Source organism: Chryseobacterium elymi (genome assembly GCF_003385495.1).
Classification (GTDB): Bacteria; Bacteroidota; Bacteroidia; order Flavobacteriales; family Weeksellaceae; genus Chryseobacterium; species Chryseobacterium elymi.
On record NZ_QNUH01000011.1, the window covers coordinates 115,344 to 173,014 of the forward strand.

56 protein-coding genes (2 of these 56 cut by a window edge) are annotated in these 57,671 nt (G+C 37.2%); 29 read left to right on the forward strand and 27 right to left on the reverse strand.

Annotation, left to right across the window (positions count from 1 at the left end):
• Nucleotides 1-240, reverse strand: partial view of a PLP-dependent cysteine synthase family protein gene (locus tag DRF60_RS13870; protein WP_116012618.1) — the start only. 798 nt of this gene lie to the left of the window's left edge; 240 of the gene's 1,038 nt are visible here — the first part of the coding sequence; it begins with the start codon at nt 238-240; the stop codon falls past the left edge of the window.
• Between the two features lie 221 nt (nt 241-461).
• Here DRF60_RS13870 and DRF60_RS13875 point away from each other — a divergent pair, with 221 nt between their 5' ends.
• The 10 genes from DRF60_RS13875 (at nt 462) to chrA (ending at nt 15,226) form a co-directional block, all read left to right on the forward strand.
• Entirely contained in the window at nt 462-3,947 is a 3,486-nt protein-coding gene (locus tag DRF60_RS13875) for a glycosyltransferase family 117 protein (RefSeq protein WP_116012619.1), read from the forward strand.
• Nucleotides 3,948-4,052: 105 nt separating this feature from the next.
• Complete coding sequence (locus DRF60_RS13880; RefSeq protein ID WP_116012620.1) at nt 4,053-5,534, forward strand: LTA synthase family protein; 1,482 nt, start codon at nt 4,053-4,055, stop codon at nt 5,532-5,534.
• A 102-nt stretch (nt 5,535-5,636) separates the two neighbouring features.
• Complete coding sequence (locus DRF60_RS13885) at nt 5,637-6,167, forward strand: DUF1697 domain-containing protein (protein ID WP_116012621.1); 531 nt, start codon at nt 5,637-5,639, stop codon at nt 6,165-6,167.
• Nucleotides 6,168-6,498: 331 nt separating this feature from the next.
• Complete coding sequence (kdsA, locus tag DRF60_RS13890) at nt 6,499-7,308, forward strand: 3-deoxy-8-phosphooctulonate synthase (protein ID WP_111960978.1); 810 nt, start codon at nt 6,499-6,501, stop codon at nt 7,306-7,308.
• Nucleotides 7,309-7,352: 44 nt separating this feature from the next.
• Nucleotides 7,353-9,557: a TonB-dependent receptor plug domain-containing protein gene (locus DRF60_RS13895; RefSeq protein ID WP_116012622.1), complete on the forward strand. Its 2,205-nt coding sequence runs from the start codon at nt 7,353-7,355 to the stop codon at nt 9,555-9,557.
• A 196-nt stretch (nt 9,558-9,753) separates the two neighbouring features.
• Entirely contained in the window at nt 9,754-10,134 is a 381-nt protein-coding gene (locus DRF60_RS13900; protein WP_238640213.1) for an HYC_CC_PP family protein, read from the forward strand.
• A 114-nt stretch (nt 10,135-10,248) separates the two neighbouring features.
• The gene (locus DRF60_RS13905; RefSeq protein WP_116012623.1) at nt 10,249-10,722 is read left to right on the forward strand and encodes a DUF3347 domain-containing protein; all 474 of its coding nucleotides are present in this window, start codon (nt 10,249-10,251) and stop codon (nt 10,720-10,722) included.
• Between the two features lie 89 nt (nt 10,723-10,811).
• A complete protein-coding gene (locus DRF60_RS13910) occupies nt 10,812-13,607 on the forward strand; it encodes a multicopper oxidase domain-containing protein (RefSeq protein ID WP_185144593.1) in 2,796 nt (931 codons plus the stop codon).
• Between the two features lie 76 nt (nt 13,608-13,683).
• Nucleotides 13,684-14,115, forward strand: a complete 432-nt coding sequence (locus tag DRF60_RS13915; protein ID WP_116012624.1) for a DoxX family protein — start codon at nt 13,684-13,686, stop codon at nt 14,113-14,115.
• On the forward strand, nt 14,102-15,226 hold the full coding sequence (gene chrA / locus DRF60_RS13920) for a chromate efflux transporter (protein ID WP_116012625.1): 1,125 nt from the start codon (nt 14,102-14,104) through the stop codon (nt 15,224-15,226). Before DRF60_RS13915 ends, chrA begins: the two co-directional genes overlap by 14 nt.
• 216 nt (nt 15,227-15,442) lie before the next feature.
• Here chrA and DRF60_RS13925 read toward each other — a convergent pair whose 3' ends face one another.
• The 5 genes from DRF60_RS13925 to DRF60_RS13945 all read right to left on the reverse strand — a co-directional run bounded on the left by DRF60_RS13925 (nt 15,443) and on the right by DRF60_RS13945 (nt 20,038).
• A complete protein-coding gene (locus DRF60_RS13925) occupies nt 15,443-16,561 on the reverse strand; it encodes an FAD-dependent monooxygenase (protein ID WP_116012626.1) in 1,119 nt (372 codons plus the stop codon).
• A 20-nt stretch (nt 16,562-16,581) separates the two neighbouring features.
• On the reverse strand, nt 16,582-17,079 hold the full coding sequence (locus tag DRF60_RS13930; protein WP_116012627.1) for a GNAT family N-acetyltransferase: 498 nt from the start codon (nt 17,077-17,079) through the stop codon (nt 16,582-16,584).
• A gap of 2 nt (nt 17,080-17,081) precedes the next feature.
• Nucleotides 17,082-17,675: a hypothetical protein gene (locus DRF60_RS13935; RefSeq protein ID WP_116012628.1), complete on the reverse strand. Its 594-nt coding sequence runs from the start codon at nt 17,673-17,675 to the stop codon at nt 17,082-17,084.
• Between the two features lie 420 nt (nt 17,676-18,095).
• Entirely contained in the window at nt 18,096-18,962 is an 867-nt protein-coding gene (locus DRF60_RS13940) for a sigma-70 family RNA polymerase sigma factor (RefSeq protein ID WP_002979276.1), read from the reverse strand.
• Between the two features lie 284 nt (nt 18,963-19,246).
• Nucleotides 19,247-20,038, reverse strand: coding sequence for a S1/P1 nuclease (locus tag DRF60_RS13945; protein WP_116012629.1), 792 nt, complete (start codon nt 20,036-20,038; stop codon nt 19,247-19,249).
• 397 nt (nt 20,039-20,435) lie between these two features.
• On the opposite strand from DRF60_RS13945, the gene DRF60_RS13950 reads away from it, so the two are divergent.
• From DRF60_RS13950 to DRF60_RS13965, 4 genes are all read left to right on the forward strand, one after another.
• Nucleotides 20,436-21,353, forward strand: coding sequence for a type VI secretion system baseplate subunit TssG (locus tag DRF60_RS13950; RefSeq protein WP_238640214.1), 918 nt, complete (start codon nt 20,436-20,438; stop codon nt 21,351-21,353).
• A gap of 54 nt (nt 21,354-21,407) precedes the next feature.
• Entirely contained in the window at nt 21,408-22,310 is a 903-nt protein-coding gene (locus tag DRF60_RS13955) for a TssN family type VI secretion system protein (protein WP_116012631.1), read from the forward strand.
• Nucleotides 22,311-22,337: 27 nt separating this feature from the next.
• The gene (locus DRF60_RS13960; protein WP_116012632.1) at nt 22,338-23,477 is read left to right on the forward strand and encodes a hypothetical protein; all 1,140 of its coding nucleotides are present in this window, start codon (nt 22,338-22,340) and stop codon (nt 23,475-23,477) included.
• A gap of 136 nt (nt 23,478-23,613) precedes the next feature.
• On the forward strand, nt 23,614-24,780 hold the full coding sequence (locus DRF60_RS13965) for an aminotransferase class V-fold PLP-dependent enzyme (RefSeq protein ID WP_116012633.1): 1,167 nt from the start codon (nt 23,614-23,616) through the stop codon (nt 24,778-24,780).
• Nucleotides 24,781-24,818: 38 nt separating this feature from the next.
• Here DRF60_RS13965 and DRF60_RS13970 read toward each other — a convergent pair whose 3' ends face one another.
• Complete coding sequence (locus DRF60_RS13970) at nt 24,819-25,472, reverse strand: metal-dependent transcriptional regulator (RefSeq protein ID WP_111960992.1); 654 nt, start codon at nt 25,470-25,472, stop codon at nt 24,819-24,821.
• A gap of 85 nt (nt 25,473-25,557) precedes the next feature.
• Between DRF60_RS13970 and DRF60_RS13975 the strand changes: the two genes are divergently transcribed.
• Nucleotides 25,558-26,589, forward strand: coding sequence for a threonine aldolase family protein (locus tag DRF60_RS13975; protein WP_116012634.1), 1,032 nt, complete (start codon nt 25,558-25,560; stop codon nt 26,587-26,589).
• A 62-nt stretch (nt 26,590-26,651) separates the two neighbouring features.
• Here DRF60_RS13975 and DRF60_RS13980 read toward each other — a convergent pair whose 3' ends face one another.
• The 7 genes from DRF60_RS13980 to DRF60_RS14015 form a co-directional block, all read right to left on the reverse strand.
• Nucleotides 26,652-27,152: a hypothetical protein gene (locus DRF60_RS13980; RefSeq protein ID WP_116012635.1), complete on the reverse strand. Its 501-nt coding sequence runs from the start codon at nt 27,150-27,152 to the stop codon at nt 26,652-26,654.
• Nucleotides 27,153-27,412: 260 nt separating this feature from the next.
• Entirely contained in the window at nt 27,413-27,970 is a 558-nt protein-coding gene (locus DRF60_RS13985; protein WP_116012636.1) for a DUF4256 domain-containing protein, read from the reverse strand.
• 38 nt (nt 27,971-28,008) lie between these two features.
• On the reverse strand, nt 28,009-28,419 hold the full coding sequence (locus DRF60_RS13990) for a DoxX family protein (protein WP_116012637.1): 411 nt from the start codon (nt 28,417-28,419) through the stop codon (nt 28,009-28,011).
• A gap of 17 nt (nt 28,420-28,436) precedes the next feature.
• The gene (locus tag DRF60_RS13995) at nt 28,437-29,015 is read right to left on the reverse strand and encodes a YdeI/OmpD-associated family protein (protein ID WP_116012638.1); all 579 of its coding nucleotides are present in this window, start codon (nt 29,013-29,015) and stop codon (nt 28,437-28,439) included.
• A 197-nt stretch (nt 29,016-29,212) separates the two neighbouring features.
• Nucleotides 29,213-29,671, reverse strand: coding sequence for an SRPBCC family protein (locus DRF60_RS14000; protein ID WP_116012639.1), 459 nt, complete (start codon nt 29,669-29,671; stop codon nt 29,213-29,215).
• A 115-nt stretch (nt 29,672-29,786) separates the two neighbouring features.
• Nucleotides 29,787-30,116, reverse strand: coding sequence for an ArsR/SmtB family transcription factor (locus tag DRF60_RS14005; protein ID WP_116012640.1), 330 nt, complete (start codon nt 30,114-30,116; stop codon nt 29,787-29,789).
• Between the two features lie 333 nt (nt 30,117-30,449).
• Nucleotides 30,450-30,845: a VOC family protein gene (locus DRF60_RS14015; protein ID WP_116012642.1), complete on the reverse strand. Its 396-nt coding sequence runs from the start codon at nt 30,843-30,845 to the stop codon at nt 30,450-30,452.
• Between the two features lie 1,406 nt (nt 30,846-32,251).
• On the opposite strand from DRF60_RS14015, the gene DRF60_RS14020 reads away from it, so the two are divergent.
• Both DRF60_RS14020 and DRF60_RS14025 read left to right on the forward strand, forming a co-directional pair.
• Entirely contained in the window at nt 32,252-34,303 is a 2,052-nt protein-coding gene (locus tag DRF60_RS14020) for an IgGFc-binding protein (RefSeq protein ID WP_116012643.1), read from the forward strand.
• A 2-nt stretch (nt 34,304-34,305) separates the two neighbouring features.
• On the forward strand, nt 34,306-34,827 hold the full coding sequence (locus DRF60_RS14025; RefSeq protein ID WP_116012644.1) for a hypothetical protein: 522 nt from the start codon (nt 34,306-34,308) through the stop codon (nt 34,825-34,827).
• Between the two features lie 217 nt (nt 34,828-35,044).
• Here DRF60_RS14025 and DRF60_RS14030 read toward each other — a convergent pair whose 3' ends face one another.
• Complete coding sequence (locus DRF60_RS14030; protein ID WP_116012645.1) at nt 35,045-35,494, reverse strand: GNAT family N-acetyltransferase; 450 nt, start codon at nt 35,492-35,494, stop codon at nt 35,045-35,047.
• Between the two features lie 452 nt (nt 35,495-35,946).
• Here DRF60_RS14030 and DRF60_RS14035 point away from each other — a divergent pair, with 452 nt between their 5' ends.
• The 3 genes from DRF60_RS14035 (at nt 35,947) to DRF60_RS14050 (ending at nt 38,497) form a co-directional block, all read left to right on the forward strand.
• A complete protein-coding gene (locus DRF60_RS14035; RefSeq protein ID WP_202974461.1) occupies nt 35,947-36,909 on the forward strand; it encodes a beta-1,6-N-acetylglucosaminyltransferase in 963 nt (320 codons plus the stop codon).
• Nucleotides 36,910-37,080: 171 nt separating this feature from the next.
• Entirely contained in the window at nt 37,081-37,866 is a 786-nt protein-coding gene (locus DRF60_RS14045; RefSeq protein WP_116012647.1) for an XRE family transcriptional regulator, read from the forward strand.
• 19 nt (nt 37,867-37,885) lie between these two features.
• Nucleotides 37,886-38,497, forward strand: a complete 612-nt coding sequence (locus tag DRF60_RS14050) for an alpha-ketoglutarate-dependent dioxygenase AlkB family protein (protein WP_116012648.1) — start codon at nt 37,886-37,888, stop codon at nt 38,495-38,497.
• 11 nt (nt 38,498-38,508) lie between these two features.
• Here the strand turns inward: DRF60_RS14050 and xth are convergent, their stop codons facing one another.
• Nucleotides 38,509-39,282 (reverse strand): exodeoxyribonuclease III, encoded by a 774-nt coding sequence (xth, locus tag DRF60_RS14055; protein WP_116012649.1) that lies wholly within the window; start codon nt 39,280-39,282, stop codon nt 38,509-38,511.
• Between the two features lie 372 nt (nt 39,283-39,654).
• On the opposite strand from xth, the gene DRF60_RS14060 reads away from it, so the two are divergent.
• On the forward strand, nt 39,655-39,885 hold the full coding sequence (locus DRF60_RS14060; protein WP_116012650.1) for a hypothetical protein: 231 nt from the start codon (nt 39,655-39,657) through the stop codon (nt 39,883-39,885).
• 139 nt (nt 39,886-40,024) lie between these two features.
• Nucleotides 40,025-40,591 (forward strand): YciE/YciF ferroxidase family protein, encoded by a 567-nt coding sequence (locus DRF60_RS14065; RefSeq protein WP_116012651.1) that lies wholly within the window; start codon nt 40,025-40,027, stop codon nt 40,589-40,591.
• A 102-nt stretch (nt 40,592-40,693) separates the two neighbouring features.
• Here DRF60_RS14065 and DRF60_RS14070 read toward each other — a convergent pair whose 3' ends face one another.
• Nucleotides 40,694-41,038 carry a hypothetical protein gene (locus DRF60_RS14070; RefSeq protein WP_116012652.1) on the reverse strand — a complete coding sequence of 115 codons (345 nt, stop codon included), beginning with the start codon at nt 41,036-41,038 and terminating at the stop codon, nt 40,694-40,696.
• A 100-nt stretch (nt 41,039-41,138) separates the two neighbouring features.
• Between DRF60_RS14070 and DRF60_RS14075 the strand changes: the two genes are divergently transcribed.
• The gene (locus DRF60_RS14075; protein WP_116012653.1) at nt 41,139-41,741 is read left to right on the forward strand and encodes a DNA-3-methyladenine glycosylase; all 603 of its coding nucleotides are present in this window, start codon (nt 41,139-41,141) and stop codon (nt 41,739-41,741) included.
• 49 nt (nt 41,742-41,790) lie between these two features.
• Here the strand turns inward: DRF60_RS14075 and DRF60_RS14080 are convergent, their stop codons facing one another.
• Both DRF60_RS14080 and DRF60_RS14085 read right to left on the reverse strand, forming a co-directional pair.
• On the reverse strand, nt 41,791-43,188 hold the full coding sequence (locus tag DRF60_RS14080) for an alkaline phosphatase (protein WP_116012654.1): 1,398 nt from the start codon (nt 43,186-43,188) through the stop codon (nt 41,791-41,793).
• A gap of 140 nt (nt 43,189-43,328) precedes the next feature.
• Nucleotides 43,329-43,667, reverse strand: coding sequence for a MerC domain-containing protein (locus tag DRF60_RS14085; protein WP_116012655.1), 339 nt, complete (start codon nt 43,665-43,667; stop codon nt 43,329-43,331).
• Nucleotides 43,668-44,291: 624 nt separating this feature from the next.
• On the opposite strand from DRF60_RS14085, the gene DRF60_RS14090 reads away from it, so the two are divergent.
• On the forward strand, nt 44,292-44,783 hold the full coding sequence (locus DRF60_RS14090) for a hypothetical protein (protein ID WP_116012656.1): 492 nt from the start codon (nt 44,292-44,294) through the stop codon (nt 44,781-44,783).
• Nucleotides 44,784-44,787: 4 nt separating this feature from the next.
• On the opposite strand, the gene DRF60_RS14095 is transcribed toward DRF60_RS14090, so the two are convergent.
• Complete coding sequence (locus tag DRF60_RS14095; protein WP_116012674.1) at nt 44,788-45,252, reverse strand: NUDIX hydrolase; 465 nt, start codon at nt 45,250-45,252, stop codon at nt 44,788-44,790.
• A 237-nt stretch (nt 45,253-45,489) separates the two neighbouring features.
• On the opposite strand from DRF60_RS14095, the gene DRF60_RS14100 reads away from it, so the two are divergent.
• From DRF60_RS14100 to DRF60_RS14110, 3 genes are all read left to right on the forward strand, one after another.
• A complete protein-coding gene (locus DRF60_RS14100; protein ID WP_116012657.1) occupies nt 45,490-45,657 on the forward strand; it encodes a lmo0937 family membrane protein in 168 nt (55 codons plus the stop codon).
• A 166-nt stretch (nt 45,658-45,823) separates the two neighbouring features.
• Entirely contained in the window at nt 45,824-47,482 is a 1,659-nt protein-coding gene (locus DRF60_RS14105; protein WP_116012658.1) for an FAD-binding dehydrogenase, read from the forward strand.
• Nucleotides 47,483-47,562: 80 nt separating this feature from the next.
• Complete coding sequence (locus tag DRF60_RS14110) at nt 47,563-48,366, forward strand: SDR family oxidoreductase (RefSeq protein WP_116012659.1); 804 nt, start codon at nt 47,563-47,565, stop codon at nt 48,364-48,366.
• A gap of 57 nt (nt 48,367-48,423) precedes the next feature.
• Here the strand turns inward: DRF60_RS14110 and DRF60_RS14115 are convergent, their stop codons facing one another.
• The 6 genes from DRF60_RS14115 to DRF60_RS14140 form a co-directional block, all read right to left on the reverse strand.
• Complete coding sequence (locus DRF60_RS14115) at nt 48,424-49,416, reverse strand: aldo/keto reductase (protein WP_116012660.1); 993 nt, start codon at nt 49,414-49,416, stop codon at nt 48,424-48,426.
• A 137-nt stretch (nt 49,417-49,553) separates the two neighbouring features.
• The gene (locus tag DRF60_RS14120) at nt 49,554-50,447 is read right to left on the reverse strand and encodes a hypothetical protein (protein WP_116012661.1); all 894 of its coding nucleotides are present in this window, start codon (nt 50,445-50,447) and stop codon (nt 49,554-49,556) included.
• Nucleotides 50,448-50,458: 11 nt separating this feature from the next.
• Nucleotides 50,459-51,283: a hypothetical protein gene (locus DRF60_RS14125; protein ID WP_116012662.1), complete on the reverse strand. Its 825-nt coding sequence runs from the start codon at nt 51,281-51,283 to the stop codon at nt 50,459-50,461.
• A gap of 12 nt (nt 51,284-51,295) precedes the next feature.
• Nucleotides 51,296-52,123 (reverse strand): complement C1q domain-containing protein, encoded by an 828-nt coding sequence (locus tag DRF60_RS14130; RefSeq protein ID WP_238640215.1) that lies wholly within the window; start codon nt 52,121-52,123, stop codon nt 51,296-51,298.
• 249 nt (nt 52,124-52,372) lie between these two features.
• Nucleotides 52,373-52,696, reverse strand: a complete 324-nt coding sequence (locus DRF60_RS14135; protein ID WP_116012664.1) for a helix-turn-helix domain-containing protein — start codon at nt 52,694-52,696, stop codon at nt 52,373-52,375.
• Nucleotides 52,697-52,703: 7 nt separating this feature from the next.
• Nucleotides 52,704-53,138, reverse strand: coding sequence for a transposase (locus DRF60_RS14140; RefSeq protein ID WP_116012665.1), 435 nt, complete (start codon nt 53,136-53,138; stop codon nt 52,704-52,706).
• A gap of 405 nt (nt 53,139-53,543) precedes the next feature.
• On the opposite strand from DRF60_RS14140, the gene DRF60_RS14145 reads away from it, so the two are divergent.
• Nucleotides 53,544-55,142 carry a tetratricopeptide repeat protein gene (locus DRF60_RS14145; protein ID WP_116012666.1) on the forward strand — a complete coding sequence of 533 codons (1,599 nt, stop codon included), beginning with the start codon at nt 53,544-53,546 and terminating at the stop codon, nt 55,140-55,142.
• A gap of 233 nt (nt 55,143-55,375) precedes the next feature.
• A complete protein-coding gene (locus tag DRF60_RS14150) occupies nt 55,376-57,223 on the forward strand; it encodes a chloride channel protein (protein WP_116012667.1) in 1,848 nt (615 codons plus the stop codon).
• Nucleotides 57,224-57,414: 191 nt separating this feature from the next.
• Here the strand turns inward: DRF60_RS14150 and DRF60_RS14155 are convergent, their stop codons facing one another.
• Nucleotides 57,415-57,671, reverse strand: partial view of a hypothetical protein gene (locus DRF60_RS14155; RefSeq protein ID WP_116012668.1) — the end only. Its footprint extends 1,549 nt past the window's final position; only the last 257 of its 1,806 coding nucleotides appear in the window; the start codon falls outside the window, past its right edge — the gene reads right to left on this strand; the stop codon is at nt 57,415-57,417.

Sequence of the window (57,671 nt, forward strand, 5' to 3'; positions counted from 1 at the left end):
TATAGAAAATCCGGTATTTCCTGAAGTAGTTTCTACAACTACAGAGTCTTCCTTTAATAAACCTTTTTGTTCAGCATTTTCTATAATATGAAGTGCTATTCTATCTTTTGTGGAATGTCCAGGATTATATGATTCTAACTTGGCATAAACGGTTGCAGGAATATCTTTTGTAACAGTATTAAGCTTCACCATAGGAGTATTTCCTATTAGGCCAAGAATATTATCGTAAACATTACTCATTATTTGTTATTTTCAATAAAATCTGACCGCAAAAATACAAAAAAATAAATAATTACTAAACTTTTGTTTGATTTCAAGCCAGCGATTCAGCAAAATTTATTTTCTGATTTGCAATCTTAGCTGAAGTATAATCGCAAATACTACGCCAAAATTTTTAAATTTTGTTAAAAACACCACAGAATGGTATAAAAGCCTTATTTTCGCGTAATTGATTTAATACTATGAAAAATTGGACTTTTAGGCAATGGAACACCGTTTTAGGATGGGTGATTTTCATCATTGCATTTTTCACGTACTTGTCGACCATAGAACCGAATTTCAGTTTCTGGGACTGCGGTGAGTACATTTCCTCAGCTGTAAAACTTGAAGTAACGCATGCTCCCGGAGCCGCTTTATTCCAGATTGTGGGTGCCGTGGCAGCCATTTTTGCTTTAGGGAAAGGTGAAAACTATTCTATCGTAATCAATGCAATGTCTGCATTGTTCAGTGCGTTGACGATTTTATTTTTATTCTGGACGATTACCCATTTTGTAAGACGGCTGCTGAACAAGGATTTTGATGAAATTACAAAACACCAGGAAATCTCCATTCTTTTTGCAGGAGCTGTAGGAGCATTATGCTTTACTTTTTCAGATACATTCTGGTTTTCTGCTGTAGAAGGAGAAGTATATTCCATGGCTTCCATGTTTATTGCTTTACTCGTTTGGTTAATTACCAAATGGGAAAATGAATACCTGGCGAAAGACAGTGAAAGATGGATCATCCTTATTTTCTTTGTATTGGGACTTTCTGTAGGAGTACACATGATGGGGATGCTTGCAGTGCCAGCCGTTTGTCTGGTATATTATGCAAGAAACTACAAGTTTACCTGGAAAAACTTTATCTGGGCTAATGCGATCACACTGGGAATTCTGATCATTGTTTTCAAAATTATTTTCCCCTTGATCATGACCATGTTCGGAAGACTGGAAATATTCTTTGTGAACGGACTTGGACTTCCTTTCCACTCAGGAACGATAGTAGCATTTATTTTAATGACAGCAGCTTGTTATTTTATGATTAAATATGCAAGAAGAGCGAAGAAAAACATATATCAGACGGCTGCATTGTCAATAGTATTCATGATCATTGGCTTTTCCTGCTGGATGGTTATTCCTATCAGAGCAAATGCTAACCCTCCGATGAACCTTAACGATCCTGATACTGCCATTGGTATGCTGGATTATTATAACAGGGAGCAATATGGTGACTGGCCAACTATTTACGGACAAAACTATACTGCTTTCCTTGATGCCAACGGGATTGAGAAAAATGAGGACGGAAGCTTCAAAACGAAGAAAACCGGTGAGATCTATGAAAAGGATGAGAAAACCGGAACTTACAGAAAAACCGGAGACCGGTTCAATTATATATTCAGTAAATCTCAGATCAGCCTGATGCCAAGAATGTTTAATGAAGACAAAGATGTGATGGCAAACTACATTTCCATGTACGGAGCTCCTGACTTTACCTTCAATTATGCCAATGAAGATGTGGCAGACAATCCACAGGCTAAACAGATCTTTGATGAACTGAGAGCAAAATATGAAGATAAAACCATTACGGCAGCAGATTACCTGAAGGTGAAGCCGTACAACCTGATCAATGTTCAGAAGCCTTCACTGGCTCAGAATATGGATTATTTCATTACTTTCCAGAACGGGTATTACTTTGTAAGATACCTGATGTGGAACTTCGTGGGAAGACAGAACGACCTTGAAGGAAATATGGAAAACACAAAAGGAAACTGGATCTCCGGAATTCCTTTCATTGATAATGCCTTACTGGGGAACCAGGATAAAATGCCTGCAAAATTCAAGAATGAAAGTACGGTTAAATTCTTCTTCTTACCCTTAATTTTGGGACTAATCGGTTTCTTTTTCCAGCTTAACAGGGACTTTGGAAGATTCTATGCACTGCTTTCATTATTTATCTTAACAAGTGTCGGAATTATTTTCTATACCGGTGTAAAGCCTTTCGAGCCGAGAGAAAGAGATTATGCGATGGTAGGTTCTTTTTATGCATTTGCAATCTGGATTGGCCTTGGAGCCGGGGCTATTTTATGGTTTATCCAGTCTAAGATAAAATCTAATGGGGCAAACATCGCTTTAGGAGTAGTTTTATTAGGTGTTCCTTTTATGATGGGCTTCCAGAACTACAATGTCCATGACAGAAGCAACAGATATACGGCTTATGATTATGCTTATTCAGTATTAAAATCACTTCCTAAAAACGATATTTTGTTCGTTTACGGAGATAATGATACATATCCGGTATGGGCTATCCAGGAAACAGAAAGATTCAGAGATGATGTTAAAGTGGTTAATTTTACTCTTGCTTCAACTCCCTGGAACTTAGATCAGATTAAAAGAAAAACATATAATGCCGCAGGAATTCCAAGTGAACTGACTCACGAGGACTACAGAGACGGTGTAAATGACCAGATCTACATGATGAAGAAAGAAGACTGGGAAGGAGTTTTCTCTATGCTGAAAGAGCAGGGAGTTCCTGATACTCAGTTTGGAGCCTTCAGAAAATACCTTACGCAGGATTCACTGACTCTGAAAGAGGCTGTTGATTTTATTAAATTCAAATCTCCTGAAAAGGATGAGCTTCTGAAAATGTATTTTGGGGAAGAGAAATTTGAGAAATACAATATCCTTCCGGTAAACAAGTTCATTCTTCCGGTGAATAAAGAAAATGCTTTAAAAGCAGGAATCATCACCCAGGCAGACCTTCCGGACGTGATGAACCAGATTATGATCACTTATAAAGGAAACACGCTCTATAAAAACAACCTGATCATGCTGGATATGCTGGCCAATTTCGACTGGAAACGTCCTATCAACTTCTCATCGGGAGGAATCTATGACAGTGAAAATGTTTTCTACCTGAACGAATATCTTCAGTTTGACGGATTCAGTTACAGACTGGTTCCTATCCATACCGCTCCAAATGAAGACGGAGATATGGGCAGGGTAGATGTCAATTCACTTTATAATGTTGTGAAAAACTTCAGATGGGGTAATTTTAAAGACCTGAATACTCATTTTGATGAAACTGCTACTTCGAACATTATGAGTTACAGAATGTCAGCAAGCAGAGCAGCCTCAGCGTTGGCATTAAAAGGACAGAAAGCTAAAGCTATAGAATTATTAGATCTTGCCTCAAAAGAGATTCCTGCAGAGAAATTTAATGATCCCCGCTCATTGAGCTCTATGGTAACCGGATATATCATTGCAGGGCAGGAGAAAAAAGGACTTCAGCTGGCAGAGCTTCTGAAAAAAGGTATTTTTGAGGAATATGATTATTATCTGAGTCTTTCCCCAGCTGATCAGAATTTTGCAAGAAGACAGATGAGATCCAAACCAATGGAATATTCTCTTGTGGTAGCTGCGGTTACAGATGCCTATAAAAAACTGGGACAGAATGAAAAGGCATATGCTTACCTGGTAAAATCTATAGAACCAATTGATAAAAAGTTCAATACCTTCCTCAAAGATCTTCAGCAGATGGGTAAAGAAAAGGCCAGGAAAGAATCTGAAAATATACAGAAGATTTCACCTTTCTACCAATATTTGTTTGATGTGATGGAACCTTTCGATTCTACGTATTCAAAAGAAAAAGAAGAACAGATCACTACCGCAATCATTAAAGCTACGCAATAAAAAATATTAATAAATATTAGCAAAAAAACGGAACTAAAAGTTCCGTTTTTTTTTGTCTTTGGATTCATAAATTTAAGATTATATTTGTGATATTAAAAATGCGTGATGGCTCAAAATAATAGACTCCCAATCTATGCCGTAATTTTTACGGTTGTTTTTAAACTTCTTTTTTTATTGACTCACTATATCCAGGAAGATGCATTCATTACCTGGAGGGTTGCCCAGAATCTGTTGGATTATGGAGTAATAGGTTTCAACGGAGAAACCAAAATTTCAGCTTCTACCACACATCTGTATGTTTTTGTGTCCTACCTTTTCAATCTGATCTTCGGAAAAGAATATTTTATTGAACCCCTGTTGACCTTTAATTCCATACTTTTTACCGTAGGAACATTATTTCTTGCGCATCTCACTCTTAAGAATCCGTGGCATAAAGCTATTTTTATATTTTTAATCGGAATATTGCCGCCTTCCATTAAAATTTCTATTCTTGGAATGGAATACGGAATACTTTTCTTTCTGGAAATGGCGCTTCTGTATTACGGTTTCAGCAAAAACAAAAGATGGGCACTGATTCTTTTTCCGATTTTAATTATGTTTACAAGGATTGATACGGTGATCTTCTTAGGCATTGTATTTCTTGTTGATATTTTTTGGAACAGAAAAATCAGATGGCAATATGTCTTTGGAGGAATGTTGGGTGTTTTATCCATATTGTCTTTTAACTGGCTGTATTTTGGAGAGCTGGTTAATAATACCATTGTCGCCAAAAAACTTCTGTATGAACAAGACTTCACTTTTGCACAGCATATCAACTATTTTCTGGCGAGTTTCGGTAATTTTTGGGGAATGCTTAAACTTCCCGGAAACTTCAATCCGGTGACCATCGTCATATTGATATTTGAGCTGCTGTGTTTTATTTATCTTGTAAGACAGAGAGAAAAGAGAAATTATTTTCTATGGATGATTTTTATTTTCGGTTGGGTAAAACAGATTATTTTCCTCTCTCAAAAAAGTTTATTTGACTGGTATTACTGGGTGCCGCAGCTTCTGCTTTTTGTTCCCATCCTTATATTTGTCCTGGAGCAGAAAGAGAAGAGAAATGTATGGTTATCCTTACTGGTTATATTTTATGTAGTTCCAATGCTGGCTTTCCAAACCATGCATGCCATTGCCACAGGACATGGAGAATGGAATTACCGCAGAGAGATCGGACTGTTTTTGGATACTTTCGAAAAAGATAAAAAACAATGGATTCTTTTGGAACCTGCTGGCTATGTACCTTATTTTTCAGGATTAAAAACCATTGACGAAGTAGGATTGGTAGATAAGCAGATCCAGACAGAAATAAAAAAAGACAAAGCCCATTACTGGATCAATACCGTGAAAAGCAGAAAGCCAAAATATCTTCTTTCCTATAAGAATTTATTTGAAGGAAATGATGCTGCATATTATCAGACACATTATAAGCTGATGAAAGAATTCAGAATAAAGGATAACCTGAAAAGCGATAACCCTATCCTGGAAAAAATTTATCATCTTAAACCATCCGGAACGGATTATAATTTATATATTAAGAATGATTAAAAGATTGAATAATTGGAAGATTGATGGAAAACCGGGAAGAAGTACACACTCTTATACCCTAAAACCCTGCAACCTATTACCTATTATCTAATTCCTAAAAATATGAAATATTGTGCTTTTCTCCGTGGTGTCAACGTAAAAGGAACCAACATGAAAATGGCTGATGTATGCCAGGTTTTTAAAGATGCCGGAATGCAGGATGTAGGTTCGGTACTGGCTTCCGGAAATATTGTGTTCATTTCTGATAAAAATGCCGGGGATTTAAAGAAAATTTTAGAAAAAGCAATGTCCGATCATTTTTCTTACGAAGCTTTCTTATTCATAAAATCACAGGAAGAAACGGAGGTTTTCTGGAACAGCATTCCTTTTGAGAAAAAAGATGACCTGCATATTTATGCCTTTGTGGGAAATCCCGGAATAGAAAATGTTTTGAATGCAGAATTTGAAGCTGCTTCCAAAGCTGAAAACGAAAAAGCCGAAATCGTTGACGAAATATTTTACTGGCAAATCCCGAAAGGAAATACTTTAGATTCTTCTTTTGGTAAAGTTCTCGGCAAGAAAAGCCTTAAAGACCAATTCACCAGCCGCAATATCAATACTTTTGAAAAGATTCTGAAAAAAATGAATTCCTAGAAGTTCGATTTTTTTAAGTGCCTATATTTCCCACAGATTACATTAATGATTTCATATTATTTGAATAGTATAGAAAACAATAAATAATCATTGTAATCGTCTACAAAAATAATCTGCAAAATCTGTGAAATCTGCGAGAAACAAAAATATTTAATTACTTACCTCTAATTTTAATAGATATCTTTTTACCCCTTCAAAATTTTTATATTCCCTAAACCCTAAACCCTAAACCCTAAACCCTAAACTCTGAATCTATAATCTTAAACTCAAATAATTTTCGATTCTGGAACTTTATAAGTATTTTTACTGAACTTTTTAATTGTACATAAAAATGATCCAGTATTTAGATAATATCCATCACAAAGATTCAAAAAACTTTTTCCTTATTGCCGGTCCTTGCATCATTGAAGGTGAAGATATGGCATTGAGAATAGCAGAAAAAGTAATCAGCTTAACGGATAAATATAATATCCCATATATTTTCAAAGGAAGTTTTAAAAAAGCAAACAGAAGCCGTGTAGATTCTTTTACAACCATCGGTGAAGAAAAATCCCTTGAAATTCTTAGAAAAGTAGGAGAGACCTTTAATATTCCTACTACAACAGATATTCACGAAAATGAACATGCTGCGCTGGCTGCACAATACGTTGATGTACTTCAGATTCCCGCATTTTTAGTGCGCCAGACTGATCTTTTGGTGGCTGCGGCAGAAACAGGGAAATGCGTAACCCTTAAAAAAGGACAGTTCCTTTCTCCGGAATCAATGAAATTTGCTGTTCAGAAGATTACAGATTCCAATAACCAGAAAGTGGCTATTATTGAAAGAGGAAATTCCTTCGGATATACGGACCTTATTGTCGATTATAGAGGTATACCTACCATGAGGCAATATGCGCCTGTTATTCTGGATGTTACCCATTCATTGCAGCAACCAAACCAGAGTTCCGGAGTTACGGGCGGAAGACCAGATCTTATAGAAACGGTAGCCAAAGCAGGAATTGCTGTAGGAGCAGACGGAATCTTTATTGAGACTCATCCTACGCCGGAAACCGCTTTGTCAGACGGAGCCAACATGTTAAGATTAGATTTATTAGAAGATTTGTTACAGAAATTAACAAGAATTAGAGAATCAATTTTGTAATTGTTAAAAAATCCCTATTTTTAGAAATTCTTAAAATATTTCTTTTGAAAAAACTAGTTTTACCACTAAGCCTTATGGTTCCCGTGCTGATTTTCTCTCAAAACAGAAAAAAAGATACTGCGGAAAGAGTAACCGATATTGAGGAAGTCGTTTTCCAGAAAAAAGTGATCGGGAAAACAAATGACATTACCAATGTAAAAATCTCCGCAAAAGATGCAAAAGGAATCGCTACCATAGGTGGAGGAATTGAAGGTCTTCTTAAAACATTACCTTCTGTAAACTCCAATACAGAGCTCTCTTCACAGTATATGGTACGTGGCGGAAACTATGATGAAAACCTTATCTATATTAACGATATTGAGATTTACAGACCTTTTCTGATCAGAAATTCACAACAGGAAGGGATGAGTATCATCAATCCTGATATGGTTTCGACGGTCAATTTCTCTGCCGGAGGATTTGAACCGAAATATGGAGATAAAATGTCTTCCGCACTGAATATTTACTACCGTGAGCCTGAAAAATTTGAACTTTCCGGAGAAGCAAGTTTAATAGGAGGAAGATTGACAGCAGGTCTGGCTTCAAAGAATAAAAAACTGACTGCTTTATTTTCAGGAAGATACAGAAATACCAATTTAGTTCTGAATACACTGAACGAGGATACGGATTTTAACCCTACCTATTGGGATTTCCAGTCTTATATCAACTATCATCTCAACGATAAATTCTCCATGTCGTTCATCGGGTACTATTCCAAGAACGATTATGAAATGGTTCCGAAAGCCAAGAGCGTCACTTTTGGAAGCCTTCAGCAGCCAATTACGGTAAACATTGGCTATGGCGGACGGGAACAGGATATGTATAAAAATATGATGGGAACTTTTTCCCTGAACTATAAGCCTTCGGATCAATGGAAATTTACATTGGACAGTTTTGCGTATCAGAACAGAGAAAAAGAATATTATTCTATTGCTTCAAGCTATGAGATCCAGACTTTTGATATTGTGACAGGAGCACCCAACCCCTCTTTTGATGGTGGCGGGCAGATAGAACATGCGAGGAATGACCTGTTTGTAAGAACTTACGGAACACAGTTCAGAGCAAAATTTTCTCCGAATATTAATACTGATATAGAAGTCGGATTTAAATATGAAAAAGAGAACCTGAATGACAATACCAACGAATGGAAGTTGGTAGACAACGCAGGATATAGTATTCCACGTCCTATTGATGATCCCCGGACAGGAGAATCAGGAGATCTGGAGCTGTTTTACCAGATTGCAGGGAAAAATAAAATAGAACCTTCAAGACTGTCTGCTTATGCGCAGTATTCCCAGAAATTTTACTGGGGCGCCAGCAAAGTATTCCTTAATGCCGGAGCCAGAGTTTCAAACTGGAGCTTCAATAAAGAAACGATCTTTTCACCGAGATTCCAGTTTGCGATAAAACCAGATTGGGATACGGATATGCTCTTCAAGCTTTCCGGAGGGATCTATTACCAGGCCCCTTTCTACAAAGAGATCAAAGATCTTGACGGAAATTTCAATTCCGATATAAAATCTCAGCGTTCCATACAGTTAATTCTTGCCAACGACTATGAGTTTTATATGTATGAGAGGCCTTTTAAGCTGACTACAGAAGCTTATTATAAGAAAATGGATGATCTGATTCCTTATTATATGGATAATGTAAGAATCCGTTATTCAGGAAAAAATAATGCTTCAGGATATGCCTATGGAATTGATACCAGATTATTCGGGGAATTTGTTCCAGGTGTAGATTCTTGGTTGTCTGCAAGTTATGCAAGGGTATATGAGAATATTGACGGAAAAGGGAATATTCCGCGACCTACCGATCAGAGATTCAGATTTGCGATGTTCTATCAGGATTATATGCCTAAATTCCCGTCCATGCGTGTCAATCTTACCCTGGTATATGCAATGGGACTTCCGAATGGGGCACCTGTTTTCACAGATCCTTATCAGTACCAAAAAACACTACCTGCTTACAAAAGGGTGGATTTAGGGCTTTCAAAAGTATTCATCGATTCCAAAGACAAAAAAAAGCGCTATGGTTTCTGGGGTAACTTTGAAGAATTAACTTTAGGAGTTCAGGTGTTTAATGCATTTAATATTAATAATACCGTGGCCAATCAATGGATCACAGATTACAATTCAAGTGTAATGTATCCGGTTCCGGTGCGTCTTACAGGACGTTTTTTCAATGTTAAGCTTGAATTCAAACTGTAAAAAAGAAGTTAGATTTTAGAAATTATAATTTGGCCAGCCAATAAAACAACCTGCTCAATCTGCAAAATCAGCGAGAGAATAAAATAAAAAAAGCTTCTGAACATTTCAGAAGCTTTTTCATTAAGCAGAATTTTATAACAAGTATACAGAATTTTATAACAGCAGTTTCAGGGATATTTTTACCTTTGTCTTATCAATGAAAAAGATTCTTGCCATACTATTTTCTGTTTTCTACTTTGGATTCTCTTCCGGAGCAGCTTTCAGCGTGCATTTCTGTATGGAGGAATTTGTTTCTGTAAGCCAGAAAACCTCAGATATTTGTGGCAAATGTGGTGTCAAAGAAAAAAAAGGATGCTGTAAGACTGAAATTAAAGTCGTAAAAGTAGATGATTCCCAGAAATCTGATCTGCTGATGATTAATTTTTTAGGTCAGATCGCTCCGGTTTTAACACAGCAACAGTTTTTCTTTGTTGACAAATCTTTTTCGGCTACAAAATTTACTCAGATAAGAATCAACGGACCGCCTGAATACAGGCCAGTTCCTATCTATATCAATCATTGTAATTTTAGAATTTAAGATCCGTCTGTTGTCTGGTGGATCAGATGATCACTCCTTCGAGAGCAACACGGCTCGACGCATGTAGCGTTTCAATTATTCTTTATTTAAAAATTAATTCTAAAATTTAAAACAATGAAAAAGTATATCATTACAGCAGCATTATCTTTATTCTCAATCACTTCACTTTCTGCACAGTCTAAAAAAGACGCCCGGGTTTCAAAACTGTATCAGAACTACATTGCCATTAAATCGGCCCTGGCTTCTGATGATGCAGATAAAACTTCAAAAGCCGCAGCAGAGTTTATCAAGACAGCTTCAACTGTAGACTACAAGGTGGTTTCAGAAGGCAATCTTAATATTTTGAGAAAAGATGCTACAGTGATTTCCGATGCCAGGAATATCACAGCTCAAAGAGAGACATTTTCCAATCTTTCTGAGAATATGATCGCTTTGACGAAAGAATTTAAGCTTTCAGAAAAACCGGTTTACGTACAATATTGCCCAATGGCTGATTCCAGCTGGTTAAGTGATGAAAAACAAATCGTTAATCCTTATTACGGAAAATCTATGCTTTCTTGCGGAAGTGTAAAGTCAGAAATTAAATAATTATTGTATTTTATTTTAAAACAATGAGTTGCATGGATTAAGTTATGATTAACTTTAATTTGTGCGACTTTTAAAAAGTTCGGAATAGTATGAAAAAACTAATCATATTTCTGGTGCTTTTGTTCTCTGTTTTTACCTTCGCACAAACAACGAAAATCTATTATACCTGTCCTATGCATCCTGAAGTTGTATCTTCCAAACCAGGAGACTGTCCGAAGTGCAAAATGACACTGGTAAAGAAAACCGTTGCGGTAAAACCGAAATCTGTACCACAGCCTGAGAAGAAAGCAGTACAAAAGCCTGCAGAAGTTAAGACCAATAAGGATAATACTAAAATTCAGACTAAGGCTAAGGTTAATGTAAAGCCAAAAGAAGTCAGAAAAGATAAACCTGAAACAAAATTTAATCCTCAGCCTAAAGCTTCTAAGTCTCAATCAAAATCTCAGCCTGCTGCTGTCTACACTTGTCCCATGCACCCTGAAGTCACTTCAGACAAACGGGGAAAGTGTCCAAAATGCGGAATGGAACTGGTAGAAAAAGAGAACCATCAGCATGCTGTTGTGGAAGAACCAAAAACAGATCAGTCTGTATTCAAAAGGAATTCTGAAAACGGAAAAGTGACATTTGGTGGGAAAACAGTGAGATATGATCTGTATGTAAAAGATACAATCGTGAACTTTACAGGAAAAAAACGAAGAGCGATTGCGATCAACGGAAAGTTGCAGGCTCCCACCTTATACTTCACGGAAGGAGATACAGCGGAGATTTATCTTCACAATATGCTTAAGGAAAATACAGGACTTCACTGGCACGGGGTAATCCTCCCCAATGAACATGATGGGGTTCCATACCTTACCACAAAACCTGTGAAACCTGGCGAAACTCATTTATATAAATTCAGAGTGTCTCAAAACGGAACGTATTGGTACCATTCCCATGAAGCGTTGCAGGAACAGATCGGAATGAATGGAATTCTGGTATTCAATAAAAGAGAAGGAGATCCGAAACCATCGTATAATGCTGAAATACCAGTATTATTAGGAGACTGGAGCGATGAAGACCCGATGCAGATCGCAAGAAGACTTCATATGGCCAATACAGACTGGTATGCGATCAAGAAAAATGCAGTACAGAGTTATTGGGAAGCTATTAAATCCGGAAATTTCGGAACAAAAGCTTTGAATGAATGGAAAAGGATGGAAGCTATGGATGTGAGTGATGTTTATTACGATAAATTTCTGATCAATGGGCTTCCAAGCTCTGATTATTCCAATCTGAAAGCAGGTGATAAAGTGAGATTAAGAGTTGCCAATGGCGGATCATCCACGTATTTCTGGCTGAATTACGGAGGCGGAAAAATAAAAGTAGTCGGGAATGATGGGAATGATGTGGTTCCGGTAGAAGTTGACCGTCTCATCATTGGAGTTTCGGAAACTTATGACATTGAGGTAACCATTCCTGAAAACAAAAGTTTTGAATTCCGTTCTACATCAGAAGACAGGGTAGGACATGCTTCACTCTGGCTGGGTTCCGGTGAGAAAGTGGAAGCACCCAATCTTCCGAGACTGTTGCTTTTTGAAGGAATGAAAATGATGAACGGAATGATGGAAATGAGTGGGAATATGAAGCCAATGAATATGACAATGAGCAACCAGATGATGGATATGAATGAAGTGATGTATCCTGAACTGCCTGAAAGCCAAAGGAAAATGACGATGAAGCATATGAATGAAATGATGGGCGTTAAGACCAAGGAAGCAGATCATTCGAAGGCGACTTCAGGAGCCTCAGCCGCCGGGCACGAAAGTCATTCAGGAATGGATATGAAGGAAAACAAAACAATCAAAAGACTTTCATATAACCTCCTGAAATCTCCTGAAAAGACTGTTCTTCCGGACGAGAATGTAAGAGCGCTGAAGTTTACGTTAGAAGGAAATATGAACCATTATCTGTGGACTTTAGACAATAAAACGGTTACGGAAACAGATAAGATTCTGGTTAAAAAAGGTGAAGTCCTGAGAATTACGATGTACAATAATTCGATGATGCGCCACCCGATGCACCTTCATGGCCATGATTTCAGACTGATCAATTCAAAAGGAGAATATTCCCCGCTGAAAAATGTAGTGGATATCATGCCAATGGAAACCACTACCATTGAATTTGTCGCTAATCAGGATGGCGACTGGTTTTTCCACTGCCATATTTTATATCATATGATGGCCGGAATGGGAAGAATATTCAGTTACGAAAATTCAAAACCCAATCCACAGCTGCCTGACAAAAAACTGGCCTGGAAAAACTTCCTGAAGGATAACAGGATGGTCAGCTCAATGGCAATGCTGGATATTGCGAGCAATAAAGTACATGCGGAAACGATGACGATGTTCGGACCGAGATGGGCTAACCTGAACGAATTTCATTCCAACTGGGATTTTGATCATTTTGAAGGAAATGTGAAAGTCGGAAGATTCCTTGGGAAATTCCAGTGGGCGCTTCCATATGCCGGTTTCCGAATTCAGAAAAATCATGAGATCATGGAAAGACAGATGGCCGAAGATATGGGAATGGAATTCCATGGTAAGAAAACCTGGTTCGGACAGCAGAAAGCTTCAAAAGACAAATATGCTTTCATGGTTGGGTTACAGTATCTTTTACCCATGCTGATTACAGCAGATGCAAGTGTAGACCATAACGGAAAAGTATTGCTGGAACTAAGCCGGGAAGATATTCCGATATCCAGAAGGATAAGAGGAAATTTCAGCCTCAATTCTGATGGAGAATTTTCAACCGGGCTGAGATATATCGTCCGGAAATGGTTCTCTTTTTCAGGAAATTATGATAATGAAATGGGCTGGGGAGCTGGAATTACCCTGACTTATTAGATAAAAGGAACTCAATTTGGGTTCCTTTTTTATTTTTATATTCAAAATATAATATATTTTTGTATAAAATGTAATCATGATCAACAGGATTATTCAGACAAAACCTCTTCCGTTATTCATTTTTCGTTTAACGGCAGGATTAATTTTCCTGTCAGAAGGATTACAGAAATTTATTAATCCCGAAAGTGTAGGTGCAGGAAGATTTGCAAAAATAGGTTTCCAAAACCCTGAGTTTTGGGCATCAATGGTAGGTTCGGTGGAAATTGTATGTGGAATTTTACTTATTTTAGGTTTTATTTCCAGATTGGCTGCTATTCCTTTATTAATTATTATGATCGTAGCTTTTATTACAACAAAAATCCCAACTTTTCTGGACAAGGGCTTTTGGGTTTTTGCCCATGAATACAGAACAGATTTTGCAATGACGATGCTTCTGGTCTTTTTACTGTATTTTGGAAGTGGTAATTTTTCAATAGATAAAAATCTGATATGCCGTGAACAGAAATAATGAACTAAAGGCACTTGTCCGTGTTTTTACTACTTTGGGAGTTACTGCATTTGGTGGTCCGGCCGCCCATATAGCCATGATGCAACAGGAAGTTGTTGCTAAACGAAAATGGATGAGTGAAGAGCATTTTCTGGATCTTATGGGGGCTACAAATCTTATTCCTGGGCCTAACAGTACCGAAATGGCAATGCATATAGGACAGGACAGAGCGGGATGGAGAGGTTTGATTGTAGCAGGATTATGCTTTATATTTCCGGCAGTAATGATAACATTATTTTTTGCATGGCTGTATAAAGAATATGGACAGCTTCCTGAGGTTCAGCCATTTATTTATGGAATTAAACCTGCTATTATTTCAATTATTCTGATAGCCGTTTTACCGCTGGCAAAAAAATCATTAAAAAATATACAGCTTGGGGTCATTGGTGGAGCAGTACTGGTATTGGCTTTAATGGGTGTCAATGAAATATTGTTGTTATTTGGTGCCGGATTATTAGCTATGGCTCTATCATTGCTTTCAAGCAGGAAAACGATCAGTTCTTTTTTACCTCTGGGTATATTACAGGTTTCAGATTTCAATTTATTTTCAGCGGCCAATGTAAGTCTGTTTCTGACATTTCTTAAAATAGGGTCTATTTTATATGGAAGCGGGTATGTATTATTTGCCTTTTTGGATGCCGAACTGGTAGAAAAAGGGTTGTTGACAAGGCAGCAACTCATAGACGCAATTGCCGTGGGACAGTTTACGCCGGGGCCTGTATTTTCTTCAGTTGCATTTATTGGGTATCAGATCAACGGCTGGCTGGGAGCGGCAGTTTCTACGATAGGCATTTTTTTACCGTCATTTATATTTGTAGCATTATTAAATCCTATTGTAAAAGTGATGCGGAATTCAAGTCTCTTTTCTAAATTTTTGGATGCTGTAAATATAGCATCAGTAGCGATAATTGTTTCCGTTTGCTATGTGATGGCAAAAGAAAGCATCAGCGACTGGCGGGCAGTTCTTATAGCAGTGATATGTCTGTTACTAAGTTTCAGCTTTAAAAAGATCAATAGTGTATGGATTGTTTTATTGGGATCGTCTCTGGGATATGTATTGAATCTGGTTTAATTAAATTTTTTCAATTCCTCCAACAATAATTAATATTACCTGATGATCCTTGACAAGGATATTCCTTAAGGCTTACCTTAGAGACTTCACAGATAATGTGTATCAGCTACAATTGATCTGGCAGTTTGGTCATAACAAGTTCTTCAATATTGTTATGACTTTAGAAGTAAAGTTTTTTCCTCTAGGGGTTTCAAATCATTTTCTTTTTCCTTTGCGTTACATTTCCAGCCGGATAATTTTTTCTGCCAGTTTTTGATTGGTGCTATCCGGTATCAGCCGCATAAAGAAATTACGTAAACTATTTCCCTTTTCCCACTGCGAAATCCTTCCGATCTTCCAGCTGGTATTAACGATATAATCTACCTTTTTCTTTCTTATCTTTTGAAATTCTTCAAAAACAGCATTGAAGTTCTTGCCGTTTTCCAGTAATCTTCCGATGATATAGGCATCTTCAATAGCCTGGCAGGCTCCTTGTCCCATATTCGGGGTGGTTGCATGGGCAGCATCTCCGATCAGGCACAGATTTTCAGAATACCATGATGGAATAGGAGAAAGGTCTGTAATATCATTGAGAATGATGTTCTCCTCTGAAGTTGCTTCAATAATATTTGGAATAAGAGGATGAAATTCTTTAAAATTTTCATGCAGACCGAAATAACGTTTATGCTTATTGTCATTGATCAAAGCATACCAGTATACTTTTTTCTCTGAAATCTTCACAAAACCGAAGCGCTTTCCTTTTCCCCACAATTCAATAGCTTCCTGATCAAACTGTTCCGGTAAATCAAATGTTACCAGTCCACGCCAGCATTTCTGTCCGGCATTTCGGATAGTTCCGGTATTCAGAATCTGATTTCGGATCCTGGATTTTATACCGTCTGCTCCAAAAATGATTTCACTTTCTGCCTGGATTCCATTTTTAAAATGTAAGGAATAATTGTCTTTCTTTTCAATCTTACTTAAAGAGTGATTGAGCTGAATATGTTCATATCCGACATTTTCAGCCAGTATTTTCTGTAGTTCAGCTCTGTGAATGGCTACATTGCAGGAACTGTATTTTTTTTCCAGCGCAGGAATACTGGTTTTTGTGATAGGTTTTAAAGATTCATCGGTTATGGAAATTCCATGAATCTTATTTCCCGCATGTTCTATTTTTTCTTTTAAACCTAGTCTGTCAAAGATCTGCATGGCATTAACGGCCATCATGATTCCGGCTCCCACAGGTTTTATTTCCGGAGCAGCTTCGAAGATGGTAAAATCATATGAATGTTGTTTCAGGATATTTCCCAAAGCCAGTCCGCCGATTCCGGCTCCTATGATTGAAATGGTGTTCATCAGAATTAGGATTTTATTTTTTAAAGATTTAAAATATAGTTCTCAGATACTTTTTTAAATCCGTATTTATTGAAAAAATGATGGGCTCCAGTATTGCCAATCCCACTTTCCAGCATCAAAAAGCTGATATTCCAGTTTTTGGACTCTTCCACAGCCTTTTCCAACAATATACTTCCGAGTGACTGACCTCTGAGTGACTGATCTAAAAGCATATCTTCTAGTACTGCATAATTTTTGAATCCGCGAATAATATTAAAAATCAGCATTCCTATGATTTTTCCTTCCTCATTTTCAGCAATCAGGATATTTATTTTTGACGCATCATCAGCATCAAAACCTGAATTAAGCTGATGGGTTAATATTGCTTTAAGATCCGGATTCCAATGATTAGAATCTAAAGCTCTCCCTGAAATAATTTCTCCGTGAGAGATATAGGAATCTGTTTTATGGGTAATAAAGAAGTCAACCAGTTCTTCCGTTCGCGTAGTATCCGTAAGCCATGTTGTGGTGTAATTCATTTTTATTTTAAGTTTTTCAGTTCGTTCAGCAACTGATTCTGTTTGTTGATGAAACTTTCCAGACTGTCCGTTTTCAGAGGATGTGCCTTCTGGTATTTTTCAATTTCCGGAAGTGTTTTCCTGATTTTGAAGGCAGTGTACAGATTACTGACGTTATCGTTGTTTGTATTGACTTTGGCGATCAATTCTTTTACTTTACTGATCTTAAGATCATATTGGTCGGAACTTATTTTAATCTCTTTCTCCAGCTGTTGTTTCAGAAGAGAATCTTTAATGAAAGTAGTTTGGTTATGAGCATCAAGATAGAAAGACTCGGATTTTTGAAGGGTTTCAGCATAATCGGCCAGAACTTTTCTGCTTTCTTCATTTATTTCTGTAATTCTGTCATCCAGCGCTTTCAGGTTTTTGTCATTTTTGATCAGTTCATAATAAATCTGATCAACCATATCTCCTTTACGGTAGCTCTTTAATGAACCGGAAACAGATGATTCTGCATTGTCAACTGCATTTTCTACAGCCGGGGCATTTCTGGGTTTATTTTCTTTACAGGAAATTGTTAATATGGCTAAGGCGGAAGCGAAAAGTATTTTTTTCATACGGTTTTAGATTGGTTTTATCTCTTATTAGTTGAAAGTACTTTAATGATTGTTACAATATTTTACAATTGAAGGTAAATGAAGGATTAGAAAATATCTGAAAGCCATTGTATTCTTATCGCAAAAGCAAACATGGAAGATTTTTCTGGGATGTACAGTAAGAAAAACAAAGGCATTTCATTCAGTAAAATAATACAAAAATACTTCCCTTTGCTTACCAATAAGTGAAACGGCTTTGTTTACCTTAAAAAATCAAATCAATTCCTTATAAAGCTTTGTTTATCATTGCGTTTAATTGCTAATCCTGAATTCAGTTATTTAGTATATTTTAGAGCAAAGCAGCACCAGCATTTAAAAAATAATAGACATAAAAAAACGGAGCCTGAAAACAGACTCCGCTACTTGTTTTTACGCTAAAAATTATTTACCTAAGTAAGATTTAAGGATCTTGCTTCTGGTATTATGTTTTAGTCTCTTAATTGCTTTTTCTTTAATCTGACGTACTCTCTCTCTTGTAAGATCGAAAGTTTCACCGATTTCTTCTAAAGTCATCGGGTGTTTCCCGTTCAGTCCGAAGTACAATCTTACTAAGTCAGCCTCTCTTGGCGTCAGAGTATTCAATGCTCTTTCGATCTCAATCTGAAGAGATTCAAGCATCAGATCTTTGTCCGGGCTTGGAGATTCTCCTGAACGCAATACATCATAAAGATTAGAATCTTCACCTTCTACTAAAGGTGCATCCATGGACAGGTGTCTTCCGGAGTTTTTCATAGATTCTTTAATATCTTCCTCGCTCATGTCAAGAACTTCAGCCAGTTCTTCCGGAGAAGGTGGTCTTTCATTTTCCTGTTCAAGGTGAGCGTATGCCTTATTAATTTTGTTGATGGAGCCGATTTTATTCAACGGAAGCCTTACAATTCTTGACTGTTCAGCCAGAGCCTGTAAAATTGACTGACGAATCCACCATACCGCATAAGAGATAAATTTGAAACCTCTAGTTTCATCGTACCTTTTTGCTGCTTTCATCAGTCCTAGGTTACCTTCATTAATCAAATCGGGTAAAGAAAGACCTTGATTTTGGTATTGCTTAGATACAGAAACTACGAAACGAAGGTTGGCTTTGATTAATTTCTCCAGTGCTGCTCTGTCGCCTGCACGTATTCTTTGTGCCAATTCTACTTCTTCGTCCGCAGTGATCAGTTCCACTTTACCAATCTCCTGCAAATACTTGTCTAATGAAGCAGTTTCCCTGTTGGTTACCTGCTTAGTGATTTTTAATTGTCTCATCTATTTTTATCCTCAAAAAAGAGTTACTATATATTATACGTATGAAGTGATAAAAAGGTTACACCAGTTTTAATTATTTTTTAAATATAGTAATGGAAGGTCAGGATTGAAGGTAAAGAACCAAGAACCATGAATCAAGATGAGAGATCTCAGATATCAGACGGGGTATAAAGATTGAATGGTAGTTTTTTAAATCTTAGCCTTAGTCTGAATCTTAGGCTTAATAAAAAACCGAAACCGAAGTCCCGCTTATATTATTTGATTAAGATTTTAGATTTCAACTGCTAAAACAAATCATTCAACAGTTTTGCCAGTCTCAGTCCACCGTAAAGAAGCTGTCTTTCAAGTGTTTCATTGAACTTATATTGATAATCGTACGATAATTTTGAATCGTTTGGAGTTTGTGCGTAGATTTTGTTCGCTATTTTATGAGAATCATACAGCCAGTCTTCTACAGTTCCGGCCTGGATTTGCTTTACTTCATCTTCAGATTTGATGTCTAAAAGTCTGGCATATTCCGTATAGCTGTATTTTTGTGAATCTACCAGTTTTCCGTCCCATACAGAGTGAAGATTGGTCTTGTCTCCGAAATAAGTTACATTGATTTTGTTTCCTCCAAGATCCTCGGCTCTTCCTACGTGAAGAGGCTGGGAAAGGTCTCCCATAATATGAATAAGGAAGATAAGGGCAATTTTTCTGTCTTTTTCAGAAGTTTTTTCGTCTTTGATCTGGCTGGATAAAGTGTTTATCTGCGTATAAAGGCTTGGACCCGCCTGCATTTTCAGGTTTTGGCCAAAAGCTTTAAAATCTGCCTGAGGATCAATATTTACGTAATGCCATGATGAAGCCTGTTTCCACGCCCCTGTAGTATCAGATTTGATAAAATCCGGCCAGTTTGCCCAATAGGCAAGACGTTCCTTACCCATTATTTTTTTTATTTCTCTTCTTGCTTTGCCCGACAGATGGTTTTCTGCAATTTCTGCAATGACGCGGTGCCCTGTAAGCCCCCATGCATAGGAATAAAGCGAAGATGAAATGAATGCTAAAATCAAAATTTTAGAATAAATACTTTTCATTATAAATAACATTTTACAAGCTGCAAAGATACGTTCCGGTTTCTGAACCTGTATCAATTATCATCATTTTTCTTATTTCAAAAATGTTAATAAAAATTAATCTAAATAAAGAAATACAGAATAAAATTCTAAACAGTATTTAAAATGCTGATAAAACAGGCGTAAAAGTCTGCATATCAGCTGATAAATTTAATTTTAGACTTTGAATCACAAGTATCTGTGGACCGTTATTACCGTATTTTTACGGAATTTGTCATGGAATATTCCTTTTAATGTCAATAAATTAGTATTTTTAAGATAAAATTATAGCCAAATTATTTTTTCAAACTTATGAGATATATTATCTTTACAAGTCATAATCACAGGAAACACTATGTATGAGAATAATATTGTAGACATGTATTACAATAAACTGCAGACTGATTTCAAAGCTGAAGCCGTGGCGGTAAATCTTTTGAAATATCAGCGTGCGGTAAGCAATATATTTATAGAGCGAATAGGGATCAATGACCGGGCTTACCTCAAGGATATCAAAAGTATTTCAAGCAGCTATTTGGGATTTGATGAGGAAGTATTCACCATAGAAACTTATAGAGAGGGTATTTATGACTATCTTCCGGAAGGGCTGTTTCATCCGCCGTCTTTGGGAGCCTCCAGAAAGAATGTGGATACTGTGGTGCGTGAGATCCGTAAGCAGAAAAAAGTAGAGGAGGATGCCAGGAAGTTCTTCCGTCCTTTCGAGCTTGAAGTTTTTTTTACGGAAATCAGTTCCCTGCTTAAGGAATCTGAATTTGATATTTCAAGCAGTACGGATACTCTTTTAGATACGGTAAGTGAACTCTGGCCTCTTATAAAAATGCTTGATAAACAGAATGCCTATATTTTTATCTATATTTTACCCTTTTTTCATCAGATAAGAGGAGATAAGAAATGGTTTGAAAGATGTATGACAGCTTTTCTTCAGGTTCCGGTGGAAGTTACTTTTACCCCGAATATTATTGACAGGATAGAAAGAAATGACGATTCCATGCTGTTAGGGAATTCCAAACTTGGGGTTACCTATATTCCCAGCGGGAGACATATGGACGGACAACGGAACTGGGTAGTGAATATAGGTCCGATCCCTTATACGGAAATGAAAAAGTATATTTCCGGAAGCCCGTTCAGAAATATCCTGCAGGCTTTATATGATTATTTTCTTCCGGTTACGGTAGACGTGGAAGAAAATTTTATTACCGAGAAAGAAGAATATTCATTCAGCCTTGAAGATGATGAAAGAAATGCCAGCCGTCTCGGATACTCTACATTTCTCTAAAATAATTTATTATATTTACAACTACCAACAAAGTATAAATTTGAAAAGAAACTAATGGAAATTTCTTCAGTAAAAGGTATTTTTTTAAGGTATATTCTAATGCCTTTAATCGCGGTGATTTTGATGATCATTCTGGGTATTATCAGGAGGAACAAACCTGCGATCAAAATTAAAGTAATTATTATATATGTTCTTCTGTGCAGTTTATGTCTGGCACTGCCGGGGATTTTCGGTTTTGCAGGAAACCTTTTTAATCCTTACTGGTACCTTATTGCACAGGTTATTTATCTTATTTTTGGTATTATTCATGTTAATTTATTGCATAAATATTTCAGAAAGCATATTGACTCTGTAGCAATGAGTATTTTGTTTGAATCTATACTTTCATTAACGTGTATTGCTTTTGGAGGATATTTATTTACACTCATCTTTAACTGGATAAGCAAAGGTGCAGGCTATGCCGTAATGGCTGCTACAAGTATGCTGATTTTTGCTGTTCCTATGGTATTTTATTATTGCTATGTTCAGTTTATAAGCATTCCTTTTGATATCTATAAAACATGGAGATATTCTCCTGACCAGAAGCTTCCGGACTTTGAAGGAGCTGATTTTGACAGGTTAATGGTATTGAACGTTGAGTTGAGCAAAAATCTTGAAGATTCAAACAGATTCAGGATCAAAGCCAAAACACTGCCAACCGGAGTCACTTTCGGAGACTGGTTCTATAGGGTGGTAGACGATTACAATCATAAGAATCCAAATTCCATCATTCACCTTTCAGATATAGAAAAAGAGCCTTACTACTGGATTTTTTACACCAAAAAATCGTTTTTCAGCTTTAGAAAATATATTGATTTCGACCAGGATATCTCCACGAACAGCATTTCGGAAAATGAAGTGGTGATCTGCAAAAGAGTCATTCAGCATGAGGAAGAAGGAATATTGAAAAAATCATAATCACAGAAAATTTAAAAAGTATTAACTATGATACAGCCTATTAAGCATTTTGCGATCAATTGGGTAGACGGGATGAAAGTTTCCCAGAGACACCTTAATGATCAGGATAATTTTTTAATTGACACGATAAGAGATTCCAGCTCGCTGGGAATCAACACATATAATTATGGGCTTTTGCCTATTTCTAATGAATTTACGGACAAAACGATATTTGATGTTCACAATACTGCTACCAATGACGTGCAGCTTGTTATCAAAAGATGCAGCGCCGTTACCATGGCAGGTTACCGTATCGATTTGAGCGACAGGAGAGTAAGCGTAAAGTCACTGGCGAAATCTATGAGCGAGGAGCAGGCAGACGGTGATTATTATATTCTTATTTCTGTGAATCCTTTTGATAAGGTACCTTTTGGGGATATTGACCCGGAGGAAATTCCGCCCCGCCATCCAAACGCACAGCCCAATCATCACATTGAACTTCTTCCGGTTACTTCATTGAACAGCAGCTATTCCGGTGGAAACTATCTTATTATCGGAAAAGTAGATTTAAAAGCAAATATTGCACAGGTAGATTCTAATTTTATTCCGCCGTGTACCTCTATTCAGAGCCATCCTGCTTTGATAGATTACTACAGCAGTTATGCCAAATCAATAGGAAATCTGCAGCAGTACGCCTTTAAGATCATTCAGAAAGCGTCTCACAAAAACCAAAATACGGCATTGGCACAGAACGTTAAATTTTTGTGTACCACTATGGTGAATACGTTTGGAGATATGTATTTCCAGTTCAGAAACATTATTCCGTGGCAGCCACCAGTATTTTTGATCGAGGCATTTGCAAAACTAGCCCTTCATCTTTACAATTCAACCCAGCTTCTGGTCCCTGCGGAACTGGAAGAAATGCTGAACTACAGCTTAGAGTGGAGCGAAATTGCTCCGCATACTTTACTGAACCAGCTTTCTATTGTAGCAGAGACCAATTATGACCACCATAATTGCGGAGAACCATTATTGTATATTCAGCAGATGCTACGCAGCCTGGAAATTATTTTCTCTAAATTAAGCGAGCTTGACTATATCGGTCAGAGAAAAGAAAACATCATTGTTAATGAACAGGAAGTTTCTTCAAATACGAACCCAAAAAGAGGCTGGAGTGTTTTAGATTAATAAAAATGATTAGAATACAAATCCCGGACTGAAATTTTCGGGATTTTTTATGCTTAAAATATTGAAGGGTGTAAAACATAATTGACAAGTTTGTTGCTTCACTCAGATCATAATCAATTCCAAAATAAAATAGAATATGGATCTAAATACCATAAGAAAAGACACGGCTGGCTGTGCAGATAAAATATTTTTAAACAGTGCGGGAGGATCATTGATGACGGAAATTGTAGTTAAAACAATGACTGATTATATTTTTTTGGAGCAGCAGCATGGCGCTTATGCTGCTGCGGACAAGAGTGCGGACAGACTCAGCTTGTTTTATACAGAAGCAGCCAGGCTCATCAATACCCGGCCTGATAATATTGCTTTTACGGTCAGTTCTACCGATGCTTACGCCAAAGCTTTGTCCAGCATTGAATTCAAAGACGGAGATTATATTATCACAACCAATGACGATTATATCTCGAATCAAATGGCTTTCTTTTCACTACAGAAAAAACGTGGAGTTAAGCTGATCAGGGTGAAAAATCTTTCCGACCATGAGCTGGATCTGGAAGACCTTGAAAATCTAATCAGAAAGTATAATCCGAAACTCGTTGCGGTCACCCATATTCCGACCAATTCCGGATTGGTCCAGAATGTGGAAGGAGTAGGTAAGATCTGTCGCCAGTATGATGTTCTATATCTTATTGATGCCTGCCAGTCCGTTGGCCAGCTGGTTATAGACGTTGAAAAAATAGGATGTGATTTCCTGACTGCCACAGGAAGGAAATTCATGCGGGGACCTAGAGGAACAGGATTTTTATATGTTTCGGACAGGATTTTAGAAAAGAATATGGCTCCGGTATTTTTGGACATGGCAGGTGCAGAATGGACAAAATTCGATGATTATAAACTGCTTAAAACTGCAAAAAGATTTGAACACTGGGAAACTTCCATCAGTTCGCTTTTAGGATTTACAGAAGCTTTAAAATATGCAAATGGAATTGGTCTGGAGAATATCGAAAACTATAATAGAAAACTGGCGGAAAGTTTAAGGGCCGGGCTTCATAATAAGGGGTTCAAAATATTGGATCAGGGCAACAGCTTATGCAGTATTGTTACTTTCTGTGCCCCAGATGATAATATTGAAAATATTTATAAAATATTGAAAGAGAACAATGTGTATTTTTCAGTAAGTAATAAAAGCAATGCACTCATTGATTTTACATTGAAAAACCTGGATAGGGCTATTCGTCTGTCGCCGCATTACTTTAATACTGCTGATGAAATTGAAAGTGTGGTAAAAATGTTGGAATATTAGGACCTGGTGGCTGAGGATCCCAAAGCCACCATCGTATCCTATTTCTTCACCAGTATTATTTCTGTAGCTTTTCTGCTGAGTATTTCTTTAGAATTTCCAATTTCTATGGTCATTGATTTATCAAAATCCTCAATTTTAACGATCTTGATCTTAGTGTTCAGAAGCAGTTTTCTTTCATTTAAATAGCTTAAAAAACCATCATCTGAAAGGGTAACCGAAGCAAATATTACCGTTTCTCCAACTTTGCAAGCACTCAGTTTTTGCAGATCCTGTGCAATAATATTTCCGTCTTTATCAGGAATAGGCTCTCCGTGAGGATCAAATTTAGGATGATCCAGGATTTCGTCCATTTTATCGAAAAAGATTTGTGAATGGACATGTTCCAGCTGTTCTGCGATCTCGTGAACATTTTCCCAGCCGAAATTCATCTTTTTTACCAGGAACATTTCGGTAAGCCTGTGTTTGCGGACCACAAGTGCAGCTTCACGTTTTCCGTTTTCTGTCACTAGCAGGGGCTTGTACGTTTCATAGACAACCCATTTTTTGTCGGCAAACTTCTTCATCATGTTATTGACGCTCGGCATTTTTACGTTTAGAAACTTGCTGAGCTCATTGATTGTCACTTTCCCTTCATTGTCAACTAGATGAAACAAAGCCTTCAGATAATTTTCTTCTGTTAATGTTGTTCTCAAAATGTTAGATGATTTTCAATACAAATCTAACAAAATATTATGTAAAACCGGGTCTTGTTATTTTAACTTTTTTTAATTTTACTCTATGAAATTTTCTTTTAAAAATGATTATTCCGAGGGATGTCACCCGAATATTCTACAGGTACTTTTACAATCTAACTTTGAACAACAGGCCGGATATGGCGAAGATGAATATTCTCTGCAGGCAAAAAAACTGATCAAAGAAAAAATTAATAATCCGGATTCAGAGGTTTATCTGGTTTCCGGTGGAACACAGGCTAACCTGATTGTGATTTCTTCGGTTCTTAGGCCATATCAATGTGTAATATCTGCGGCACCGGGCCATATTCTGAATAATGAAACAGGAGCTATTGAAGCCACGGGCCATAAGGTTTTAAGCATTGAAACAGCAGACGGAAAACTTAAGCCTTCAGACATTGTTCCGGTTCTGGAAAGCCACAGCAATATTCCGCATCAGGTTATGCCAAAATTGGTGTATATATCAAATTCTACAGAACTGGGAACGATTTATATGGCTGAAGAGCTGGAAAAGCTTTCGGATTTTTGCCGGCGAAACGGACTGTATTTGTTTATGGATGGTGCCAGACTTGGCCATGGACTTACTTCTGAGATCAGTGATCTTACGCTGGAAAGGGTAGCAGAACTGACGGATATTTTTTACCTGGGAGGAACAAAGAACGGAGCATTGATAGGAGAGGCCATTGTTATTAATAACCAGGTTTTACAGCCGGATTTTGCATTCAATATCAAGCAGAAAGGAGCGTTGTTGGCTAAAGGGCGTCTTCTTGGCATCCAGTTTATGGAACTGATGAAAGATGATCTGTATTTTGATCTGGCAAGACATGCCAACCAGCAGGCGATGAAGATTAAAAATGCCCTTAAGGAAAGGGGAGTAGAGTTCCTTGCTGATACTTATACGAATCAAATATTTCCTGTTATCAGTAATGATCTTATTAAAATCCTGTCAGAACATTTTGAATTTTTTGTCTGGAAAAAAATGGACGAAAATTCTTCTGCCATACGCCTTATTACTTCCTGGAATACAGGTGATGAAGCGGTAGAACGTTTTATAGAGATCATTAAAAAAGAACTTTAATAAAATTATAAGAAAAGGTGGCTTCGAGATTTTCGGCCACCTTTTTCAATAATAGTATAGTATTATTTTAAAGCTTTTGAAACTACTTTGCAGTCTGCGGCTTCCAGTTTTTGTCCGTCTTTATAACTGATTTTTCTCTCGTCAGCATACTTAGACTGTCCGTCTTCTTCTTTATGATCCCCAATTCCTTCTGTTAAAGTATTTTCTTTATGAATAAAGAAAATATCTCTTTTACTTTTTGTTCCTTCAGACTGAAATTCATAGGTTAGCTTCAGAGTATCTCCTGATTTAAAGCCGGTTACATCTCCTTTGGAACTGTCTTTTTCATGGTTTTTATAAGCTAATTTTCCGGTGATGGTCCCCAGATTATCATCAATAGAAGCAAAAACACTGTCTTTTCCTGTAACTCCGATATAGCAGAATGATTTTGGTCCGAGTGTATCTATCACAGGCTCAGTGACAGCTACTGTATCAGTTTCAGTTTTTGGAGCTGGTGTTTCTGTTTTTTTATTACAATTCATCAAAAAAACCGATACTGAACCCAGTAAGATTAATTTTTTCATACCTAATGTTGTTATATTAAATTCAAATTTCAATGTACTAAATTAGTAATAGTATTTAGATATGAAAGAAAATTAATTATAAATATAAGTGTTTTATCTGTTATTGATTAAAAATTTAAACCATTAAGGAAGAAAGTCATTCTGATTCTTTAAGGCTTTGCCGGAACTTTCTTAATACTCTAATATCTTATTGTAGCTTAATGGTTCAAAAATAAAAGCTTAAACACTTTTTGGATTATAGACTGGTAATCCTAATAATATTAAACTTTTAATGCTCCTCTAAAACCTCTTGCAGCATAATAAGAATCTGCTCCGTTGTGATACATGAAAACCATATTGTATCTCCGATCGCAGAAAATGGCACCACCCAGTTCCCTGATATTTGCCGGCGTTTTTACCCAGCTGGAAGTTTTCAGATCAAACTTTCCGAGTTCCTGTAGTTGTCTGTACTGCTCTTCTGTTAATAATTCAATGCCCATTTCAGAGGCTTTATCAATAACATTGCTTTCGGGTTTGTTGGCTTTACGGGCTTCCCAGGCTTGGTAATCGTAGCAGAGACTTCTGCGTTTCGGGCTTTCCGGAGAGCAGTCGAAAAAGATATATTCATCTGTTTTTTTGTCGTAAGCTACTACATCGGGTTCTCCTTCCGTTTCTTCCATTTCGTTCAGTGACCATAGTTTTTCGGGGGCTGCTTCCAGTTTCGGCTGGATCTTTTCCCAGTCCAGGCCTTTATGACGGTTCATATTTTTTTCAAAACGGGTTTGCAATACCTTTAAAAGCTCTGCGCCCTGTTCAGCTGTTAGTTTTTTGTTACTCATATCAGTTTTTGTAAATGTTTGATTTTAAAAAATAGTTTTTACTGGTCATTTAGATTAACCATTTCGATTTTCCTGTCTGAAGGTCTGAAATACCATGAAATAATAACTAAAATCAGCAATAAAAGAGCCGGAAAAGTTCTTCCGAAAGTATCTCCCACAATGATATGGGAAATAAGCGCTCCGGACATTACAAAGGAAAATCCGGCATAGGCCCATTCTTTAAGCAGTGGACGTTTGGGGATCAGTACAGCAATAACGCCCAGGAGTTTCCACACTCCGATAATGGTCATCAGATAAGCGGGATAGCCGAGATTGGTAAAATTTTTGAGCTCATCCTCATTTTTCATAAGCTGGACAATGGCTGTAGATACCATTCCCAATGCCATCCAGATCGTAAAGATCCAGTAGATAATCCTGTTCCTTTTTTGAGATTTGTTCTGTGTTTCCATAAAATAGTTTTTTAATGTTAATCGTTTAATCCTATTCCGTTCATTATTTGTGGGATACATTTTTCAATGCGGGCTTCACGGGTTTTGGACTGTTTGGCAGAGGAAAAGTGGAGCAGGTAGGCTCTTTGTCTTCCCGGAGTCAATGCTTTGAATGCTTCCTGTAATGTAGGGTTCTGATCCAGTTTATTCTGAAACTCTTCAGCCATTTCAAACTCTTTTGTTTTCTTCATTTCCACTTTAGCGCCTGACTCTTCAATTTCCACTGCTTCAAACATGTAGCTGCGGAGAACCTGTTCCAAATCATTGATCTGTGCTGCATCAGTAAAACGGATCTGTCTTGCAGCCTGTACGTTTTTAGACTGCTGGATCAAAATATGATTGGGGTCTTTCATCAAAGAACCTTTAAAGAAAAGCAGTGCACAGTATTCTTTAAAACCATGGATCAGGAAAATATTTTTCCCTTTGTAGGTATAGCAGGGACAGCCCCACTTTAAATCTTCTACAAGCTCGGTGCCGAGAGCAATGGTTCTTAATTTCTCAAATTCTTCCTGCCATTGTCCGGCATTTTCGAAGAAAAAATTAACTTTTGTATTCATGTGTTTTGAGTTTGAGGTTTTCTTATGTGAGAGGGTTCGATAGTATTGGAGTGGGAGAGTAATAGAGCTCAAGGTTTAATGTTCAGGGTTGTTATCCTTTCACTAATAATTGACGATTCTTGCAAAGCAAAATTCACTATTGCCATTGATGTTCACAATTCAAACTTTGTTGTCCTTGTCTTTTCTCCCTTCGCCTATTACTTAAACAATTCCTGCAAACGGTTGTGGGCCATATTAATACCCTGTGCAAAAGGCATTTTCAGATGCTGATCTCTGAAGTCTACAGATTTATAAATGGTTTGGATCGTAATTTTGCTGGTGGTATCCGTTAATTTTTCAAATGTCAAAAACTCAATCTGAGCCGGGAATGGTGTATTTTCCATCTGAAAAGTCCTTATAATTTTCTCATTTTGAACAATGTCATGAATGGTTCCGCTGGCGCTAAAAACTACATCGCCCTGTGGATTTGACGTTTCGAAACGGTAGCTTCCGTGTTGCTTATTCTCAAATTTGGTTACTTTGGTTCCCATCCATTGCTCGAAAAGTTCAGCTTCCGTATACGCTTTGAAAAGCAGCTCTACAGGAAGATCAAATTCCCTGATAATGAATATTTCCTGCTTGCCGTCTTCGGCTTGAATTTTTGTTTTTAATTCCATGATTTTGAGTGTTTGGATTAAAGAGTTTAAGGGTTTGAAGGTATTAGAGTGGGAGAGCTTTGTTAAGTTGAAGGTTTGAGTGTTTCTAGAGTATAAAATGATTACTCACTGCCTATTACTTATTGTTCATGTTTTGGAAGACTTTCATCACAGTTTCCAGCTTATTGAATTTTTCGTCCCACATCTGGCGGAAAGGTTCTATAAAATCGGCTATTTCTTTCATTTTATTGGGATTAAGGTGATAGATAATTTCACGACCGTTCTGTTCAGATCTCAGCAGTTCGCATTCGGTAAGGATCTGAAGGTGTTTGGAAACGGTAGGTCTGGCGGTATCGAAATTGGAAGCAATAGCACCGGCGGTCATAGACTGTGCTGCTACCAGCATCAGGATCGATCTTCTGGTAGGGTCTGCTATAGCCTGGAATACATCTCTTCTTAAATTCATTGTGTAGTTATTTAACTACAAATTTAAATGAAGTTATTTGACTACGCAAATTTTTTGTGGGAAAATTTTGATAATTGGTATTTGTCTATATGTTTAAGGCTTATTTAGGCTGTACTGATATTATTTCCTCCGCATTAAGTCCAGGTTTAATGAAGAGTTCAGGAGTATTTTCTTCTGGAATATCTTACATCATTAGTTCTGGAAAGGGAAAGTGTATTATGAATAATCTCACCGAACTTAATTTCTCGCAGATTTTGAGGATTAAACAGATTAATAAGGATAGAAAACTGCAATATCTACCATATCTGCGAGAAATATTAACTTATTGTATCGTTACATATGAAAAACATTAAACTTATGCCCATCAGGATCTGCGAAGACAAAACCATAATAATGGTCTCCGAAGCTTTCAGGTTCCGAAACAATGGTGCCGCCGGCTTTCACCACTTCTTCAGCCCATTGATCTGTCTGCTCTCTGCTTTCTGCAGAAAGAGTGAATATAATTTCATTGGGGCTCTGAGAGTCACCAAATTTTACATTTTTTAGATTGGCTTCCAGTATTTCTTTTAAGAAAAAATGAATGATCAACTCATTTTCCCCGAAAAAAAAGCTGACCAGCTCATTGGAAGAATTAGGATTATTAGGCCTGAATCCGAGTTCTGTATAGAACTTTTGGGTGCGCTCAAGGTTGGTTACTCCAAGATTGGCCCAGATCATTTTAGGTTTCATATTCTTTTATTTTTTGGTTAGAATAAAGGTATTGATTTTTGGAGTAGCTGAAATTGCCATGGGACAAGATTTTGTATTTATAATTCAATTTAACATAATATATTGATGAAAATAAGTCAACCATTAAATACAGTGAGCGGAATGTTTATAAAGGAAATTCTATGATTCAGGGCAAATACAAAGGCAAAGGCCGTGAGTGCTAAAAAACCTTTGTTGGGCTGACACAGCATCAGTTTCAATGATCATCTGGTATGGACAGGAAAAATTTGTGGAGGACTGCTATGATCATGAATTGCAGTAAGTATTTTTTCTAAGATGGATTTTATGCCGTATAGCCATGCGCAATAAATCAGAAATAATTTAACCGGTTTATAGAAGAAAACAAAATCTAACAGTTTACGAGACACGAAGTTACTTTGACAAGATTAAAATGAAGAAAGCCTGGAAAAGTTTTGAACAGGTTTATGATAAAGAAGAGTTCTTCAGAGTTCGTCAGAATCCGTTAGAGAATATATGGCAGGAAAATTTTGAAAATAACGGAATCTGAAGAGGTTATACTTCTGCCTCATTGAAATATTATTTGTCCTATAATTTATATTATGTTAAATTGAATATATATTTCTTTTAGTGGACCATTCAATAATCTTCCAATTTTGGAAATTATCTGTTACAGTTTATAGAATTAATTTTATTCTTTTTAATTTGTATTGCACAATCGATTGAATATGTTATTTATTTATTAATAATTGAAGAATATTATCAGTATTACTATAAATTTACGTTTATAATATTTATATTTGTCTGACGCTATAAATAACTACTGTACAACACCATGAAAATGAAAACTATTTATTACAATTCCCTTTTTCGGGTTAAGATAAATACCCGTAAGTTACTGTTGATTCTGCCGCAAATCGCACCCATGTTAAGTTATTCATTGTTGGCAGTCTTTTACCACAAAAGCCTTTCTTTTAATAAAATTTGAATCTGATTGTGTAAAATTAATGACACAATAAGACAAACAATGACTGAGGAGAACCCCTTCTCTCCTATAATAGTGTTTTGTATTACCTAATTAAAAATCTCATGCACAATAAATAATCATTGTAATAATACCTGAAATGCAGAAATGAGAATATATAGATTCTAATAACACAAAATGAAACTATAAATATGCATAATCCCTCCTATTGTATGTTAACGAAAATCCTTTTTTGGGCCAAAGTCTGCATTTCCAGGTTTTTACTGACAAAATTATTTGGTAAGATGAAGCTAAGAATAGTTTGCCCGCAATCCTACATTGTTTCAAACTTTATATTAAGAAACAGAGAGTTATAATAAACCAACTAAACATTCCAAAATTTAAGAAAAAATATCAATTATTATAAAACTATAAAAATTATACAATGCGTAAATTTCATTTTTTGATTGTGTTTTTCCTGTCACAGTTATTTTATTCCCAGCTGGACAATACGCACTACCTACAGCCTATTATCTTTGGAGCTTATGGCTCAACGGTAGCAACTATTACGGAAGAGTATATTTATTTGTCAACCCCGTCAACTAGTAATATATCAGTAACGGTAAGAATGGCTGACGGAACAACCATTCCTCGACTATCCGTTTACAATATAAATGCTGCAACCAGTACTATTGTAACCAATGGCGTGGTAACATTTGCTAATACAACTCCAGTGAGGCTATCCGTTATCAATGCCTCAAACGTGGTTTTAGCACCCGGTACATCACCCATGACCCGGCCTACAACCACTGCAGGAACTATAATCCCGGCCAACGTAGGTGGTATGATCTTCCAGTCTACAGCTAACTTTTTTGTTAATTACAGGGGAACTGACCCTTCTCAGGCAGGATCTTCTCTTACTAAGGGAAAAGTAGCCCTGGGCAAAAATTTCTTTTGGGGTGGAACACCAAATGAGTTCACCACTTCAGTAGCTGAAGTCGGAAATATGGTTTCCATTATGGCTACAGAAAATAATACAGTAGTCACCATTAATAATATTGATGCAGGAACCGAATTCATCAATGGAGCCAGCGCAACCCCATTAACAGGTACTACTTTTACAAGAACACTTCAAAAAGGACAGTCTTTTATACTCTATGCTAAAGTAAAATTAAATACATTCAGCTTGCAGGACAGAGGCTGGCTGGGAGCTAAAATTGTAGCGGACAAAAATATTGCGGTAACAGTTGGAGGGTTAATGCAGCAAGGAAGTATAGAAACAGGAACCGTATCAGACAGCCGGGATTTTGCAGTGGATCAACTGGTACCCGTAGAACAACTCGGGAATGAATATATTATAATGCAGGGAAATGGCGGAACATACGAAAGAGTGGTCGTGATCGCTACAGAAGCCAATACAACAGTGAGTGTCAATGGAAGCGCTACTCCCAGCTATACTTTAGCCAATATCGGAGATTATGTCATTGTACCGGGCAGTTCATTTACCAATAAGAATATGTACCTGAAAACCAATAAAGCGGTTTATGTTTTTCATAAAATTTTCGGAAGCTCTTCTTTAGCGACAAACAGCTTTATGTTTATCCCCCCACTATCATGTTTTGGACAGACATCAGTAAACATGATTCCGGATGCAAAACAAATAGGAGCAACGATCTATCCCAATACAGAGCTTTCCGTACTTGCCGCAAGCGGAACAGCAAACGCACCTGCCGTAACGGTAGGAGGAACCTCTCTTGCACCTATTGTTGCAGCAGGAACCGCTGTCCCTGGAAATCCTAACTGGAGAAGCTACAGATATGATATTGCCAATGCTTCAGGGGGAACAGCTACTATTAAAAATGTAAGAGTGAGCTCAGCAGGAACCATACAGGCAGAAATAATCGGAGCAAGCGGTGTTGCAGGATTCGGTGGTTATTATTCAGGATTCGGAACTGCTCCCATAGTTACCATCGCTGTAGCCAACAGTCCTAGTACAAGACCTTGTACGGGTACTACAGGAAGCTCAACCTTGTCATTATCTGTAACTCCCGGATTAGGTGCTTACCAATGGTATAAGAATGGTGTTGCCATTTCCGGGGCAACTACCAGTAACTATTCTATTCCAATCACTGATAATATTGCAGCGGAATACAATGTAGTGGTAACTCCACCCGGAGGCTGTCTTATTTATTCCAATGTTGTTAAATCTTATGCCTGCCCATGTTACAAACCTGGCGTAGCAGGAACTCCGGAAATCACAAAAATCGGGATTTCTACAAGAGCTTCCAAAAGCACAATAAATTTTCCTGCGGATGTTAACAACGGATTTATTGCTTTAGAATCTAATGATAAAGGATTGGTCATCACAAGAGTATCGGATCCGGAAATTTCAATTACCAATCCTGTTGACGGAATGATGGTTTTCGACACAGACGATGTCTGCCTGAAAATCTATGACGGAACAAAATGGAGCTGTATTAACCAAACATGTAATTAATTATGAATTTAAGTATAAAAACACTCACTATATCTCTTTTCATATCAGCTTTTGCAAACGCCCAGGTTGGATTTGAAAAAACATCTGTAGACGGAAGCGGTTTGGTAGATTTCCCTTCCGGAACTACGAAAGGAATTATTCTTCCCCAAGTAAGCGACAATACAAATATGACAAATGTAGCTGAAGGAACATTTGTTTTTGACGGTGCCAGTTCCAAAGTAAAATATTATAACGGAACCGCATGGGTAGAACTTACAGGACAGGCCGGTACTTCCAAAACATTACTGGCAGGAGCCGAAAACAATCAATCTAAAGGGCTGGTTATCGGATCCGCTGATTCTCCTGCAGAAAAAGGAGTTTTAATTCTGGAATCTCAAGACAAGGCACTTATTTTACCGAAAGTAATCAACCCCGCAGCCAACGTACAATCGCCAAGCGCAGGAATGATGTGTTATGACCCGGTTGCAAAACTGGTTTGCTTTTATAACGGAACCAGTTGGGCATTTTGGGGAAATATTGAGTAATGTAACTCTTTCCAGCTAAGCCCCAAAAACATAAAAGCCTTCAAAACAATTTGAAGGCTTTTTATATTCTTTATTTTATTATTCTCTTATCGTCTTCCATAGTTTACTTCGTTTAAAATTGACTATTGCTCTAACATCGTTTTTTTGAGATTTAGTTACCTAATATTAACGTTTCGGACTTTATAATTGGAGGCAAAACCATTGCTATATAATGTTCTTATACTTCGATTTGATAAATTCTTGATTTTTCCTCCCAGGGGTGGTAACCTTCTCCTATATATTCAAATCCATATTTTTCATAATAGCCTACATGGTCAGTACATAGATTTAAATACCTAAATCCGAAAGATTTCGTATCATTTTTAGCCTTTTCTATGAGTAATGCACCATAAGCATTTCCTCGATATTTTTCTTCAACATCTATTGCACAAATCCAGGGATATAAATCCATTCTACTTATAAAGTCGTTTGTAATTAATCCGGCACACCCAATTATTTCTCCCTCTTTCTCTAATAAATACCATTGAGGTAAAGACTGTGTAGCATTAATACTGTTCGAGATACAATCTTCATAAATAACGGGCGAAATTTCAGACCAACTGTCTTGAAAATATTTTATTGCTTTTTCTTTGTATTCCGGATTTTGTCTTACTGAAATTATCTTCATTATTTGTTTATTTACATTCGTTCTTTAAAATAGCATATAATTCCGAAGCTTGCGAACTTACTACTTCGAGATGATCGTTTCTGAGATTATTTTTTTATCGGTAATGCTTTACTTCTAAAGTTTATCTGCAAGTTTTATATTTAATTTTTTTCCTTCATTATGAATAACAGCCAAATCCATACAAGTAATGCCAATGAAGTTCAGCAGAATGTTCTTCTGCTTTGATGATATCAAAGTGTTCCATTAAAAATTCTGGAAGTAAGAATTTAAGAAGGTCGTAATCGCTTAGCATAAGACAAAGATACAGCCACTAAACATTCCCCCCAACTTTTAAGACTGATTCATTATTTATTATGCAAAAAATATCATTATTTTTTTTGTATATTTACATAAATGTATATTAATACTTTATAAAATAAGTTGTAAACATTCATAATTTTAAATAATGCAAAATGATAAATGTTTACCCGGAAGACAGCAATGGGCACAGTATCGGTAATATTCCCATGAAAACCATCAATATTGCGTACTTAATTTTAGTACATCGTTTACCTGATCAATTCAAGCGGCTTTTTAAAGCGCTTTACGATCCTTCCAATTTTTACCTTATTCACATCGATAAAAAAGCCAGTCAGGAGATTGGTGAAGAGGTCAGCGTGTTTTTACAGAAATATCCGAATGTGCATATTCTTAAAAGCAAGAATGTTGTTTGGGGCGGCTACAGCATGGTTCAGGCAGAACTGGACGGAATGAAATATCTGTTGGACATGGAGATGAAATGGGACTACTTTATCAATTTGAGTGGTCAGGATTATCCTTTGAAATCACAGGAGATCATCAAAGAATTTCTGTCAAAAAATAATGGGAAGAGCTATATAAAAATTGCGGATCAGAAGAAAAGCAGACCAGAAACGATGAACCGGATTGAAAATTATTTCGAAGAATCAGAAGATAAAATTTCGGAGGAAACCCATAAAAGAGGTTTTATGAAAGGGGTTGTTCCCTATATTGGCGGACAATGGATGATTCTCACCAGAAGCTGTTGTGAATTTATCTGCAACAGTACCGAGGTGAAAAGGTTTGAAGATTATTACCTGAATACCTTAATTGCCGATGAGTCATTCTTCCAGACCGTGTTGATGAATACTTCTTTTGATGGCATTCTGGTAGATGATGATAAAAGAGCAATTATCTGGATTCCTGATGGTAATGTTAAATTGAGACCAAAAACTTTCACTGAAACGGATTTAGTTTTTCTGCAAACAGGAAACCATCTTTTTGCAAGGAAATTCGATGATAATGTGGATAGCAAAATTATAGGATGCATTAAAGATCAGTATGATGAGCCTTTTAAAACATTTATAAAAATAAGTGATATAAAAAGCATTGCAAAAAATTTAAATCATCTCAATTAAAAATTGTTGAACTGAAAATCCTCCAAAAAATTTTCTCAATCTCAAAGATACCCTGGCTGATTAAGCCAGGTTTTTGGTGATAAAAATTTCCATGTGATTTATAGGTTTTGTAATGTAAAAAAAGAGCTTTTCTAATCGGAATTTGTATTTTTGTTGATATATTTTGTATCAATGTCTATTTTTTCAAACAATATTCGCTTTTTAAGAGATAAAAGAGAACTCTCTCAACAATCCGTAGCCAATGAATTAAGCATTTCCCGCGTCCGGTATTCCAAATATGAAAACGGGGTCTCGGAACCGCCTATTGAGCTTCTTATAAAAATATCTAAATATTTTCATGTCAGTATTGATCTTCTGGTCTCTGTAGATATCCGGAAATATCCCGTTGAAGACATGCTGAAGCTTCCGGACAACAGAATTGTCCTGCCGGTAGCTGTAGACGACCTGGGAAATGATACCATTGAAATTATTCCGCAGAAAGCATCCATGGGTTATCTTGAAGGCTACAGTGATGTTGGTTATATTGAAAGCCTGCAAAGAATTGCCTTACCCTTCCTGACTAACGGTAAATACAGGGCTTTTCCGGCAGATGGAGATTCCATGCCGCCTTTTAGGAACGGATCTTATATCGTAGGGAAATATGTAGAGGGAATTGATGAACTGAAACCGGGTAAAACCTATGTTTTTATCACCTTAAATGACGGAATTACCTATAAACGTTTCAAAGAAAAAAAAGGAAATACCATCTGTGTAAGTGCAGATAATTCTTTCTACGAACCTTATGAAATTCCCTTTGAAGAAATTGTAGAGATCTGGCAGTATGCATCAGGGATTTTTCCTGAAGATTTTGAGCCTGGTGACTATGATAATTATAATTTTAAAGAAATGTTCCGGGAACTGAAGCAGAATATCAAACAGCTGGACAAAAAAGTTTCCGGACGCCGTAAATCTAAATAATGCTGACATCAATCGTATAATGGATCAGTTAAGCTTATTTAATTCAGATGAATATTTTCGGTTTCCGAAAGAACTGCTGGAATACACCGAACACTTTCTGCCGGAAGATGAAGCTTCAAAACTTGAGGAGCTTCTGATGCGTACGGCACCGTGGAAACAGAGAACCCAGAAAATGTATGATAAAATGGTTCTTACACCAAGACTCACAGCATGGTACGGAGATGCAAGCAGAACCTATCAGTTAGGCGGTAACTCTTTTAACGTCAATCCATGGCTTCCTGAATTATTATCCTTAAAACAACAGATAGAAAAATCATCCGGCTATAAGTTTAATTCTGTACTGCTGAATTTATACCGTGACGGAAACGATTCCGTAGCATGGCATCGGGACAAAGAAAGCGAGCTGGGAAACCGTCCCGTCATTGCTTCCGTAAGTCTTGGTCAGGTAAGGAATTTTGATTTCCGGAAAGCAGATGACCATCGGAATAAATACAGCTTACCGCTTCAGCACGGATCCCTGTTGATTATGAAAGGAGATCTGCAGGTAAACTGGGAACACCGCATTGCAAAATCTACAAAACCTATGAAACCGAGGCTCAACCTTACCTTTCGTCTGGTTCATGAGATATAGGCGAAAGGTATTTATTTCTCCAATTGAATCCATACAGGCGCATGATCACTGCTTTTCGTCCAGCCACGGACATGACTGTCGACACCGCCGGACTGTAAGCCTGAATGAAGATACGGACTTAAAAGAATATGATCCAGCCTTATGCCTGCATTACGGTCGTATGCCTTATACAGATAATCCCAGAAAGTGTAAACAGTGTCGTCGGGATATAGCGTACGGATAGAATCAACCCAGCCTTTATTTAACAGCTCTCTGTAGACTTTTCTGACTTCTGTCCTGAATAATGCATCATTTTCCCAGCGTTCAGGTTTATAAACATCTCTGGGTTCAGGAATAATATTAAAATCACCGATGAGTACGGCAGGGAGTTCCATTTTGATGAGTTTATTAGTTCGTCTTTTAAACCGTTTGAGCCAATCTAGTTTGTAGTCAAATTTTGGGCCCGGATAAGGGTTTCCGTTGGGAAGATACAGGCAGCATATCACCATCTCATCAATAATAGCTTCAATATAACGGCTCTGCAGGTCTTCAGTATTTCCGGGCAGGGCTCTCTGAACTTCTGTAATCTCCAGGTCTTTGGAAAGTATGGCTACCCCATTCCAGCTTTTCTGTCCGTTCCATATGGCCTGATATCCTGCATCATTGATTTCTTTTAAAGGAAAACGTTCCTGCGGCGCTTTTAGTTCCTGAAGACAGACAATATCCGGCACGGCTTCTTTCAACCATTGCAGCAAGACAGGTAAGCGGGCATTGATTCCGTTAACATTATACGTTGCTATTTTCATATGGAGATGATTGGAAACTTTGTATCTTAATTTATGAGGCAATAATTATTCCATCATATTGAGTAGTAATAAGATATTTCGAATGAATAATACATTTATAATTAAAATAATATTTTGATTTTTATATTGGCATAATTTATTCATTACGTTAAAAATAAAATTTTATCCCATATTAAATAAAAATTTCGCAAAAGCAGAATTTGTACTGAATAATGAAAATCAGGATCGAATTTAACTATTGAAAGAAAAAACGAAAACGGAGAATTTGAAACAGTTCCCGGCCATAATTACCAGACTGAATGACCATATCTTTTATAAAATGGAGTGAACCATTCGACGGCAAACTTATTTTTGAAAAATAAAAACAAGCTTATGAAATACAATCAAGCCTTAGAATATAAAAAGAAAGCTTTAAAAAAAGCGGATAAATCTGTACTCCAGAATTTTCATATCATTATTACCCCAGCTGATACACGGGAAAGTGCAAAATATATAGAAGATTTCTCGAAAAATCCTGATGATTTTAATGACAGTAGCTGTAAAAAATACTGTTCAAATGATGAGTATGAAGTGATGAGCTTTAAAAAAGAACCGGAAGAATAACCTCTACCCTATTGGATCGGTCCAAAAATTTCCTTATTTATAAATATCATACCTGCCACATACATACCCGGAAATACAGGCTGGTCCCATAATTGCAGATATTACGTCATCAAATAATCAATCACTAAATTATATTATTATGGAAACTAAAAAAACAACAAGAAAAGCAGCCTCGAAAACCGCAGCAAAAAAAACAGGAAAAACTCCTGCTAAAAAAAATGCAGCCAAGCAGCTGAAAGATTTGTTTGAAGATTCACTGAAAGACATTTACTGGGCAGAAAAAGCCCTTGTGAAGGCCTTGCCTAAAATGCATAAGAATGCAACAGACAAAAAACTTAAAACGGCTATCGAACAGCATCTTAATGAAACAGAAATCCATGTAAAAAGGCTGGAAGAATGTTTTGCTGCTCTCGGTAAAAAAGCCCAGGCAAAAAAATGCGATGCCATGCAGGGATTATTAGATGAGGGAAAAAGCATTATGGAAGAAACTGAGGCCGGAGCCGTAAGAGATGCGGGAATAATTACCGCTGCACAGAAAGTGGAGCATTATGAAATTGCGACTTATGGATCGCTGGCTGCCTATGCTAAAGTTCTTAATGAAAAAGTATGCCTGAAAAACCTGCTGGCTACTCTTAATGAAGAAAAAAAGTGTGATGAACTTCTAACTAAAATAGCGGATACTGCCATTAACACTAAAGCAAAGTAAGATTATATTTTTATTAACGGAGACCTGGAAACAGGTCTCTTTTTATGTTTATTGATTTCAGACTAATATTCAAATGCTTCATGACAGGAATTTATCACCTAATCAGCTTATAAAATTCAGCAGGCGTTTTCTTGTGATGACTTGGTTTTCTTTATAGAATTCTTCTTCATCCGAACGTGACAGTGAAGCTGTAGATTGAGCAGAAAGCCATGTCACAAATAAGCCCCGGGTTTCAAAGATCCTTGGGAAATTGAAATCGCCGTCATATATTTCTCCGTACATGAACTCCTGATTTTCGTTTACTTTCATACCCATTCCGCAATAATCTCTGTGACTGTAGCCCAAAACGGCACCAGTCTGTAATTTATCTGCGACATGATTAGCCAGTCTTTCTCCAAACGCAACAGTGTCCGGTTCCGGTCTTTCTGAAAAAAGGTAATTGCCCATAAGTTTAAGTTATTCTAATCACTAATCTTCTAAGTTAACAATAATTTGTATCAGTTGTTTTAACTTTGCTTCATCTTAAAACTATAATAAATAAAAGGATTTGAAACTGCCACTTTCTTACTATTTGAATCAGGATGTTATCTTCCTGGCTAAGGATCTTTTGGGAAAAGTACTTTTCACTGAAATAGATGGAGACATCACCGCGGGAATTATTGTAGAAACCGAGGCCTATTTCGGTGTCGTAGATAAAGCTTCCCATGCTTACGGAGGACGCCGCACCGGACGTACCGAAACATTATATACCCAGGGCGGCGTTTCCTACGTTTATCTATGTTATGGAATCCATCATCTATTTAATATTGTAAGCTCCGTTCAGGACGAGCCCCATGCGGTATTGGTTAGGGCTGTGGAACCATTAATAGGTACCGAAATCATGGAGCTCAGGCGGAACATGCCGGCTTCTAAGGCAGCTATTTCATCAGGGCCCGGTTCAGCAGCTAAGGCTTTGGGTATTGACCGTTCTTTTAATAAAAAAGATTTAAGTGGAAACGAAATTTGGATTGAAGATCACGGTATAAAATTTTCTCCGGACGAAATCGTTTCAGGACCGCGGATTGGAGTTGCCTATGCTCAGGAAGATGCACTGCTGCCATGGCGTTTTTATGTGAAGGGCAATAAGTTTGTAAGCAAACCCAGATCCTGATAACTGTTGCTTAAATATTAGTATCAATAAAAATATTTGGTCGTGATATTTATATCTGTGCAGCTTTTAGCATCAGATAATGCAGGTCTGTATTTTTAATAAACGGCGGCAGAAGTTCTTTCCCCGGACCGTAAACGGCAACTTCTACATAATCTCCAGAGTGATCCATACTGATCCATCCGACAGAATTATGTTTTTTCTGAATTTCTGAGTAGGCTTTAAAAGGTAATTTTTTATAGTTGTAAAGTCCGGCTTCCTGCTTTTCGAGCCCGGAATAAAAACTGATCAGATGTTTAGCTTCATCATCAGCAAGACGTATTTTGTTGCTCTCATAGATCCAGTCTTTCATCTGCTGAAGATTAAAATCCGGATGAATAGCGTTCAGAATATATTCATTGGTGTATCGATAATTGGAGATGCTGTTAAAATTTTTAGTGGCATCCGGTCCATAGATTGTTCCGGGATTAGCATTTCCATGGTCTGTTGTGATGATGACCAGTGTATTCTGATCTTTCTCTGCAAAATCCATTACGGTTTTTATAGCTTCATCAAAAGCAAGCTGATCATGAATTAAAGCAGAAATATCATTGGCATGCGCTGCCCAGTCAACTTTTCCGCCTTCAACCTGTAAGACGAAACCTTCCTGATGGTCTTTCATCTGATGAATAGCGGTTTGAGCCATTTCAGCAAGAGAGGGCATTTGCTGTAGCTCAGGAATATTCGCCCTGTCGATGGAATATGGCAAAGCACCGGAATTGAAAACCCCTAAAGTTTTTCTGCCTTTTTCTGCCGTTTTTAGGTCTTCCCTATTTTTAAGCACCTGATACCCTTTCTGCTTATAGTAGCCATAGAGGTCTTTCTTGTCTTTTCTTTTTAAAGGATTAAAAAATTCATCTCCGCCACCCATCATCACATCAAAGCCAATTTCAGCATACATTTCCGCAATTTCATTTTCTGCATTCCGGCTGTCTGAATTTACACAGAAACCTGCCGGAGTCGCGTGGGTAATCGTTACTGTCGTTACGCAGCCTGTTTTTTTTCCAGACTTTTTGAACTTTTGCCAGATTGGAACATATTTTTCTCCATTGGCGCCAATATTAAGGACACCATTTTTTACGCGGTTTCCTCCTCCAAAAGACGAACTGGCCGCAGCAGAATCTGTAACAATGGAGCTTGCAGAAGCAGTATCCATCAAAGCACGGGAAACTTTATTTTCAAAATAAAGAGTCATCCAGTTTCCGTTTTTCCCCAGGATATTCTGCGAATACAGATTAGCCATTGCTAAAGTTCCTGAGCTCATCCCATCACTGATCATGAAGATAATATTTTTTGCTTTTTTCCCTGGACCCGAAATTTCCTTTGCATGGTTGGCTAAAAAATCAACCGGATTTAGGGTAAATAGGCCTGACAGCAAAGCTGAACCTTTTAAAAATTTGCGTCTGTTCATCTTGATAAATTTCGTATTACAATTTAGAGGGTTATTCTATATAATGAAATCATGTTGCGTTAATTAATTATGAATTTCATCTTCAATGTCCTGAGATTCTTCTGGCTTTGGAATCTTCAAAGCAGCCAGAATTATTATAATTAATGCTTATGATTCTTAAAATTGATGATATGGCCTGTAATTAATCCCGCTGCTCCTGCGTAAATTAAAGGAATATGAATTTCAAATATCAAATCTGCCAGAACAGAAATTAAGATGAGGATAAGAGAAGCCCAAAAAAGAAGTTTAAGCCAGATGCTGGCTATATTTTTGGTGACCCGATAGACCACAACAGCACCAATGATAAGGAAAGCAAGATCAATATAAGGATTATGGGAAATTCCCAACGGAATGATCATTAACAGAGGGAAAACAATACAATGGATAAGACAAAGAACCGCCGCAGAAATTCCTACTGCATCAAGAATTTTTGATTTCATAAAGATATGGGATTTAAATTTCTTATTGTAACTTCTTACAAAAGTATAGATAAATTTTAAATAATGCAATAAAGTTGCATTAAATAATAAGACAGATTAGAGATACACACGCTAAAACTGAAATTTTAAATATCATTAATTATTCTGATATAGTTCTATAACAATCAGATACTCAGAAAAAAATGGGTGATCTCTGCAATAAAGTGACAATTTACAGGGTTCTTGAAAGACTTGAAAAATGAAGGGCTTATTCATAAAATTGTTAACGTTGACGGTGTTGTGAATTTCGCTAAATGCAGTGGAAAATGTAATTCAGAAAAGCATTTTCACAATTTATATTCATTTCAACTGCAAACAATGCCGTTCAGTGACCCGCATTGAAAATTTGATTCCTGATATAAGACTTCCGCCAGACTTTATAGTACAGGAATATAAGTTATAGTAAGCGGAATATGTCCGTAATGTTCCAAAGTATAAAACCTTGTGCAACACTGCTTGATCACCTGTTTGCTTTCCGGGCGTTTATAAAGGCCCGGGATCGTTTTTACTGTACCTTAAGCAGATTAATGTTTGGTAAAGCAAATAAAAGTACTATTTTTATTTTTATAAAAGAAAACATCAACTATGCCGACTGAAGCTTCCCACAAGCTGATTCCGATGACAGATTTTGTTATTGAGTACTACTCTAACGAAGGATATGCCGATCTTCAGACATTACGCCTGATGAAAAACTATGCAAATTTTCTAAGACGTCCTCTGACACTTGGAATGTTTGTCCCTGTAGATCTAAAAGGAAATGTATTGAAAGAACCCAAGAACTATACCTCCTGGAAGTCACTTGACCATAATGCTGTAAAAAGGACAGACACTATGGGATTTGAGGAATATGCTGGGTATCAGGCTGCAGAACGGAATTGTCTGTTCGAAGGCTTTACAATTGCTTACAATGGATATTCTGTGGTAAGGATTGTGGCTTCTTATGATGAAACAGTTGAGCTCTCTTTTAATAAAATAGACATGATGTCATCTGCCTTCCAAGATATTGAATCACTCACGGTTTTTAATGATATTTATCTTACGGTCAATGCTCTGGAGTCTATTGGGATCAAAAAATAAAAAGCTATTTCACTTCATTCAGCATCTTTTCCAGTTCGGTTATAAAAGCTGTCTGCGCAGGATTGATCTTTCTCTGAGCTTCTTCTGATTCAAACCATTCCCATTGGTCTATCTCAGGAATTTCGATCATCTTAGAAGATCTTGGTGGCCATTCCACCTGTAAGGTATTGCTGTAAAGTCCTGATGTTTCAAGATCACTCTCCAAAGCCCATGCATAAACGGTTTTACCGCCTTTCTGTTTAACAGGTGATAAAGCGGTAAACTTTCCTTGTATGGCTTGGCCTGTTTCCTCTTTAAACTCAATTAAGGCCCGTTCCAAAGGATCTTCACCAGGTATGATCTCGCCTTTTGGAATAGACCATGCCCCTGCCTCTTTATTTTTCCAGAACGGACCGCCAGGATGAACAAGAAAATAATAATGACTGTTTTTTTCTCTTTTAAACAGTAAAATGCCGGCACTTGTTTTCATGTCTTTAAAATAACATATTTTAAAGATACTTAACTTTAATTTGTGCATTTAATTCATAGGGTTGCAAACACTTTATTCATAGACCCTTCAATACTTTTTGAAATACTGTGATTATCTGTTTTTATTTTCTTAAGATATGCATTACAGGTACCACATTTTCTATACTATTGAGAATTTTATTCATAAAGGCATGGAATATGTATTAATTAAAGAGAATAACATTAAAAAATTTAAATCATGAGAAATTTATTATGGTTAGTAGCCGTCATTTGTATTGTTGTCTGGCTTCTGGGAATGTTAGGTATTGTACCTGGAATGAGTACCAGTTACTTAGTGCATGTTCTATTGGTAATTGCCATTATTGTAATACTTTATAATATCATTTCCGGCAAAAGACCACTGTGATGAGAATTACTATTTTGAATAACAAATGAAAAAGGTCAGAAATAATTTTCTGACCTTTTTGATCTTGATGAAGATCTGATAATAAAATCATTAAGGTGTGCATCTGAAATATTTTATATATTTATTATAGATATTATGCAAGTACAAACAAAAGCAATTCAATACAATGGAAGAAAAATTCCAGCCTGATGTTATTATTGTGGGAACAGGATTAGCAGGATTAACTGCTGCTATGGAAATTACCGATGCCGGAAAAAAAGTACTTCTTTTGGATCAGGAAACGGAACAGAATATTGGCGGACAGGCATTCTGGTCGTTCGGTGGTCTGTTTCTGATCAATTCGCCACAGCAGCGGAAAATGGGAATTAAAGATTCTTATGAACTGGCTCTGCAGGACTGGAAAGGAACAGCAGGATTTGATCGTCCGGAAGATTACTGGCCCAGAAAATGGGCAGAAGCCTATTTGAAATTCGCAGCCTATGAAAAATATGCTTATGTTTCTAAACTGGGGATCAGGTTTATGTTTATGGTAGGTTGGGCCGAACGCGGAGACGGATCAGCAACCGGCCACGGAAATTCCGTACCGCGATTCCATGTCAGCTGGGGAGCCGGGACAGGAGTTGTGAAGCCTTTTGTAGATAAAGCGTATCAAGCACAGGAAAAAGGGCTTTTACAGATGAAATTCAGATATAGGGTAACAGAACTGATCATGGAAAATGGCAAAACGAAAGGTCTAAGAGGTGATATCCTCGAAAATGATGATAAAGAAAGAGGTGCAGCTACCAACAGAAACATAATTTCACAGTTTGAGTACCACGCATCCCATGTCATCATTGCATCAGGAGGCATAGGAGCCAACCATGAACTTGTGCGGAAGAACTGGCCGGAAAGACTGGGAAAAGCCCCCGAAAATATGGTTTGCGGCGTACCTGCGTATGTGGATGGAAAAATGATTGGTATTGCAGAAAATTCCGGTGCACACATTATCAATCCTGACAGGATGTGGCATTATACAGAAGGAATAGAAAACTGGAGCCCCATATGGCCGAAACATGGCATCAGAATACTGCCTGGCCCATCCTCCTTATGGTTTGATGCTAAAGGAAACCGCTTTCCCGCTCCTTTCCTGCCGGGGTTTGACACCCTGGGGACTCTGAAGCATATACAGGAAACAGGATTTTCTTACTCCTGGTTTATCCTGACCCAAAAAATCATTAAAAAAGAATTTGCTCTCTCCGGGTCAGAACAGAACCCGGATATTACCAATAAGGATTATGTTCTTTTTCTGAGAAGAATTTTTGGAAAAAAAGCTCCGGGACCTGTGGAGGCTTTTAAAGAACATGGAAAAGACTTTATTGTTTCTGATGATCTGAAAACCTTGGTGAAAAAGATGAATCTGCTGTCTGGCACTCACCTTTTAGATTACGAGAAAATTAAAGCCCAGATAGAAGCCAGAGACAGGGAGCTGGATAATAAATATTCAAAAGATACCCAGGTCAATTATATCAGGAATACAAGAAATTATTTAGGGGATAAACTTGGCCGGGTTGCAGCCCCTCATAAAATATTAGACCCTAAGAATGGCCCTCTGATCGCTGTACGTCTCAATATTCTTACCCGGAAAACTTTGGGTGGCATTAAAACGAATCTTAACGGACAGGTTTTAAGAGATGATGATACGGTTATTGAAGGACTTTACGCGGCAGGAGAAGCGGCGGGCTTTGGCGGCGGGGGAATGCATGGCTACCGTGCGCTGGAAGGAACATTTCTTGGAGGCTGTATTTTTTCAGGAATGAAAGCCGGAAAATATATAGCAGGACTTTAAAATTTCAGCAAATGAATCCTTCTTTGAAACTGAATAGTAAATTTTAAGATCAGGGGTAAAATATTAAATAAAAAACAAAAGTGAGTAATTATTTTGATCATAAAGTAGTTTGGGTAACAGGGGCTTCGTCTGGAATCGGGGAAGCTCTGGTGAAAGAACTGGCAGTAAAAAGCAGTGCGAAAATTATCCTTTCATCCAGAAATAAAGATCAATTGAATGCCGTGGCTCAAAAGGCCGGACTTGAAGCAAACCGTTTTTTTGTACTGCCTTTGGACCTGGAAGACTATAAAAAAATGCCGGATGTTGTGGAAGAAGCTGTAGAAAAATTCGGAAAGATTGATATTCTGATCAATAATGCAGGACTGTCTCAGCGTTCTCTGGCCATGGAAACTGACATAGAAGTTGATAAACGTTTAATGGATATTGATTTTATAGGAACCGTGGCTCTTACAAAATCTGTGCTTCCCTATATGATCAGGGATGGTGGCGGACATATTGCTGTAGTTTCCAGTCTGATGGGCGTTTTTGGAGCTCCGATGCGAAGCAGTTATGCGGCGGCAAAACATGCACTTCACGGCTTTTTTGATTCGCTGCGTGCTGAATTATATACGAAAAAAATTACAGTGACCATCATCTGTCCCGGCTTTGTACAGACCAATATTTCTATTAATGCCCTGACGGGTAACGGCTCTCTGCAGGGAACAATGGACGATGCCACGAGCAAAGGAATGCCCGCAGATGTGTTTGCAGGAAAAATGCTAGCGGCTATTGAAAAAAAGAAAAACCAGGCATCTATTGGCGGCCAGGAAGTAATGGGAACTTATCTTAAAAGGTTCTTCCCTTCCCTTCTGGCTAAGATCGTCCGTAAGGCAAAAGTGGTGTAGAAATATCCAAAAACCTCCCGTAAAGAGAGGTTTTTTTTATATCAGATTTTATTATTTTCAAAATCCAGGAACCTGCGCCTTTTCATAGATCAGGCCTTCAGATTTCAGTTCGTTCCAAAAATCAGCCGGAATGTTGGCATTAAGGCCTTCCAAATTATCTTTAACCTGTTCCGGTCTGCTGGCTCCGGGAATAATAGAAGCAAATTCATCTGAAGCCAAAACGAAATGAAGCGCAGCATGTATAATATCTGTATTGTATTTTTGAGCAATAGCAGCTATTGCAGTACGTTTTTCGGCCATTCCTTTTGGAATTACATCCTTATAATTGTACCTTTCTTTTCCCGCAATATATCCGGAATTGTATCCGGCACCGGAAACCAGTTTTACACCGGCTTTTTTAACAGCAGGCAACAGTCTGTCAACAGCATCTTCATGTTCCAGCATCGAATATTGTGTGGCAGAAAGACAAATGTCAGGATCAGCAGAATTAATACAGTCTAAAATAGGTTCAATTTTGTTGACACCCATTCCCCATGCCTTGATCACTCCCTGGTCCCGAAGCTCAGAAAGAACTTTAAACGCTCCTTTCTTTGCTTGCTCCAAAAAATAAGGATAGCGGTCCCCTACTTGGTCTTCAGAAAGATCATGAATGTAAACGATATCTATATAATCCAGTCCTGTTCTCTGCAGGCTGCTTTCAATAGACTTTTTGACTCCGTCTGCTGTATAATCGTGTTTAAAATCGTAATTAAGTGGCTTCTTCCACATCGTAGGCGGGACTTCTGATTCAGGAACTTCATGAAACAGTCTTCCAACTTTTGTTGAAAATATAAAATCGCTCCTGTCTTTGTCTTTCAGAAAGTGGCCGAATCTTCTTTCACTTTTTGTAAGGCCATACCAGGGAGATGTATCATAATAACGGATTTCCAGATCCCAGGCGGTCTGAAGTATTTTATAAGACTCTTCATCACTTATATTTTCGAAGGCAGTTCCTATCGCCACCCCGCCTATTCCTAACCTGTGCTTTTCTGTTAAAACATCTGTTTTCATATGATTGTATTTAAGTGTTGGTGATAAATAAATGCAAACATCGTGCAGAGAAGACTAAAGGATATATAAAATCACCCCGAATGAGAGGTGATTTTTTGCTTTCCTGATATAATTATTGTTTTAGACAGAAAATGAAATTACTGCTCAACAATTGTTAAAACATTATAGCCTCCTGTGTTAAGAAGAGGACGTTTGTCCGGGTCCCACGATACATTGATCCATACAAAAGGTCTTAGTTTATCACCTGCATTCAGATACAGGCTCGCGGTACATGCAGATCCTACGATCACAGCATTCGGAGCGTTTCCTGTGTCCTGAGGATAGCCGTTATTGGTTTTTATCCTCTGTATAACCGCATTGGAAGAGTTTCTTACCTCCCAGATTGCTTCCGTCTGGTTCTGTCCAGAACTGGTATTAACCTGATTGGGTGCAAGGGCAAAAGTAAAAGTTGCATAATATACGCCCGATCTCGGAGCAATAAATTCCCCTGTGGCGGGATCAAAATTAGTTCTTGGCTGTCCGGAATCCGAATCCAGTTTTTCTGTCCATGAAGTAAGATAAGCAGAAGATCTTCCGGGGATTCCATCTGTGTAATTTCCTATGGGCCACAAACCGGTTTCAAATACCGTGGAATTATTATTGGTTTTTTCAGCCATCACCACAATTCTTGGCTTTCCGTATGGAAGAATAGGAACCCATACCGTTCCGTCAGAATATTCTATATAACCCTGAACGCCGATGGCTGGACTCGGATTGTAACGCATAGCTCCTGCTCCCGCCTCGGCTGCGGTTTGATTGGTCATTCCTATAGCCATAGAACCGTTGGCCCCGTTTCTTAGGTCAATCGCCATTTTTGGAGCAGCTACCCCAACCCCTATTTTTCCGGTTTTATCAATAATGAATTTTTCAGTTGTATTAATTTCAATGGAATTGGCAGGATTTGGATTATTAATACCAATACCTATCTGAGCTAAAAATAAATTTGAGAGCCCCAGACCCATGAATAATATATATTTTTTATTTAATTTCATCTTTGTTAGTTTTATAATTCGTAAACGCTGATACTATTATTGGTGCCGGTATTGGCTGTATTTATACTTTTGTTGCTTCCGAAATTGTGGAATACTTTAAATTGGATGGAATCACCCGGAGACAAATTGAAAATTGCTGTACAGTTACCCCCGACAATATTATTCACCGTATTAACGTCCCATGCCGGATATGAATTTACACTTCTGTACGTCTGGATATTATTAGTGGCTGTATTACTTTCAATAATGGTTTCTATCCGTGAGTTCTGGGCGATATTCCCCTCAGCTAAGGTAATATTGAATGAAACGATGTAAAATCCTTTTCTTGGTGCATAAAAAGTGGTACCATTGAAATTGGATTGGGAATCTGTAACTACGGTCCATCCATTTACCAGAGTTGTGGTATTATTTGTTAGGGTAAGCGCACTGCTTTTATTGGCCAGTACCACTGCTTTAGGTGGTAAGGTCATCGGAAGGTTGTGCCAGGATACACCGTCAGAATACTGAATAATATTTCCGGTACTGTAACGGATGGCACCACCACCTGCTTCTGCTGCAGTCTGTGAACTTGTCCCCAATCCGATAATCCCTTTCTGGTCGGCAGAGCGGACATCTACTTTTGTTTTGGGATTTAGCAATCCCACTCCTAGTTTACCATCTGAGGTTACTACAACATCATTTAATATCTGAGGGGCAGAAGGCGGTACACTGCTGTTATCTTTTGCACCGTCTACATGAAAAGCCTGCATTGGATCTTTGGTGAATAAACCTGTCTGTGCCTGTATAGAGAATGACAGAAAAAAGACCAGTAATGGATATAAATTTTTAATTTTCATTTTGTGTATTTTTTAATTTTCAATAATGGTCATATTGTTAAAACCAGCATCCGGATGGGTCCAGTCTGCATTTGCTCTTAAAGCTCTTGGTCCGGATCCTGTAATGTTTTGATTAAGCTGTGGCCGTACAGTCTGGTTGGCAGTCAGGCTTATTGTAATGGTGGCAGAACCTCCTACCTGGACATCTTCATTGCTGCGGGCAAAAGTCTTGTAAGAACGTGCAAGGATAGCTGCAGTCGTTGGGCTGTAAAACTGGCTGGTGACTTCAGAAGAATTGACTATTGGTCCGGAAATAAAATTATACGTCATCAAAAATGTATAAACTCCGGTTCTCGGAGCCGTAAAAATTCCTGTAAGAGGATCAAAACTGTTGGAAAGATCTCTTATCTCATCCCATCCTGTAATATTTACATCAGTATTGTAAGGAACCGAGAACGCACTTGTCAGTCTGGCAACCACTACAGCTTTAGTAGGCAGGATAATTGCTGCTTCCCAGATATTCCCGTCAGATACTTGAAATTTTGCCTGAGTCGGTTCATATCTCACGGCTCCTGCTCCCGCTGCGCTCGCTGTCATAGTTGTTGAGCCCAATCCAACAGCATTCTGAAGTCCTGCTGAACGCATATCAAGCTTTACTACTGGATTTGAAACGCCCGCTCCTACAAAACCGGTATTAGTGACAATAAAGTCATTACTGATTTGTGCGGGAGTGGCTGATGCTGTATTGTCTTTTGCACCGTCAACATGCAAAATTCCCAGTGGATTACTGGTACTAATTCCTATCTGTGCATTCACGAGAGATGATGCAATAAAAGCTAGAGATAGCAATTTTTTTTTCATTTGAATTGTGTTTTTAAGATGTCAGGATTTAGTGAAACTTCTGATATAAAAATGTTTATTAACAAATTTGATTTCAAAATGCAAATTTAGGTTTTCTTAGCTAATGCTTAATACAAAAATTGGCAAATTCTTTCAAAATATAAAATATATGGTGTAATATTTACTGAAAAAAACACATTGATTTTATATTATAAATATTTGACAAACAAGTGGTTACATTTTAAAATATACTTTATATACTGTATTCTGTTAAATAAGTTTCTTTTTCCAATTAGCAACCGTATTTCTGCTTAATTTAAAATGCCGGGCCAGTTGTGCATTATTGTATCCATACTTTTTCTGGTAATTTAGTATTTCAAGAATCGTTTGCTTATCATAAAAGCGATGTTTCTGGTTAAAAATAAAGGTGTTTTTATCTTCCTTATCCGTAAGAATGCTGCTGCAAGCGATAACATCCAGTATGGACAAAGTCTTTTTAGAGAGTATGTTTTTACATGCTTCCTTTCTATCAGGATATTTTTCATTGATAAGGTCCGTATAGATTCTTTTGTAATTCGGAATATTATTTTTCATTATGCTTTTATTTATTGATCATATCATATTTATGCAGCCATTTATAGAGTGTGCTTTTGGGAATTTTATATTCAGAAATTACACTGGATTTCGTCATTTCCCCTTTTCTGATCTTCTGCAGAACAAATTCTACAATCTCTTTGGTGTAAAGGCTCTTACGAAAATCCGGGAGTAGATTATCTGTTTTTTTCTTTTGAATATAATCCATAGAAGACTGTGGAGAATACAAAATCAGGTGTTGAGAATACAGTCTGAAGAAATCATACTGAAGAAGCTTGGACCAACGTAACAGAAGTTCTGTGCCAATTCCGGGAGATTCATACATTTTTATGATATCTTCCTCACTGCAGTTCAGGAATTTGCATATTCGGTGTATTTCTATGTCGCTTTTAGTAACCTTTTCTTTTATCATTGATCCAATGTGCAGGTTTTTTAGATCCATATCTTTTAAATTGTTTGTGTTTATATAAATTACAGGATAATCTTCAGTGATTGGAATAGAGATATGAAGAAAAGTAATACGATAAATTTATCATTGAAGGAAATTAGAAACCTTACAAAATTATTGCTTTTCATATGTGTGTTTTAAATAATGAATTACAATAATAGAACTTTGGCTGGGTATGAAAAAGCTTAATACGAAATGATTTCCGAAAAAATGCAGGGTATTTACAGCTGTTTTTATGAAGATAAACAATCAGGATTTGAAGCGGTTATTTAAATTTAAATTATTTAAAATCAGTTGATTGAAAAATTTAATTAACTATGTAAATTCTGAAAAACTAACACTATTATTATAAAATTATCATTAATATTGTACTTAATTTGCTGTTTCAAAAAACACACAATGAAAAACACCGTTTTACTTCTATTCTGCTTGATTTCCGGACTTTTACATGCTCAGTTGAGTTCCGTATCTCCTACAAATTCAGAAATTGATTCTGAAATTATCCGGGCTGAAGAGCTGTCTAAGAGCAATCCTGCAAAATCAATAGAACTTTCGAATGAGATCTACCGTGCCTCTAAAAAGACAGGCTATAAAAAAGGGCTTCTGGAAAGCACTTCTATCCTCATGGCCAGATATTATGACGCAGGAAATCATAAAAAAGTGATTGATCTCAGCACAGAAGCTGAAAAACTTGCTCTGGATGTAAAAGATAATGTAAAACTGGCCAACATTTACAGGTTAAGAGCTTCATCTTATACAGAACTGGGATTTAATAATGAAAGTATCAGAGAATTTAGAAAGGCATTAAAAATATCTGAAAAAGTATTACCTGAAGATAGGAAAAATTATCTGGAAGCTCTTATTTATACAGGAATTAGTTCGTATTTAGCCCATGTAAACGCACCGTTGGATTCTATAATACATTACCAGAAAAAATGTTTGGAAAGTGCAGTTCATATTGGGGACAGCAAAAATTATAGGTCAAAAAAATATCATCTTCTTGCCCTGTCCTATATGAATTTAGGGATGACAAGTGTTGCTTCCAGCCGGATCAACGATGCTGAGAATTATTTTGAAATGGCATTGAAAATATGTCAAAATAAAAATTACGGTGTACCGAATAATCTTGAAATAAGTGTACTTAACGAATATGCATGGCTGTATTATGACCAAAAAAAGTATGGTCTGGCAGTACAATACGCAGAAAAGGCCGAACAGTTGGAAAAAGTAATGAGCATACCTTATCTCCGTAGAGATATTTATGAAGTTAACTTTAAATCTTATGTAGAGCTTGGAGAAAAGGAAGTTTCAAAAAAGTATATGAATCTCTACACGAAACTGAATGACAGCCTCGTTAACGAAGAGAAGAAAGCCATTAATACTCCCGTAAGAAAGATGATGGATCAGCAGGGAAAAGTTCATACCGAGGATATTCAGAAGATGCTGATGACTGTCTTTATTTTTATTATACTTCTTGTGGCAGGTGGCCTATTTTTCTGGAAAAGAAATCAGAGAAAACTTCATGAAAGTTATGAAAAAGTCATTAATAACCTTAAAAAGGCCCATGATCTTCCGGCACAAAATTTACAGCTGGAAATAGCTTCTGAGAAAAGCATTAATATCACTGACGAAACTCTAAAAATGATCCTGACCAAACTGGAAAAATTTGAAAAATCACAAAAATTCATTAAAAAAGATCTGAGCCTTACTTCCCTGGCCAATGACCTGAATACCAATACCAGATACCTTTCAGAAATCATCAAACAGTATAAAGGAAACAGCTACAGTAACTACATCAACGGCCTCAGGATCAACTATATTACCAATAAGCTATATGAAAATCACATTTACCGGGAATATAAGATCAGCTATCTGGCTGAAGCCTGCGGATTTTCGTCGAGAGAAGTTTTTGCAGTAATTTTCAAGAAAGAAACCGGAGTAAGTCCCTCCTATTTCATCAATAATCTGAAAAAAGATAATCTGGAATCGACTTCTTAAAATTTTACAGTGCTTTTAAATTAATATGATTAAAGAATACCTGAAATTTCCGGATGAATCTTCACTTGTAAGATGGAATTAAAATTTATTAGAAATATTTATAATGGTATAACTTATTGAATTTTATTATTATAGCTTGAGCCTTAACGCTTTTTCAGTAATCTATGACCAGACATTTATAAAGATATTTCATAAATTTACGAAACCATTACGGTTTTAAAATTGGTTTCCAAGTGAAAATTCACAATAAAAAAAAGTATTTAAGCTTTCTAAAATTTAAAAGAGACTTCCAGGAATACGGACTGGAAAAAGCCAAGAGCTATGAACTGATTCTTCATTGGCTTAATAACAGGCTCAGCAGAAACCAGTTTCTGGTGCTTTCCGGAATACTCGTGGGCTGTACTGCCGGTCTTGCCGGAGTGGTCCTGAAAACGCTTGTGCATACCATCCATAATTTTATTACGCATAAGGTACATTTTGAATATCAGATCTTATTCTATATTGTTTTCCCTTTTTTGGGAATCGTACTTACCACAGCTATTGTTCTTACTCTGTTTAAAGGCCAGGACAGAAAAGGAATTGGTGCAATTTTGTATGAAATCGCCCAGAACTCAAGTATTGTGGCTTCTGTAAAAATGTATTCACAGATTATTCAGAGCGCAGTGACAGTTGGTCTGGGAGGTTCTGCGGGGTTGGAAAGTCCTATTGCAGTTACGGGGGCTGCCATTGGTTCCAATTATGCACAGACCTACCGGCTCAGCTATAAAGAAAGGACTCTCCTGTTGGCTGCAGGTGCCACGGCGGGTATTGCCTCTGCTTTTAATGCTCCGATTGCGGGAATCATGTTTGCTTTTGAGATCCTTTTAACTGGTGTGGTTTTTACAGATTTCATTCCCCTGGTAGTGGCTGCTGTCTGCGGAAGCCTATTATCAAGGATTCTGCTTCAGGAAGATGTGCTTTTCAGGTTTTATACCAGAGAACCTTTTAACTATAAAAATGTTCCTTACTATCTTATCCTGGGAATTGTGACCGGACTGTATGCCCGTTATTTTGTAGTGATTTCTCAAAAAGTAGAGCATTTCATCAAGAGGCTTAAGCTTTCAAGGATGCGTAAGGCTATGTTCGGAGGTCTGGTGTTGTCATTGTTGTGTGTTCTGTTCCCGCCATTGTTCGGAGAAGGATATGAGACGGTGAAAGCTTTTACCAATGGAAGTACTCATTCTATCATCAGAAACAGCTTTTTCCGGTATTTTGAGATCGGCGACTGGACGATTATTATATTTTTGGTTCTGGTATGTCTGTTAAAAGCTTTTGCTACGTCTTTTACGATATTTAGCGGTGGTAACGGCGGTAACTTTGCTCCATCCCTTTTTGCCGGAGGTACGGTAGGTTATTTGTTTGCATTAGTCTGCCAGCATATCGGGTTTACGGATGTTCCGGTAACGAATCTTGTTCTGGTAGGAATGGCCGGAGCAATGAGCGGTGTGCTCTACGCTCCTCTTACCGCTATATTTCTGATCGCGGAATCCAGTTTTGGATATGATCTTTTTATTCCGCTGATGATAGCAGCCATCATTTCTTATCTTATTGCAAAATGGTTCTCCCCGATCTCCCCGGAACTGGAATCTCTGGCTGATCAGGGGAAAATATTTACCAACAAGCATGATAAAAACCTGCTTTTTGCTTTAAGAACCGAAGATTTTATAGATAAATATTCAGAAACTATCAATGAAAATGCTTCTGTTACGACATTATTTGAGAAGGTAAAGAATGGAAACAAAAATATTTTTGCGGCAACAGATGAAGCAGGAAAACTGAAGGGTATTCTTACTTTGGATGACATCCGTCCCTATCTTTTTAATAAAGAAATAGACAGCTCCACGACAGTTGCACAAATTATGAAAGCTCCGCCTGCAGTTATTTACCGGGACAATAAACCGTTGGAAATTCTTCAGATCTTTGATGATACCGGCGTATGGAACCTTCCGGTAACCAGTGAGAGTAATGATTTTATAGGGTTTATTTCAAAATCATCCATCCTGATGAGCTACAGACAGCTTTTGAAAGAATATTCTGATTAATTTTTTCACCATAAGTTCAAAATCAAAATTCATCATTAAAAACATAAAAATATCCGTTCAGCAAACCGAACGGATATTTTTTTTGACTCTTACATTTAAGAGAAAGAAAATAACCTTATTTTTTCAGAATCAGCATAAAAAAACAGCCTTCACGATGAAAGCTGCTTATCTATCAATTTAAAAAAATACTGTTACTTTTCAGCCTGAGGAATCTCTATAGCTGTAAGTATCAATTTATGTTCCTGCAGTTGCAGTTCTATGGTTTTCAATCCGCTTTTAAAGAAAGTGGATGTATGAAACATATGATGATAATATTCAATGCCTTCCAGAACATTCTTTTTGAATGTATTCCACTTTTTGGTTTGGGAATTTGTGATCTGTGCTGAAGAACTGCTGATTTCTTTCTTAAGATAATCAACATACATTTTCAGTTCATTGATAAACATAT

Coding starts and splice junctions, on each gene's coding strand:
- DRF60_RS13875 (WP_116012619.1), top strand. CDS start 462: ATGAAAAATTGGACTTTTAGGCAATGGAACACCGTTTTAGGATGGGTG.
- DRF60_RS13880 (WP_116012620.1), top strand. CDS start 4,053: ATGGCTCAAAATAATAGACTCCCAATCTATGCCGTAATTTTTACGGTT.
- DRF60_RS13885 (WP_116012621.1), top strand. CDS start 5,637: ATGAAATATTGTGCTTTTCTCCGTGGTGTCAACGTAAAAGGAACCAAC.
- kdsA (WP_111960978.1), top strand. CDS start 6,499: ATGATCCAGTATTTAGATAATATCCATCACAAAGATTCAAAAAACTTT.
- DRF60_RS13900 (WP_238640213.1), top strand. CDS start 9,754: ATGAAAAAGATTCTTGCCATACTATTTTCTGTTTTCTACTTTGGATTC.
- DRF60_RS13905 (WP_116012623.1), top strand. CDS start 10,249: ATGAAAAAGTATATCATTACAGCAGCATTATCTTTATTCTCAATCACT.
- DRF60_RS13910 (WP_185144593.1), top strand. CDS start 10,812: ATGAAAAAACTAATCATATTTCTGGTGCTTTTGTTCTCTGTTTTTACC.
- DRF60_RS13915 (WP_116012624.1), top strand. CDS start 13,684: ATGATCAACAGGATTATTCAGACAAAACCTCTTCCGTTATTCATTTTT.
- DRF60_RS13925 (WP_116012626.1), bottom strand. CDS start 16,561: ATGAACACCATTTCAATCATAGGAGCCGGAATCGGCGGACTGGCTTTG.
- DRF60_RS13930 (WP_116012627.1), bottom strand. CDS start 17,079: ATGAATTACACCACAACATGGCTTACGGATACTACGCGAACGGAAGAA.
- DRF60_RS13935 (WP_116012628.1), bottom strand. CDS start 17,675: ATGAAAAAAATACTTTTCGCTTCCGCCTTAGCCATATTAACAATTTCC.
- DRF60_RS13940 (WP_002979276.1), bottom strand. CDS start 18,962: ATGAGACAATTAAAAATCACTAAGCAGGTAACCAACAGGGAAACTGCT.
- DRF60_RS13945 (WP_116012629.1), bottom strand. CDS start 20,038: ATGAAAAGTATTTATTCTAAAATTTTGATTTTAGCATTCATTTCATCT.
- DRF60_RS13950 (WP_238640214.1), top strand. CDS start 20,436: ATGTATTACAATAAACTGCAGACTGATTTCAAAGCTGAAGCCGTGGCG.
- DRF60_RS13955 (WP_116012631.1), top strand. CDS start 21,408: ATGGAAATTTCTTCAGTAAAAGGTATTTTTTTAAGGTATATTCTAATG.
- DRF60_RS13960 (WP_116012632.1), top strand. CDS start 22,338: ATGATACAGCCTATTAAGCATTTTGCGATCAATTGGGTAGACGGGATG.
- DRF60_RS13965 (WP_116012633.1), top strand. CDS start 23,614: ATGGATCTAAATACCATAAGAAAAGACACGGCTGGCTGTGCAGATAAA.
- DRF60_RS13975 (WP_116012634.1), top strand. CDS start 25,558: ATGAAATTTTCTTTTAAAAATGATTATTCCGAGGGATGTCACCCGAAT.
- DRF60_RS13980 (WP_116012635.1), bottom strand. CDS start 27,152: ATGAAAAAATTAATCTTACTGGGTTCAGTATCGGTTTTTTTGATGAAT.
- DRF60_RS13985 (WP_116012636.1), bottom strand. CDS start 27,970: ATGAGTAACAAAAAACTAACAGCTGAACAGGGCGCAGAGCTTTTAAAG.
- DRF60_RS13990 (WP_116012637.1), bottom strand. CDS start 28,419: ATGGAAACACAGAACAAATCTCAAAAAAGGAACAGGATTATCTACTGG.
- DRF60_RS13995 (WP_116012638.1), bottom strand. CDS start 29,015: ATGAATACAAAAGTTAATTTTTTCTTCGAAAATGCCGGACAATGGCAG.
- DRF60_RS14000 (WP_116012639.1), bottom strand. CDS start 29,671: ATGGAATTAAAAACAAAAATTCAAGCCGAAGACGGCAAGCAGGAAATA.
- DRF60_RS14005 (WP_116012640.1), bottom strand. CDS start 30,116: ATGAATTTAAGAAGAGATGTATTCCAGGCTATAGCAGACCCTACCAGA.
- DRF60_RS14015 (WP_116012642.1), bottom strand. CDS start 30,845: ATGAAACCTAAAATGATCTGGGCCAATCTTGGAGTAACCAACCTTGAG.
- DRF60_RS14020 (WP_116012643.1), top strand. CDS start 32,252: ATGCGTAAATTTCATTTTTTGATTGTGTTTTTCCTGTCACAGTTATTT.
- DRF60_RS14025 (WP_116012644.1), top strand. CDS start 34,306: ATGAATTTAAGTATAAAAACACTCACTATATCTCTTTTCATATCAGCT.
- DRF60_RS14030 (WP_116012645.1), bottom strand. CDS start 35,494: ATGAAGATAATTTCAGTAAGACAAAATCCGGAATACAAAGAAAAAGCA.
- DRF60_RS14035 (WP_202974461.1), top strand. CDS start 35,947: ATGATAAATGTTTACCCGGAAGACAGCAATGGGCACAGTATCGGTAAT.
- DRF60_RS14045 (WP_116012647.1), top strand. CDS start 37,081: ATGTCTATTTTTTCAAACAATATTCGCTTTTTAAGAGATAAAAGAGAA.
- DRF60_RS14050 (WP_116012648.1), top strand. CDS start 37,886: ATGGATCAGTTAAGCTTATTTAATTCAGATGAATATTTTCGGTTTCCG.
- xth (WP_116012649.1), bottom strand. CDS start 39,282: ATGAAAATAGCAACGTATAATGTTAACGGAATCAATGCCCGCTTACCT.
- DRF60_RS14060 (WP_116012650.1), top strand. CDS start 39,655: ATGAAATACAATCAAGCCTTAGAATATAAAAAGAAAGCTTTAAAAAAA.
- DRF60_RS14065 (WP_116012651.1), top strand. CDS start 40,025: ATGGAAACTAAAAAAACAACAAGAAAAGCAGCCTCGAAAACCGCAGCA.
- DRF60_RS14070 (WP_116012652.1), bottom strand. CDS start 41,038: ATGGGCAATTACCTTTTTTCAGAAAGACCGGAACCGGACACTGTTGCG.
- DRF60_RS14080 (WP_116012654.1), bottom strand. CDS start 43,188: ATGAACAGACGCAAATTTTTAAAAGGTTCAGCTTTGCTGTCAGGCCTA.
- DRF60_RS14085 (WP_116012655.1), bottom strand. CDS start 43,667: ATGAAATCAAAAATTCTTGATGCAGTAGGAATTTCTGCGGCGGTTCTT.
- DRF60_RS14090 (WP_116012656.1), top strand. CDS start 44,292: ATGCCGACTGAAGCTTCCCACAAGCTGATTCCGATGACAGATTTTGTT.
- DRF60_RS14095 (WP_116012674.1), bottom strand. CDS start 45,252: ATGAAAACAAGTGCCGGCATTTTACTGTTTAAAAGAGAAAAAAACAGT.
- DRF60_RS14100 (WP_116012657.1), top strand. CDS start 45,490: ATGAGAAATTTATTATGGTTAGTAGCCGTCATTTGTATTGTTGTCTGG.
- DRF60_RS14105 (WP_116012658.1), top strand. CDS start 45,824: ATGGAAGAAAAATTCCAGCCTGATGTTATTATTGTGGGAACAGGATTA.
- DRF60_RS14115 (WP_116012660.1), bottom strand. CDS start 49,416: ATGAAAACAGATGTTTTAACAGAAAAGCACAGGTTAGGAATAGGCGGG.
- DRF60_RS14120 (WP_116012661.1), bottom strand. CDS start 50,447: ATGAAATTAAATAAAAAATATATATTATTCATGGGTCTGGGGCTCTCA.
- DRF60_RS14125 (WP_116012662.1), bottom strand. CDS start 51,283: ATGAAAATTAAAAATTTATATCCATTACTGGTCTTTTTTCTGTCATTC.
- DRF60_RS14130 (WP_238640215.1), bottom strand. CDS start 52,123: ATGAAAAAAAAATTGCTATCTCTAGCTTTTATTGCATCATCTCTCGTG.
- DRF60_RS14135 (WP_116012664.1), bottom strand. CDS start 52,696: ATGAAAAATAATATTCCGAATTACAAAAGAATCTATACGGACCTTATC.
- DRF60_RS14140 (WP_116012665.1), bottom strand. CDS start 53,138: ATGGATCTAAAAAACCTGCACATTGGATCAATGATAAAAGAAAAGGTT.
- DRF60_RS14145 (WP_116012666.1), top strand. CDS start 53,544: ATGAAAAACACCGTTTTACTTCTATTCTGCTTGATTTCCGGACTTTTA.